Source organism: Croceibacterium mercuriale (genome assembly GCF_000802385.1).
In the GTDB taxonomy this organism is placed as follows: domain Bacteria; phylum Pseudomonadota; class Alphaproteobacteria; order Sphingomonadales; family Sphingomonadaceae; genus Croceibacterium; species Croceibacterium mercuriale.
Window position 1 is genome coordinate 729,693 of sequence record NZ_JTDN01000002.1, and the last position, 56,876, is coordinate 786,568.

Genomic DNA, 56,876 nt, shown 5'->3' on the forward strand with positions numbered 1-56,876 from the left:
TGGGTGATCTCCACCGTGCGGCCATAGCCGCCCTTGGTGCCGACGAAGCTGACCCGGCCGTTGGCGGTCGCCAGCACGGGTGAGCCTTGCGGGGCGGCGAAGTCCAGGCCGGCATGCAGCGCGGCGGTGCCGTGGAACGGGTCGCGACGATAGCCGAAGGAAGAGGAGAAGCGCGCGCCGGCCACCGGCATCACCTGCGGCACGCGGGTCATGGAGCGTTCCAGCTCCGCCATGCGGGTCAGGCTGGTGCCCAGCCGTTCGAACCGAGCGCTCAAGGCACCGTCGGCGCTGCTGCTGAAGCTTTCCAGCGGACCACCCATGGCCAGCTGGTCGTCGCGGCTCAGGCTGGCGCGCACCGTGCGCGGATCCACGCCCAGCGCACGGATCGCGCTTTCGGCCCGATCGGCGCGGGTCTCGGCATAGCGGGTGAGCCGCGCTGCCAGCGCCAGCTGCCGCTGTTCCAGCCGCAGCAGCGCCGCACCCTCCGGCAGTGCGGCACCCACGCGTTGCGCCCGGCCGCTCGCCTCGTCCACGCGGCCGGCGGAGGCGGCCTCCTGGTCGGCGACGGCATCGGCGGGCAGCATGCCGGCGACGGTTTCCAGCAGCTCCTGCCGCTGTTGCAGGTCCTGCGCCACGCGGTCCATCTCGGCACGCCAGCGGGCGACCTGCGTCGCATCGTCGGTCACCGCGGCTTCGCGGTCGGCGAGGCGGGCCTGGTGCTGCTCGGTCTCGATCCGGCTGGTCGCCAGCGCCGCCAGCGAGCCCAGCCAGCCGAGCGCCAATGCGCCGGTCACGCCAGCCAGCACGACCTGCTTGCGGGTGGACAGGCGCAGGGTCCGGACCTTGCCGGCATCGGGCGCGCCAGTGCGGAAAGTGACTTCGCGCGGGGCGAACAGGTGCTGGATACGCGGTGCCTTGCGGCTCGTGTGCTGAAGCAAGAGTTTGATCCCGTTGGAAATTGCGACCCCCGTCTGCCGTGCCGCTACGCACAGGGCGGCCGCGGAGTCGACCGGCAGCACCGTCGAAAACGGGTCAGCTGACACCGCTATGGGATGAAGCGATCCGCCATAAGGATTTTTTCTGCAGCCTCCGGGAACCGGAATGCAGGCCAGGCGTGCGGCAGAATCGCCCTGACAGGGTGGCGGGCGGCTGATACACGGCACCCCATGTCGACCCATGCCCAGCAGACCCGCCCTGACACAGTAACGCAGCTGGTGGAGGACCTCGCCCGCGCCGGCCGCGCCGCGCAGGGCCAGCTTGCCCTGCTGGACAGCGGGGCCAAGGCGCGCGCGCTGCGCACCGCCGCCGCCGCGCTGCGCGATGCCGCGCCGGCGATCCTGGCGGCCAACGCGCAGGATTGCGCCGCGGCAGAGGCGAACGGCACCAGTGGCGCCATGCTGGACCGCCTGCGGCTGGACGCGGGCCGCCTGGCCGGCATTGCCGCAGCGGTGGAGGCGGTCGCCGGCCTGCCGGATCCGGTCGGGCAGGTGATCGACCGCAGCGAGGCGCCCGCCGGCATGGCCCTGTCGCGCGTACGCGTGCCGATCGGGCTGATCGGCATCATCTACGAATCCCGCCCCAACGTCACCGCCGATGCGGCGGCGCTCTGCGTGATGAGCGGCAATGCCGCGCTGCTGCGCGGGGGGAGCGAGGCGGTGAACACCAACCGTGCGATCCATGCGGCTTTCGCCGCAGGGCTGGCGGCCGAGGGCGTGCCCGCCGCCGCCGTGCAGCTGCTGCCGACGCAGGACCGTGCCGCCGTGGGCGCCATGCTGGGGGCGGCCGGCCTGATCGACATGATCATCCCGCGTGGCGGCAAGGGGCTGGTCGCACGGGTGCAGGCCGATGCGCGGGTGCCCGTGCTCGCCCATCTGGACGGCATCTGTCACACCTATGTCCACCATGCCGCCGACCCGGCCATGGCGCGGGCGGTGACGCTGAACGCCAAGATGCGCCGCACCGGCATCTGCGGCGCGATGGAGACGCTGCTGCTGGACGCTGCCTTCCCCGACAGCGCCGGCGTGGTCGCCGCGTTGCTGGATGGCGGCTGCACCCTGCGCGGCGATGCGCGGGCACAGGCGATCGATTCGCGCATCCAGCCGGCATCCGCCAATGACTGGGACACCGAATATCTCGATGCCGTCCTGTCGGTCGCGGTGGTGGACGGGCTGGAGCAGGCGCTGGCGCATATCGCCCGCCATTCCAGCGGACATACCGATGCCATCATCACCGGCGACGATGCCGTGGCCGAGGCGTTTCTGGCCCGCGTGGACAGCGCCATCGTGATGGCCAACGCCTCCAGCCAGTTCGCCGATGGCGGCGAATTCGGCCTGGGTGCGGAAATCGGCATTGCCACCGGCCGCTTGCACGCCCGCGGCCCGGTCGCGCTGGAGGGGCTGACGACCTACAAGTGGCAGGTGCGCGGCAGCGGGCAGGCGCGCGCCTGATGCAGCGCCACGGCCCGGTCACGGGCCTGCTGGGCGGCAGCTTCAACCCCGCGCACGGCGGGCACCGGCGCATCTCGCTGTTTGCGAAGGATGCGCTGGGGCTGGACGAGGTGTGGTGGCTGGTGTCCCCCGGCAATCCGCTGAAGCCCCGTGCCGGCATGGCGCCGCTTGCCACCCGCTACCGCTCCGCCCGGGCGCAGGCGCGGCGGGCGCCCATCACCGTCACCGCGATCGAGCGGGAGCTGGGCACCGTGTTCACCGCCGATACGCTGGCGGCGCTGCTGCGCCGCTACCCCAAGCGGCGCTTCGTGTGGCTGATGGGGGCGGACAATCTGGCGCAGTTCCATCGCTGGCGGCAATGGCGGCGGATCGCCCGGCAAATGCCGATTGCGGTGATTGCCCGCCCCGGCTATGATAGCAAGGCAATCGCGAGCCCCGCGATGGCCTGGTTGCGGCTTCACCGGCTGCCTGCCGCCAGCCTTCGCGACGCGAAGTCGCAACGCCGGCGTGAATGGAGCGCACCTGCGCTGATAGAGCTGCGTTTCGATCCCGATCCGCGATCGGCCACCATGGTCCGCCTGTCGGATCCGGACTGGACCGCGCGCCATGCCCGCCCCATCTCTGGTGCGGACCTGCGGGATCAGCTGACGCACCGCCCCATCCACGACCCCGCCCAGCCAGAGGTGCAGCCCCGGTGACCATCCGGTCTGCCTTCCGTCGCCTGTGCGATCACCACCACTGCAAAGGAGCATGAAACGCTGCGATGACACAGCCTTACGAACAGTCCGGCCCTGCCGGCGCATCGGCCGTGTCCGCACCGCTTTCCACCATGTCTGACACCGCCCCCCTGGCCATCGAGGCCGAACCCGGCTCCATCCACGCGCTTGTCCTGCACCAGCTGGACGAGGATCAGGCGCAGGACGTCGTCTCCATCCCGCTTGCCGGCAAGAGCTCCATCGCCGATCACATGGTGATCGCGTCCGGCCGCTCCACGCGGCAGGTCGCCGCCATGGCGCAGAAGATTGCCGAGCGCATGAAGAAGGAAGGCCACGGCAACAGCCGCATCGAAGGCCTGCCCGCGGCCGACTGGGTGCTGATCGATGCCGGCGACGTGGTGGTCCACCTGTTCCGCCCGGAAGTCCGCTCGTTCTACAACCTGGAACGCATGTGGGGCTTCGGTGACGAAGGCTCCGCCTCCTCGATGGTGGGCCGGGCCTGAGGGCCATCTGCCGGGGGTAGTCCCATGCTCCTGCACGTGATCGCCCGCGGCAAGATCGCCCGCTCGCCCGAAGGCGAGCTGGTCGATCGCTATGCACAGCGGATCGCCTGGCCGCTGAAGCTGACAGAACTGCCGGAGCGTGGCGGCCGGGTGCCCGATCCCGCCACACCCGTTCGCCGCGTGCTGCTGGACGAGCGCGGCCGTCAGCTGACCAGCGAGGCGCTGGCCGCCCAGCTGGGCCAGTGGCGCGATGGCGGCGTGCGCGAATGCCGGTTCGAACTGGGCGCGGCGGACGGCCATGGCGATGACGGGCGCGCCGGGGCGGACCTGCTGCTGGCCTTCGGCGCCGCCACCTGGCCGCACCTGCTGGCCCGCGCCATGCTCATGGAGCAGCTGTACCGCGCGACGACCATCATCGCCGGGCATCCGTATCATCGCAGCGGGTAGCGGCAGCAGACATCTAGTGCCAGCCAACGGGGAGAAGCGTGATGTCGGAGCCTGATTTTGTCGCCCGCTACTCCCGGGGCCGACTGATGCTCGCGCTGCTCGCCTGTGGCACGCTGGTCGTCGGCGGTTTGTGGATGGCGGAGATCATCGGGCAGCCGCCGAGTAGCGAGCGGTACCCCAAGGCTGTTGTTGTGGCGGTTGGCTGGCTCAATGTGCTGATGGGCGCGATCGCCAGTGCCGAAATAATCAGACGATTGGTCAAGGCGGGGGAGCACCTCAGTATCGGGGCGGCTGGGATTCGCTGCAATGCCTGGGCCAGCCAGACCATACCCTGGTCGGAGATCGAAGAGGTGAAAGTCTGGAACCTGCAGCGGCAGAAGGCGATCATTCTGCGCCTGCACGATCCATCGCGCTACCCAGCCAAGCGCCTGCTTGCCTCCCTGCCCGGCAACCGTCGGCTGACTGGTGGCGACATTGCGATCTACATGACCGGCACGGACCGAAGTTTCAGTGAGGCGCTTGCCGCCATCGAGCATTACCGACCCGTCACCACATGATCGGCATCAACACCACCCCTCATCTGGCGTTCAGCACGCTTCGCGCTTAGATTGGCAATCGTGTCGCACCCCAGAAAGCCCGCCCGCATGAGTCTCGCCCGCCCGTTGCGCGCTGCCGCCCTCCTGTGCGCGGTGGCCCTGCTGCCTGCCACGACGGCCGGCTTCGCGCAGGTGGAGGGGCGCGCCTCGCCCGAATTCGCCAAGCTGTTCGCCACCTATCAGCGGATCAAGGCCTCCTATGTGGAGCCGGTGACGGACGAGGTGCTGATCCGCGGCGCGATCGACGGGATGCTGGCCGCGCTCGACCCGCACTCCGCCTATCTCGACGGTACCGCGCTGCAGCGGCTGGAGACGATGATCGACGGCAATTACCAGGGTCTGGGCATTTCGGTGCAGCTGGATGATGGCGCGGTGAAGGTCGTGTCCCCGTTCAAGGGCAGCCCGGCGGAGGCGGCCGGCATCAAGGCGGGCGACTACATCACCCATATCGATGGCCGGCTGATCTACGGGCTGGAACTGGACGAGGCGGTGCAGCAGATGCGTGGCGGGGCAGGTACGTCCATCCGCCTGTCGATCTTCCGCGCCGGACGTGACGCGCCGTTCGACGTGACCGTGACCCGCGGCCTGATCGAGCTGGAGCCCGTCACTCACGAGCTGAAGGACGGCCGGATCGGCTATATCAGCGTGAACGAGTTCAGCCGCGATGTCGGCGCGGATGTCAATTCCGCGCTGAACGCCCTGCGCACGCAGGCGGGCGGCACGCTGGCCGGCCTGGTGCTGGACCTGCGTCGCAATCCCGGCGGATCGCTGGACGAGGCCGTTGCCCTGTCGGACCTGTTCCTGGACAAGGGCCAGATCGTGTCGCAGCGCGGGCGCAACCGGGCGGACACGATCTATTACGAGTCCGAGACCGTCTATCGCGGCGACGCCGCCGCCGGCGTGCCGATGATCGTGCTGATCGATGTCGGCTCCGCCAGCGCCAGCGAGATCGTCGCCGGCGCGTTGCAGGACCAGCATCGCGCGCTGATCATGGGCGAGCGTTCCTTCGGCAAGGGCAGCGTGCAGACGCTGCTGCCGCTGGCACAGGATGCGGCGCTGAAGCTGACCACGGCGCGCTACTACACGCCCTCCGGCCGATCCGTGCAGGAAGGCGGGATCAAGCCCGACATCCGGGTGCCGCAGCTGTCCGATCCCGACGCCGCCACCCGCAGCCAGTATGCCATGCGCGAAAGCGACCTGCGCCGCCATCTGGTGAATGAGGTCGATCTGGAGGACGAGGCGCTCGAGACCGACCGCCAGGTCGATCCCCGCTTCACCGCCACGGCGGAGGAGCTGGCCACGCAGGGGATCGAGGACTTCCAGCTCGATTATGCGCTGAAGACGCTGCGCCGCACCGGCGCGGGCGTGCTGACCGCGCGGCGGTGACAGGCAGGCGGTCGGCGTGACGTCCAACCTGCGCCTTGCACAGCGTCTGGCGATCGCAGTGCCCGCGCTGGCGCTGGCGGGCGCGTGGCTGTCCCAATATGCGGGTGGCCTGCCCCCGTGCGAGATGTGCTGGTGGCAGCGTTATGCCCATCTGGCCGCACTGGCGCTGGCCCTGGCGGCGCTGCCGTTGCATCGCCTGCGCGCGGGCCTGCTGGCGCTGGCTGCGCTGGCGATCTGCCTGTCCGGCGTGATCGGCGGCTTCCATGCGGGCGTGGAATATGGCTGGTGGCCGGGCATCACCACCTGCGCGCAACCGACCGGGCTGGCCGGCGGCACCGATCCGCTGGCCGCCATCATGGCGGCGCCGCTGGTGCGCTGCGACGTGGCCCCGTGGACCCTGCTGGGCGTTTCGCTGGCCGGCTGGAACGCACTGTATTCCATGCTGGCGGGCCTCGGCCTGTTCCGGCTGCTGGGCCTGAGGGAGCGACCATGACCGACCCCATGAGCGACACGGTGAAGGCGGAGCGCGAGCGGATGATCCGCGTCGACCAGGCCGGCGAGTTCGGCGCCACGCGCATCTATGCCGGGCAGCTGGCGGTGATGGGCGAGCATTCGCCCTTGTCGGCGGAGATCCGCGGCATGGCCGAGCAGGAGGCGCAGCATCGTGCGCAGTTCGATGCGCTGCTCGCCCGCCGCGGCGTGCGGCCCACCGCCCTGCAGCCCTTCTGGTCCGCCGCCGGCTATGCGCTGGGGGCGGTCACCGCGCTGATCGGCCCGGAAGCCGCAATGGCCTGCACTGCCGCGGTGGAGCAGGAGATCGACCGGCATTATACCGCGCAACTCGGCCAGCTGGCACAGGATCGCGCCGCCGGCGATGCCGACCCGGAGCTGGAAGGGATGATCGAACGCTTCCGCGATGACGAGCGCGAGCATCACGATGCCGCGATCGCCGCCGGGGCGGAGCGGGCGCCGGCCTATCCGTTGCTGCATGCCGCGATCCGCTTCGGCTGCCGCGCGGCGATCCGGCTGTCGGAACGGATTTGATACGTTTGCCGGGGGAACCGGCCTGCTTCAAATCCGGTTAGGGAGATGAAGCGCCATCATTTTACCGTCGCCGGCAGATGCCTGCCGGTCTCGCAGGAAACCGTACCATGAACCGTTCGCTGATCGCCCTGCTTGCCGCCCCTTTCGGCCTTGCCGCGTTGCCGCTGCCCGCCGCTGCGCAGGACAATGCCGGCGACCGGGTCAATACGGTGATCATCTATGGCGAGGACGAGTGTCCCCGCTCCAGCGCGGACGAGATCACCGTCTGCGCCCGCCTGGACGAGTCGGAGCGGTTCCGTATTCCGGAGCGCCTGCGCCAGAGCCAGGACCCGGCCAACGAGGCCTGGGCCAGCCGCGTGCAGGCTTTCGAGACGGTGGGCGATTTCGGCCCGCTGTCCTGCTCCACCGTCGGGACCGGCGCGGAGCTGGGCTGCACGCCGCAACTGATCGAGGCTGCGTATGCCGAACGGCGCGCCGGGTCCGGCGTGCGCTTCAGCCAGCTGATCGAGCAGGAGCGAGCGGAGCGGCTGGCCACCATCGACTCCGAGGCTGCTGCCACGCAGGCGCGGGTCGAGGAGCAGGAAGCGATTATTCTCGAGCGCCAGCGGGTGGCGCAGGAAGGCGAAACGCCCGCCGCGGCCGATCCCTCCGCCGCCCCGGCCGGTGTGACCGATCCCTCGCAGCGTCCCCCCGCGCCCCCGGCAGAGGACGTCCCGTTCGAGAGCGACGATGCCGCCGGTACGCAGCCGGTAGACGGCAGCGCCGTCATCCGCTGAGCGGGTCGCATTCGGCCGGCTGCTCTGGCAGGGGGCGGGCATGTCCCGTCCCCGCCGCGTCCTCGCTGTCTTCGGCACCCGGCCCGAAGCGATCAAGCTGTTCCCCCTGCTGCATGCGCTGGCAGCCGATGACCGGTTCGCCAGCCGCATCTGTGTCACAGGGCAACACCGGGCGATGCTGGACGGGGTGCTGGCGCTGGCCGGCATCCGGCCCGATCATGATCTGGCCGTGCTGCAGCCGGGCCAGTCGCTGGACCAGCTGGTCGCCCGGCTGCTGACCGGCACGGGCGCGGTGCTGGACCGCGAATCGCCCGACCTGGTGGTGGTGCAGGGCGACACCGCCAGTGCCATGGCCGGCGCGCTGGCCGCCTATCACCGGCGCATCCCGGTGGTGCATGTGGAGGCCGGCCTGCGCAGCGGCGACATCCATCAGCCCTGGCCGGAGGAGGTGAACCGTCGCATCATCACCACGCTCGCCGCGCTGCATTGCGCACCGACCGAACGGGCAGCCGCGGCGCTGCGGGCGGAGAATGCCGCGGCAACAGCGGTCCATGTCACCGGCAATACCGTGGTCGATGCGCTGCACTGGGTCCGCGCCCGGCTGGCGGCGGAGCCGGCACTGGCCGGTCCGATCCGACAGTTGCAGGCCCGGTTCGCTGAACAGCGGATCGTGGCGGTGACCTGCCACCGGCGGGAGAACTGGGGTGCGGGGATGGGTGGCATCGCGACGGCACTGGCTGGGCTGGCCACGCGGCCGGACGTGGCGCTGATCGCCCCGCTGCACCACAATCCGCTAGCCCGCTCCGCGATGCAGCAGCAGCTGGGCGATCTGCCCAACGTGGCATTGGTGGAGCCGTTGGACTATCCCGCTTTCGTCCACCTGCTGGACGTGGCGCATCTGGTGCTGACCGACAGCGGTGGCGTGCAGGAGGAGGCGCCTGCTCTGGGCACGCCGGTGCTGGTCCTGCGCGAGACGACCGAGCGTCCGGAGGGGATCGAGGCCGGCACTGCGCGGCTGGTGGGCACCGATCCCGACATCATCCTGGCCGAGGCGAACCGCCTGCTGGACGACGCCGCGGCCCACACCACCATGGCCCGTGCGCACAATCCCTTCGGCGACGGGCAGAGCGCCAGACGGATCGTGGAGCTGATGGCGCAACTTGCGCCATCAGACCGGGATAGCCGCGCCGCCTAGCCCGGGTAGCGATCGAAGGTCGGCATGGTGTCGATCGCACCGACCCAGTCCAGCCGCTCCGCACACTGGATCTGCACCGCCGGCACCAGCGTGGCGGCATCGTCCAGCGTGGCCGACTGGATGTCGATGATGCCGGGCAGCATTTCCGCATTGCGGTAATACAGCCCGGTGCCACACTGGTTGCAGAAGAAGCGCTCGGCCCCGGGTGTGCCCTCGAACCGGGTTGCCGCTCCGTCGGTCACGCGGAAGCTGTCTTCCGGCACCGCCAGCCAGGCCATCATCGGCGCCCCGCTGCTGGTGCGGCAATCGGTGCAATGGCAGATCGCGTGGTGTTCCGGATCCGTCACATCGGCCGTGTAACGCACCGCGCCACAGCGGCATCCACCAGCAAACGCCATTGCCTGTCTCCCGTCCTACACCAGCGAGATGTCCGGTGCGTCTTCTTGCTTCATGCCGACCAGGTGGTAGCCGGCATCCACGTGATGCACAGCGCCCGTGACCCCGCTGGCGAGATCGGACAGCAGGTACAGGCCTGCGCCGCCCACGTCCTCGATCGTGACATTGCGCCGCAGCGGGCTGTTCAGCTCGTTCCACTTCAGGATGTAGCGGAAATCGCCGATGCCGCTGGCGGCCAGCGTCTTGATCGGGCCGGCGCTGATCGCGTTCACGCGCACGCCGTCCGGCCCCAGATCGTTGGCGAGATAGCGCACGCTGCTTTCCAGCGCCGCCTTGGCCACGCCCATCACGTTGTAATGCGGGATGACCTTTTCCGCGCCGTAATAGCTCAGCGTCAGGATCGACCCGCCGCCGCTGCCATCTTCCGCCTTGGGCGGCATCATCGCCGCCGCACGCTTGGTCACGGCGACCAGCGAGTAGGCGGAAATATTCATGGTCATCAGGAAGTTGTCGAGACTGGTGTCGACATACCGGCCGCGCAGCTCGTTCTTGTCGGAGAAGCCGATCGCGTGGACCACGAAGTCCAGCGTGTCCCACCGTTCCTGCAACGTGGCGAAGCCTGCATCCAGCGCGCCCATATCGGCCACGTCGCATTCGAACAGGAAATCGCTGCCTAGCTGCTGCGCCAGCGGGCGCACCCGCTTCGCCAGGGCATCACCCTGGTAGGAGAAGGCGAGGTCCGCGCCCGCTTCCGACAGTTTGCGGGCAATGCCCCAGGCCAGCGACTTGTCGTTCGCCAGCCCCATGATCAGGCCGCGCTTGCCCTGCATCAGCCCCGTCATCGATTACTATTCCTTGTCATTCCTTGCCTTCGCTCTCCGCCTCCGGGCCATCGACACGGCCCAGCCGGCGCGCCTCCTCCGGCGTTTCGGTCAGCGCGGCATTCAGTTCCGCGCCCATCACCATCCCTAGTCCCACCAGCCAGAAAAAGAAAAGCGCGATCATGATGCCGGCCAGCGAGCCGTAGGTCGCATCGTAGCGGAATACGGTGCGCAGCAGCGATGGCAGGAACAGCGACACCAGCACCCACCAGCCCGTCACCAGCGCCGCGCCCGGCCATTTGGGATAGCGGCGATCGCGGTAGGTGTGCGGCGTCAGCGTGTAGAACAGCAGGTACAGCGAGGCGAACAGGCCGATCGCAGGCACGATCCGCGTCCAGGCGAGCCGGCCCAGCAGGGTGTTGAGCTGCGGCACGTAGGCGACGATCACCTCCTGCACCGCGCCGATCATCACCTGCGCGATCAGGCATAGCAGCAGCAGCACGACCGCACCGATGATGATGCCGGTGGACAGCAGCCGGTACTGCCAGAACGATCGCGTGGCGCGGGTGCCATAGGCGCGGCGCAGCATGTCGCGGATCGTCTCCACCAGGCTGCCCACGGTCCACAGCCCGACCAGCCCGCCCAGCCACAGCACGATGCCGCTGCGCGCACCGACCACGTTGCGCGCGACCGGGCCGATCACCTGCCCGACATCCGGCGGCAGGGCGGACAGCACGGCATAGATCGTCGCCTCCTGGTCGGATGTCTCGCCGATCAGGCTGAAGATCGCGGCCCCGGTGATGAAGAACGGGAAGATCGCCAGCACCGCCATGTAGGCCAGGTTGCCGGCATGGATGAAACCGTCATTGTAGGTGCCGATCACCACCCGCTTCGTCACTTCCCAGGCGCGGCTGCCCGGGCCCATGTGGTGGCGCATCCCGGCGTGCAGCATGGCGGGCTGGCGCAGGGCGGCCTTGCGGCGGGCCTCGGGCGACAGGTCGGGCCGGGGCACCTCTGCGGCGTCGCTTGGCGGAGCAGGAAGTGCCATGGCCCGGCTTGTAACAGGCGCTTGCGGGCTGTCGACCCTTGCGCGCAGGGGCTGGTGTCCGGTCAGCCGACCTGCGCGGTCCCGGCCTGCGCCAGCGACGCCAGCGGGACGGGGCGGCAGAACAGGTGCCCCTGCGCCAGCCGGCAACCCATGGCCAGCAGCTTGCGGCGCTGCGCCTCCGTTTCCACGCCTTCGACCACCACCTGCTTGCCCAGGCCCTGCCCCAGGCCGATGATGGCGCGGATGATGGTCTCGCTCTCGCCATGATCCTCGAACAGGGTCAGGGTGAACGACCGGTCGATCTTCAGCGTATCGAACGGCAGGTGCTTCAGGTGGATCAGGCTGGCATAGCCGGTGCCGAAATCGTCCAGCGAGATGGGCAGGCCGGCATCGTGCAGCACCGTCAGCGCCTCCGCCGTCTGCGTCAGGCGCCCGTCCAGCACCAGATCCTCCGTCACCTCCACGCACAATCGGGACGGCTCGATCCCGCGTGCCGCGATGCGCTGCAGCAGGCGGTGGGCGGCGGCGGGCCCGTCCAGGTCCGGTCCGGTCAGGTTCACGCCTACCCGGGGCAGCTGGTCCGGATGGTCGCGCAGGGCATCCAGCGCCATGTCGATGGCCTGGTGCTGCACGGCGTGGCCGGTGCGTCCGTCCGTCAGCATCTCGCCGAAGGTGGCCGGGGTCAGCAGGCCGTGGCGGGGATGCTGCCAGCGCAGCAGCGCCTCGAAGCCGACCGGCGCGCCGGTCTCGATCCGCACGATCGGCTGGAAATGCAGCATGAATTCGCCCCGCGACAGCCCCTCGGCCGCTTCCTGCGCGAAGCGGGCGCGGCGATCGTTGCGGGCGCGCAGCGACGGGTCGTAGCGGTACAGGCCCCGCCGGCCGCGATGCTTCACCTGGTACAGCGCCAGGTCGGCATGCTTGACCAGCACTTCCGGCTCCGGCCCGTCGGCCGGGTGGCACGCCAGGCCGGCGCTGAAGGTCATCGCCCAGCGGCGGCCTTCATGCATGACGCTGGTCCCTTGCAGTGCTTCCAGCGCAGCCTCGATCCGGCTGGCGGCGGCACTGTGTTCCAGCAGCAGGATCGCATATTCGTCACCACCGATCCGCGCCACGTGCCCGTCCGGCCCGGCGGCCATCGCCAGCCCGGCGCCGATCGTCATCAGCAGCCGGTCGCCCGCATCGTGGCCCAGCCGGTCGTTGATCTGCTTCAGATTGTCGACATCCACCAGCAGCAGCATGAAGGGGGCGGGCGGCGTGCCCGCCGGGTCGCCGTCCACCATGCGGCGCAGCTGCGCCTGGAAGGCGGCACGATTGCCCAGCCCGGTCAGCGGATCGGTCAGCGCGGCGCGGCGATAGGCGCCGCTTTCCGCTTCCAGCCGCAGTCGGGCCTGTTCGGCGGCATCGCGCTCCCCGCTCAGCCGGCGGACCCGGTCCGCCATCAGCACCGACAGGGCCGCGGATTCGATCGCCAGGGCCAGCAGCATGCTCATGCTCACCAGGTCGGGCTGCGTCACCAGCTGCCATCCCTGCGCCAGCCACAGGCAGAAGACCAGGATCAGCGGCGACCAGCTGATCAGGTACAGCCACACGGTGCGGCTGCGCCGGCTGATGGCGATGGCGACGCCGGTCAGCAGGACCAGCCCGTTGGCGGAGCCCAGCACGTTGAGCGATGGCGCCATGGTGCGCAGGCCAGCCGGCCAGCCGGCCAGGGTCGCCACACCCACCAGCCCGCAGGCCAGCGCCAGGCCGGCCCCGATGCGCCGGAACCAGCGCGGCAGGCTGCGCCGCTCCATCAACGCCAGGAACACCATGGTGGCGGCCGCGCTGGTGCCGGCAACCAGCGCATCGGTCAGGCGCACCGCCGTTGGCCCGGCCAGCGCCGGCCACACCAGCGCCAGCATGTTGGTGGAGGTCAGGCCATAAGCCAGCGCCAGCACCGACCACAGCACGTACCAGCGTTGCGCCGGCAGCAGCGGCCCGGTCCGGACCAGCAGGCTGAAGATCAGCACCGTGACGATCGCACCGGCAAAGGTGCCGGCCACCGCCAGCCAGGAACCACCCAGCCACAGCATGTCCTCCGGCGGCACGGCGGACACGCGGCGCAGCGGCTCCAGCGTCGCCAGGTCGCGATATCCGAGATAGATGGCGGCGATCCCGCTACCGGGCTTCGCCACCGTCACCCGCAACAGCCCGCCCGGCATCCAGCGATTGCCCACCTGCCCCGGTGCGAAACGTTCGGTCTGCACCGATCCGTCGGCCCCCACGATCAGGACGGTGTGCGCTGCGAAGGCCAGCTGGTCGGTCAGCAGGGCCCAGCCGGCCGGCATGGTCGAAAGGGCAGCGGGGTCGTCCAGCCGCAGCCACAGCCAGCCATCCACCGGCGGGGATATGCGGTGCGGCCTGTCGCACGTGGTCGGGAGCTGCCCTATCGTGCGGGCATCATCGGGCGTGGTGGCGGGGGCGGTGGCATGGCAGAACTGGTCGCGCAGGGGTACGATCGTGGCCGCAGCCTGCCCCGGCCAGCCGACAAGCAGCGCCAGGACCAGCCCGATCAGGATCAATCGCAGGGGGTGCACGTCCGGTCCAGAATTGCAGGCCCACTTCGTATCAGGTTGATCCTTCTTATTCCACGAAAGGCGGCGTGACGGAAACGAATGTTCGCCGACGCATTCTGACGGGCATGGCCCCACCCGCCCCGCGCATCGACACGCCCGACCGGACGCCGCCCCTGTCCGCCATCCTGGCCTTCGGCCCGGCCGGGCTGATCGTGGTGCTGGGCCTGCTCGGCTGGGCCGGGTGGGCCTGGGCGGTGGCGGCCGGGCGCCTGTGGGCGGCGGCGATCCTGCTGTTCCTGGCCGGCGTCACCCGCGGGCTCAGCTTCTTCACCGAAGGTGGGCCGCGGCCGGCGCAGCTGGCCACCATGCTGGCACGCTTCGTATGCGGGTTGCTGGCGCTGGCGCTGCCCATGCTGCCGATCGGCGTGGCGCCGTTCCTGTCGTGGCTGCTGCTGTTCGCCGGCTTCCTGACGGTGCTGCTGTTCGATCCGCCGGCTGCGCGGCAGGGGATGGCGCCGCGATACTTCGCGCGGCTGCGCGGGCCGCAGATGTTCGTGGCGCTGGCCGGGATCGTGCTGCTGGCCGCGGCGGACCTGAGCGCCGCCAGCGTAAGGATGTGACCGGCCCTGCCTGACACGCTAGGATGCGGGGCATGGACCAGCCTGTCGCACCCGCCGCCATCCGCGCCGCCTTCTCGGCCGCCATGTCCCGCATGTATCGGGCGGAGGTGCCGCTGTATGGCGACCTGCTGGAGATCGTGGCGGCGGTGAACCGGAACGCGTTGGCCGCCGCGCCCGAACTCGCCCGGCAACTGACCGCCAGCGGGGAGGATGCCCGGCTGGGAGAGGAACGGCACGGCGCCATCCGCGTGGGCACGCCGGCGGAGCTGCGGCTGCTGGCCCGCATCTTTGCGGTGATGGGCATGGCGCCGGTCGGCTATTACGACCTCGCCCCCGCAGGCATCCCGGTCCATTCCACCGCCTTCCGCGCAGCTGATGCGGCGGAGCTGGCCACCAGCCCGTTCCGGGTGTTCACCAGCCTGCTGCGGCTGGAACTGATCGCCGACACGACCTTGCGTGCGCAGGCGCAGGCGATCCTGGCCGGCCGGCAGATCGTGTCCGCCGAATGCCTGGCCCTGGTCGGGCAGGCGGAGCGGGACGGCGGCCTGGGCGCGGCCGATGCCGACCGCTTCGTCGCCGCCACGCTGGAGATCTTCCGCTGGCAGGGCCGGGCGATCGTGGATGCGGCGACCTACCATGCGCTGCTGGCGCAGCACCGGCTGGTGGCGGACATCGTCGCCTTCCCCGGTCCGCACATCAATCACCTGACCCCGCGCACGCTCGACATTGATGCCGCGCAGGCGGAGATGCAGCGCCGTGGCATGGCCGCCAAGGCCAGCATCGAAGGGCCGCCACGCCGTGCGGTGCCGATCCTGCTGCGGCAGACCAGCTTCCATGCCCTGTCCGAAGGCTTCGTGCCGACGGACGGCGCCGACAGCCCGGCCCAGCACACCGCCCGCTTCGGCGAGATCGAGCAGCGCGGCGCCGCGCTGACGCCCGCCGGGCGCGCGCTCTACGACCGCTGCCTGGACGCCGCGCAGCAGGGGCAGGATCCGGCTGCGGCCTTTGCCCCGTTCCCCGACGATTTCGCTGCGATGGTGGCTGGCGGGCTGGCCTATGCGCAATATCTGTCGACCGGCCGGGCCGGTCACGCCGCGAGCATCGCACAGGCGCTGGCCGACGGCCTCGTCATCGCGGCGCCGCTGACCTACGAGGATTTCCTGCCGGTCAGCGCCGCGGGTATCTTCCGCTCCAACCTGGGCGCCGGCGACGCGGCGGACAGCTATGCCGCCGGCGGATCGCAGGCCGCGTTCGAGGATGCGCTGGGCCGGGCGGTGCTCGACCCCTTCGCATTGTATCAGGCGGCGCAGGACCGTTCCGCCGCGCACGCGCTGGCGCAGCTGGCATGACGGTGCCGCCCACCGGTCTCGGCCGGCTGAAGGCGTTGGGACCGGGGCTGGTGGTCGCCGCCACCGGAGTTGGCGCGGGCGATCTGGTAGCGACGCTGATCGCCGGATCGCGCTTCGGATACGACCTGCTGTGGGCGGCGGTGATCGGCTGCCTGGTGAAGATCGCCCTGTCGGAAGGATCGGCCCGCTATCACCTGGCAACCGGATCGACGATCCTGGCGGGCTGGCGATCGCTGGGGCGGTGGACCAGCTGGTATTTCGGCATCTACGTGCTGATCTGGGGCTTCATCTATGGCGCCACGGCGATGAGCGCCACCGCGCTGCCGCTGGCGGCGATGTTCCCGGTGCTGCCCCTGCGGGCCTGGGCGGTGCTGGCCGGGCTGCTCGGCCTCGCCTTCGTCTGGCTGAACCGGTACCAGGCGTTCGAGGCGGTGATGAAGGTGCTGGTGGCGACCATGTTCGTCATCATGGTCGGCCTCGCCATCCTGGTGGCACCGAACCTGCCGGATCTGCTGGGCGGCATGACCGGGCGTCTGCCTGACGGATCGCTGTTCTACACGCTGGGGCTGATCGGCGGGGTTGGCGGCACGATCACCACCGCGGCCTACGGCTACTGGGCGCAGGCGAAGGGCTGGCGCGGGCCGGCCTGGTTGCCGATGATGCGGTTCGACAACACGATCGCCTATGCGGTGACCGGCCTGTTCGTGGTGTCCATGCTGATCGTGGGGGCGGAGCTGCTGCATTCCGCCGGCATCGCGCTGGAGGACAGCGATCGCGGGCTGCTGGGCCTGTCGGACGTGCTGGCCGCGCGGTTCGGGCCGATGGTGGCGACCCTGTTCCTGGTCGGCTTCCTCGCCACCGCCTTCTCCTCCGTGCTGGGGGTGTGGCAGGGGATGAGCCTGTTCTTCGCCGATTGGTGGTACCAGCTGCGCGGGGCTGATGCGGGCGGCGATCATGAGGGGAGCGGCGCCTACCGCTTCTACCTGCTGTGGCTGACCTTCCCGCCCATGCTGCTGCTGTTCGCCGACCGGCCGCTGCTGCTGGTGGTGATCTATGGCGCGTTTGGCGCGCTGTTCATGCCGTTCCTGGCCGTGACGCTGCTGCTGCTGAACAACTCGCAGCGCCTGCCCGCCGGTGCGCGCAATGGCTGGCTGGCCAACGGCGCACTGGCGGGATCGGCGCTGCTGTTCGCCGTTCTGGCAACGCAGCAGATTGCCGCGCTGCTCGGCTGAACGGTCAGGTCAGGGGCGCTTCACGCCGGGGTGGATGCCAGCACCGATGGCTTCGGCCAGTTCGTCTTCCCCCAGCATGGCATGGTCGACGGTCGCCGCATCCTGCAGCGTATCGAGGTGCATCAGCCGCTTGATCAGCGGGGAGACCACCAGCACCACTACGCCGATGCCGATCGCGTACCAGCCCACGTTGGAGTAGACGCTCAGCACCAGGTCGCGGCCGGCGCTCTCGCCCTCAAGCCCCTCGCCACCCGCGGCGGCGGAGATCAGGCCGGCCGCGAAATTGCCGGTGGCCGAGGCGAAGAACCAGGTGCCCATGATCAGCGACGCCATGTGCGCCGGGGCCAGCCGGTTCATCGCCGACAGGCCGACCGGCGACAGGCACAGCTCACCCGTGGTATGCAGCAGGTAGATCAGGAAGATGAACAGCACGGGCACCGGCACGCCGGCGCCGGTCGCCTGCGCGCCCCACACCAGCACCAGGAAGCCCAGGCCGACCTGGATGACGCCGAGGCCGAACTTGAACGGGGCGGAAGGTTCGGCATTGCGCCGCCCCAGTGCCGTCCATGCCCAGGCGAACAGCGGCGCCAGCAGGAAGATGTAGGCCGCGTTCAGCGACTGGAACATCGATGCCGGCATTTCCCACCCGAAGATCACGCGGTCCACATGGCGATCGGTGAACAGGCTGAGCGAATTGCCGGCCTGTTCGAACAGGGCCCAGAACACGATGGAGGTGACGATCAGGAACATGGCCGCGAAGATGCGGTCGCGATCCTCCGCCGGCAGCTTGATGACGGCGGTGCCCAGCACATACAGCACCAGGATGCCGCCGAACACGCCCAGCAGCGTGCCCACCACGCTCTGGTTCTGGACCATCCACCAGCACGCCAGGACCGCCAACAGGCCGACGCCGTACAGCGTCCATTCCAGCCCCTTGCGCAGCACAGCCGGCGGTTCGCCCCGGCCCATCAGCAGCGGCTTGCCGATCACGAACACCACCAAGCCCAGCAGCATGCCGAAGCCGGCCAGGCCGAAGCCGTAGGACCAGCCGTAGGTTTCCCCGATATAGCCGCACAACAGCGAGCCCAGGAAGGCGCCCAGATTGATGCCCATGTAGAAGATCGTGTAGGCCGGATCGCGGCGCTTGTCGGTGCGCGGGTACAGCGAGCCGACGATGACGGAGATGTTCGCCTTCAGGAAGCCGGAGCCCACGATGATGAAGGCCAGCGCCAGCCAGAACAGGCTGAGCGCGGCGGGATCCTGCCCGCCATCGCCTTCGAACCCCATCAAGGCATGGCCGAAGGTGAGCAGTACGGCGCCGTACAGCACGGCCTTGCGCTGCCCCAGATAGCGGTCCGCCAGATAGCCGCCCAGCACCGGGGTGATGTAGACCAGCGCGGTGTAGGCGCCGTAGATGACCCCGGCTTCTCCATCGGAAAACAGCCAGTGCTTCGTCAGGTACAGGATCAGCAGCGCTCGCATGCCGTAGTAGGAGAAACGCTCCCACATCTCGGCGAAGAACAGGATGAACAGGCCCTTGGGATGGCCCAGGATCGTGCCGCCTTCGTCCGCCGATCGTAGAGGGGCTGATGCCATGCGCTGCTGTGTCCCTGTTGCGTGCTGCCGTTGCAGCCGGAAACCGCGCACCCTAACGCCGCTGTAGCGAATGCCAAGATGTTCGTTGCGGCTGTAACTGCCTGTCCGCAAAGGCACACCTTGCGTGCCGCGCTGTATTATGGCACTGCATCACCCATGCCGGACAGCCGCCCCGTCTATCTGCGTCTGCGGGAAGAGATCGCCGCCGCGATCATCGACGGGCGCTATGCCGAAGGGGCCATGCTGCCGTCGGTGCGCGCCTTTGCGGCGCAGCAGGGCGCCAATCCGCTGACAGTGGCCAAGGCATACCAGCAGTTCCAGGCGGACGGGCTGATTCGCGTGCAGCGCGGCGTCGGCATGTTCGTGCGCGAAGGCGCGGCACAGGCGCTGCTGGCGGCGGAGCGGGCGGCGTTCCTGCAGGCCGAATGGCCGGCGATCCGCGACCGGATGGACCGGCTGGGCATCCGCCTGGCGGAACTGCTGGACCGGGCATGATGGCCCGGCCCGATCGTGGGGCAGCCTGATGACATGCCACGATGATGTCCTGCTGCGGGACTTCCTGGTGAAGACGGTTGCCTGCGCGGTTGATTTTTGGCAGTTTGTTGCACGGCTACGTGGTGGGCTGACGGCGGGGGGCCGGTAGTCCGTGAATCACGCATCATCGCACGGGGGATCGCCCGCCGATGTGCCAAGGGGAATGCAATGATCCGCTCCGAACTGGTCGAGGCGCTGGCGACTGACAATCCCGAACTGCGGGTGGAGGAGGTCGAGCAGATCGTCGACATCTTCTTCGAGGAGATCGCCGCCCGTCTGGCCGAAGGCGGCCGGGTGGAACTGCGCGGCTTCGGCACCTTCACCACCCGCGCGCGGGACGCCCGCACCGGCCGCAATCCCCGCACCGGCGATGCGGTGGACGTGCCGGCCAAGCGCGTCCCCTATTTCAAGCCGGGCAAGGAAATGCGCGAGCGGCTGAACACCGAATAGGGCGCACCATCTGGCCAACGACCCTCGCGCGGCTTAAGCGACCGGTCGGCGCGGGCGTGGCGGAATGGTAGACGCCGGGGACTTAAAATCCCCTGATCCTTGATCGTGCGGGTTCGAGTCCCGCCGCCCGCACCATGTTCGTTCGCGCGGGTTCAGGCGGCGCGAAACGTCATCGCCACGCCGTTCATGCAGTACCGCTTGCCGGTGGGGCGCGGCCCGTCATCGAACACATGGCCCAGATGGCCGCCGCAATCGGCGCAGTGCACTTCGGTGCGCGGCAGGCCCATGCTGTAATCGGTGCTGGTCCCCACCGCATTGGTCAGCGGCTGCCAGAAGCTGGGCCAGCCGGTGCCCGATTCGAACTTGGTGCGGCTGGCGAACAGCGGCTTGGCACAACCGGCGCAATGATAGGTGCCGGCGCGTTTCTCCCGGTTGAGCGGGGAGGTGCCGGCGCGCTCGGTGCCTTCCCGCCGCAAGACGTTGAACGCCGCCGGCGACAGGCGCCGGCGCCATTCGGCCTCGCTCAGTTGCACGCGGAACGGGCGGGCCTCTGCTGCAGAGCCACAGCCGGGAAGGACCAGTCCCGCCAGCAGCATGGCGACAGCATGGCGGCGATTGATGGTGGGCGTCATGCCACCTCCGCTACCAATTGCCGGGCGAACGGATGCTGAACGGGTTCAGAGCATCGCCTTCAGCGGCACATCCGTGTCCATCAGCAGTTCGGGCGCGATCACCGCCTGCGCCTCCACCAGCTTGCGCCCTTGCGCGTAATCGCGGGTGGCATTGACGCAATCCAGCGCCACCACCTGGCCCGCCTGCAGGTAGATCACGGAAAAGCTGCGCGATGCCGGATCGCCGCGCAGCACGGTGGCGTCGGGATCGAAGGCCAGCCCGACAGTCTGCAGCTTCAGGTCATACTGGTTGGACCAGAACCATGGCACGGCATCGTGCGGCTGCGGATCGCCGCAGATGTCGCGCGCGGCGGTGTTGGCCATCTCGTGCGCGTTGGCCACGCTCTCCAGCCGGATCACCGCATTGCCGGCGTAGCGATTCGCATGCGCCGCGCAGTCGCCGATGGCGTAGATGTCGGGCAGGCTGGTGCGGCACAGCTCGTCCACGTCCACGCCGTTGGCCCCGGCCGCGCCGGCGGCGATCAGCGGGCCGATCGCCGGCACGATGCCGATGCCGACCACCGCCAGGTCGCAAGGCAGCACCTCGCCACCGTCCAGCCGCACGGCGGTCACGCGACCGTCGGTGCCCTCGATACAATCCACCGTCCGGCCCAGCCGGAAGCGGACGCCGTGCGCCTCGTGCTCCGCCTGGTAGAACCGCGCCAGATCCGTGCCCGCTACCCGCGGCAGGACGCGCTCCTGCTGCTCGACCACAGTGACATCGCAGCCGGCGCCGACCAGCACCGCGGCGCTTTCCAGCCCGATATAGCCGGCGCCGACCACAACCACGCGGCGCGCGCCGCCCGCCAGCTCCGCCAGCAGCCGGTCGGCATCGGCCCGGTCGCGCATGGCATGCAGCCCGGCAAGATCCGCACCCTTGCAGGACAGCCGCCGGGGATCGCCGCCGGCCGCCCAGATCAGCGTGCGGTAGGCCAGCGTGCGTCCGCCGCTGATGCCGATCTGCTTTGCCAGCGGATCGACCTTGCCGACATTGGTGCCGGGCAGGAAGGCGATCTGCCGCTCCGCCCAGAAGGCGGGCGGGCGGATCAGCATCCGTTCGAAGCTTTTCGTTCCGGTCAGGTACTCCTTGGACAGGGGCGGGCGTTCATAGGGCAGGTCGCGGTCGCGCCCGACCAGCAGGATCGAACCGGCAAAGCCATGCTGACGCAGCGCGATCGCCGCCTGCGCCCCGGCATGTCCGGTGCCGACGATCACCACATCGGCGCCGGTGATGCCCTCGCTTGCGCTCATCGCTGCAGCAGGCTGCGCGCCTGCCCGGCCAGGTGCGCCAGCATCGCCGGGGTCAGCGGATTGGCGGCCCGGGCCCGCGCCGTCATCCGGCGCAGGGCCTGGATCGCGTCGCCATGACCGTCCAGCCAGGTGCGGACTTCCGCCACCGGATCGCGCCTTGCCGCAGAATCCTGCAGTCGCGCCTGCAGGAAGGAGAAGCGCATCTGCTGGAAATCGCGCGCCAGGCTGGACACCAGCATCCGGTCCCACGGATCGGACGGGTTCATCACCGATGCGCGCGCCTGCGCCCAGTCCAGCCCCATCTCCTCGCCCAGCGTGATGAAGGCATTGGCCAGCGCCACCGGCGGCTGTTCGGTCGTACGGGCCAGGCGAGCCAGCCCGATCGCACCGTCGATGGCGAACAGCCGGGCGACCGCCGCCGCCAGTTCGGCCGGCGCGCCGGTGTCGGTCAGCGCGGTCTCGATCGCGCCGGCATGGCCGCGCGCCTCGGCCGCCAGCAGATCGTCCACATGATCGACCAGCTCGGCCACCTGTTCGGCCATGTCGGTGATCGCGGCCGAGGGCGCCGCGGTGCCGCCGGCCCGCAGCAGATCCGCCATGTGTCCGCGCAGGCCCAGCGCGGCCTGGTCGAACAGCAGCAGTCGCGCCGCTTCCGGCATGGCGGCGGCGTCGATCGCGTCCCACAGCGCGTCCATGCCCAGCAGGTCACATGCGGCAACGAAGGCGGCGGCGACCTGCGCCAGCTGCGCGCCTTCCTCCGCCGCCAGCATGAAGGGATGGATCACGCCCATGCGGTTGATCATCCGGTTGGCGATGGATGTCGCCACGATCTCCTTGCGCAGCTGGTGGTTCAGGATCTCCGGCCGGAAGCGTTCCTGCATGGTGGCCGGGAAATCGGCCAGCAGCAGCGGTTCGACCGCCGGGTCGTTCGCCAGGTCGCTGCCCTCGATCGCGGATTGCAGCGCCAGCTTGGTGCTGGACAGCAGCACGGCGAGTTCCGGCCGGGTCAGACCCTGTCCGTCCGCCGCACGCCGGCCCAGTTCCTCCGCACCCGCAAGCCCTTCGGTCTTGCGATCAAGGTCGCCGCGTTCCTCCAGCCCGTCGATCAGGCCGGCCAGCGACGGCACCGCCGCCGCCCCGCCACGCTCGGCGATGGACAGGGCCAGCGCCTGCAGGCGGTTGTCCTCCAGCACCAGGGCGGCGACCTCGTCCGTCATCTCGCGCAGCACCGCACGGCGGCCATCCTCGTCCAGCCGGCCGGCAGCCTTGGCCGCGGCGAGCGCGATCTTGATGTTCACCTCGTTGTCGGAACAGTCCACGCCGGCCGAATTGTCGATGAAGTCGGTGTTGGACCGGCCGCCATGCAAGCCGAACTCGATCCGCGCCGCCTGGGTGATGCCCAGATTGGCGCCTTCGCCGATCACCGCAACCCGCAGGTCCGCGGCATCGACGCGCAGGGAATCGTTCGTCGGATCGCCGACATCGGCATGGCTCTCACCCTGCGCTTTCACATAGGTGCCGATGCCGCCGAACCACAGCAGGTCCGCCGGCGCCCGCAGGATCGCGGCGATCAGGCTGTCGGGGTCGAGCGCGTCCGCCTCGACGCCCAGCGCCTCGCGCGCCTCGGGCGACAGGAGGATGCGCTTTTCCGTCCGCGGCCATACGCCGCCCCCGGCAGAGATCAGCGCCTTGTCGTAATCGGCCCAGCTGGACCGGGGCAGGTCGAACAGGCGCTGCCGTTCGGTCCAGCTGGCGGTCGCATCGGGCGCCGGGTCGATGAAGATGTGGCGATGGTCGAAGGCGGCGACCAGCCGGATCGCCCTGGACAGCAGCATGCCGTTGCCGAACACGTCGCCCGACATGTCGCCGCAGCCGACCACCCGCACCGGGTCGACCTGCACGTCTACGCCGCGTTCCAGGAAATGCCGCTGGACGGACAGCCACGCGCCGCGCGCGGTGATGCCCATCGCCTTGTGGTCGTATCCGTTGGAGCCGCCGCTGGCGAAGGCGTCGCCCAGCCAGAAATCATGTTCCTCGGCAATGGCATTGGCGGTGTCGCTGAAGGTGGCGGTGCCCTTGTCGGCCGCCACGACGAAGTATGGATCCGCTCCGTCGCGTATGACGATGCCGTCCGGATGCACGGTCCGGCCACCCACCAGATTGTCCGTCACCGACAGCAGCGTGCGGATGAACAGCTTGTAGCTTTCCTTGCCCTCGGTGAACCAGGCATCGCGGTCCACGGCCGGGCTGGGCAGCTGCTTGGGGTAGAAGCCGCCCTTGGCGCCGGTCGGCACGATGACCGCGTTCTTCACCCGCTGCGCCTTCATCAGGCCGAGCACTTCGGTGCGGAAATCGTCCCGCCGGTCGGACCAGCGCAGGCCGCCGCGCGCCACAGGGCCGGCGCGCAGGTGGATGCCTTCGACCCGGCGCGAATAGACAAAGATCTCCCGCCACGGCACCGGCCGGGGCAGGCCGGGCACGCAGGCCGAATCCAGCTTCAGCGCCAGCGCTTCTTCCCCGGCCGGGGCAAAGGCATTGGTGCGCAGCACGGCATTGATGATCGCCCAGTACAGCCGCAGCAGCCGGTCGTCGTTCAGCGCGCTGACCTGCGCGAGGCCCGCAGTAATCGCATCCGCCTGTTCCTGCGCCGCCGCGTCCCGATCACCGGCGAAGGCGGGATCGTGCCGCAGGCGGAACAGCTGCACCAGCGCGCGTGTCACATCGGGCGCGCCGCGCAGCGCATCGACCACGGTGTAGATGGTGAAGGACAAGCCCGTCTGCCGCAGATAGCGGTAGAAGGCGCGCAGCCAGTCGGCTTCCTCCGCCACCAGCCCGGTGCTGGTGACCAGGCGGTTGAACACGTCGTCCTCCGCCCGGCCATTGATCACGGCAACGATTGCCGCCTCGATCGTGGGCGCGCGCTCCAGCAGCGGTGCGGCATCGCCGCCGCCCGTCAGCTGCAGGCGGAAGTCGTGGATCGTGTCGGCATCGTCGCCGGTCAGCTCGGTCGGCAGTTCGGCCAGCACGCGGAAGCCGAAATTTTCCAGCGCCGGCACCGCATCGGACAGCGGCATGGCGCCGCCGGCCTGGTACAGCTTCAGCCGCAGCTGGTCCGCCGCGTCGCCATCCACCCGGTACAGCCGGGCATCGCGGCCCAGTGCCGCCTGCATATCGCCCACCGCCAGCTGGCGCAGGCGGGCGATGTCCTCGGCCGCCTCCACCGCGCCATACTCGGTGCGATAGGCGGCGGGGAAGCTTTCGGCATACCGGCTGGCGAGCGCGGCCGCGCGGCCCGGCTCCTCCTGCACGGCCAGCGCCTCCTCCACCGCATCGGTCCAGCCGCGCAGCATCGCCTGCAACTTGGCATCGACCGCGGCCGGATCCACCACCGTACCCAGGCCGCGCACATCCAGCACGAAGCGCAGGGTGGCCAGCGTGCCGCCCTCCATCTGCATGGACCAGTCCAGCGTCTCCGCCCCGATGGCGCGTTCCAGCAGGTCCTGCACCTGCGCGCGGATGGAATTGCCCAGCAGGTCGCGCGGCAACCAGACAAAGGCGAAGATATGCCGGTCCAGCGGCGCCTGCACCAGCACCAGGCGCGGACGCGGGCGGTCGGTCAGGGCCATCATGGTGGTGGCGACGCGCTCCACATCGTCCACCGGGAAGCTGATCAGCAGGTCATGCGGCAGCGCGGTCAGCGCATGGACCAGCCCCTTGGCGTCGTGGCTGCCATGCGATAGGCCGTGGCGCTGCAGGATGTCGGCCAGCTGCCGGCGCAGCACGGGCATGTGATCGGGCGGGGTGGCCAGCGCGGCGCTGGTCCAGATCCCGGCATGGATCGACAGCGCGACGACACGGCCTGCGTCGAACAGCGGCACCAGGAACAGGTCCAGCGGCACGCGGCGATGCACGCGCGCCACCCGGTTGGCCTTCACGATCAGCGGCGCGGCCCCGGCGCGGCCGTTGGCGGCATCGAACCAGGCAAAGGCGCGGGCCAGCGTCTCTTCCGCCAGCAGGTCTGGTTCGCCCGCGCGGCAGATGCCCAGCAGGTCCGTCGCGGCACCATCACGCGGAATGGTCTGGTGACCCAGCAGCGTCAGCCGGTCCGCCGCCAGCCAGCGCAGCAGCGCGGCATGTTCGCTGTCGGCCAGCCCGTCGGCATCCGCCTCCAGCACCTCCTTCATCCGGCCCCAGTCCGCCACCGCGGCGCGCACATCGGCCAGCGTGACCTGCAGCTGGCCCTCCAGCGCGCGGCGCGCGCGGCCGTCCAGCCGGGCGGTTTCCAGGTAGATCATCGATTCGCGCTGCTCGCCCACGGCGCCGCTGTCGGGCAGGGCCAGCAACTGCCCGGCCGCATCGCGGCGCACCGGCAGGATCGGGTGGACCAGCATGTCGATTGCCAGTCCCTGCGCGGCGATCGCCCCGGCAACCGAGTCGACCAGGAACGGCATGTCTTTGTTCACGATGGCGATGCGGGTGGCGCGATGCCCCTCCGCCCCGCTGCGCACCAGCAGCGCCGCTTCCGATCGGGGACGCAGGCGGGCCGCCTCCAGCAGGAAGGCGGCGGCTTCCGCCAGCTGCGCTTCTGTCAGCGTGCCTTCGTTGGGCAGCAGCGATGCCGCCATCTGCGCCTGCAAGGTCCCGATCAGCGTTGCGTCATCCATCGGGCCAGTCTCCACGGTCGCCATCGCCTGTCCTCTCGCACTGTCAGCTGTTCGCACGATTATGTCGCGCCGCTGTTACTTTATCGTACCTGCTTCCTGTCAGCCGAGCGCGGCCTTCGTCAACCGCAGAGACTCCTCGCGCGCGGCCGGGTCGTATGTCGCACCGGCCACGATGATCTCGTCTGCCCCCGTGCGTTCGACGAAGCGGCCGATCGCCGCGCGCACGGTGGCCGGGCTGCCGACCGCACGGACCTGCATCATGTGTTCCATCATGGCGAGGGCCGCCGGCGGCACCGTGCCACGATAATTGGGCACCGGCGGCGGCATCTTGCCCGGATCGCCGCTGCGCAGGCGCACGAAGCTCTGCTCCTGGCTGGTGGCCAGCAACTGTGCGTCCGCATCGGTGTCGGCGGCGAACACGTTCATGGCCGCGGCGACATAAGGCTGCTCCAGCGCGGCGGACGGGCGGAACTGGCTGCGATAGACGGACAGCGCCTGGTCCAGATGATCGGGCGCGAAATGGCTGGCGAAGGCATAGGGCATCCCCAGGCGCGCGGCCAGTTGCGCGCCGAACAGGCTGGAGCCGAGCAGCCACATCTGCACCTGCGCGCCCAGCCCCGGCGTGGCCACGATGGGCAGGTCGGTATCGCCGGTCAGCAGTGCGCGCAGCTCCAGCACATCCTGCGGGAACGCCTCTGCCGCGCGGTGCAGATCCTTGCGCAACGCCTGCCCCAGCACCGGTCCGGCGCCCGGTGCACGGCCCAGCCCCAGGTCGACCCGGCCGGGGAACAGCGCATCCAGCGTGCCGAACTGTTCCGCGATCAGGAACGGGCTGTGATTGGGCAGCATGATCCCGCCCGATCCGATGCGGATGGTGCGGGTGGCATTGCCGATATGTGCCAGCACCACCGAGGTGGCGCCGCCGGCGATCCCGTGCATGGTGTGATGTTCCGCCACCCAGAAGCGGTGGTAGCCGGCCTCTTCCGCGACCTGCGCCAGGCGGGTGGTGGCGGCGAGCGCCTCCGCCGGGCCCTGGCCTTCGCGGATGGGGACGAGATCGAGAACGGACAGGGTGGTCATGGAGTGCTTTCGACAAGAGCCGCGACCGTGCGCAGCAGGAGGGCGATCTGTTCGGGGGTGGACAGCCGGTGGTCGCCATCCTTCACCAGCGTCACCTGCACGTCCGCACTGGCGAGCCGGTCGGCCAGTCGCAGCGACAGTGCCGGCGGCACCACATCGTCCGCCTGCCCGTGCAGCAGCCGCATGGGGCAGGTCAGCGGTATGGGGGCACCCAGCAGGCGACTGGCCTGCCCGTCGGCCCAGAACAGCGGATGGGTGGGGGTCGGTTCGTGGCCATAGTCATTGGGCCGCAGCAGGGTTCCGCCGCTGGCCAGCAGCGCCTGTTCGCGGGCATCGAAGCCCCAGTCGGTGAAGTCCGGCGCGGGCGCGATGCCGACCAGCGCGGCCACGCGCTGACGCAGCCGCAAGGCCACCAGCAGCATCAGCCAGCCGCCCATGGAGGAGCCGACCAGCACCAGCGGACCGTCGGTCAGCCCTTCGGCCAGAGTGACCGCTTCATCCGCCCACCGGGTCAGGCTGCCATCCGTGAACGCGCCATCGCTCTCGCCGCAGCCGCTGTAATCCAGCAGCAGGCAGCCATGGCCCAGGGTCTGCGCCTGGTCGAACAGGGCGGTCGCCTTGCCGCCGCTCATGTCGGACATGTAGCCGGGCAGGAACAGCACCGTGGCGACCGGGCGGGTGCCGCGGGTCAGCCGGAAGGCGATGCGGCGGCCATCCGGCATGGCGAAGAATTGGGGTTCGGCCATGACGGGCAGATGGAGGCGGGCAGGTCCATCGGCAAGGGTGCGGGCTGCCCGCCTGATCCTGTGTGCCGCCCGACGGCCGATCCGCATCAATCGCGGCGCCAAAATAACGGGCAAGTGGCCGCGTCCCGAATTGAAACAGGGGGCATCAGGTTAATTACTTGCGGGCGCACCGCCATTTGCTAACCGCATCCCTGATGGTTTTGTAACGGGGGTTTGGCGATGTTTTCTTTCTGGAATAGAGATCTGACGGTCCGCAGCTGCTTCGATTGGCAGATCCTGATCGGTCTTGGCGGCGATGATCGCCTGATCAGCACGCACAACAATACCTCGCTGTTCGGCAATGGTGGTGACGATACGCTCAGCACCAACATGATCTTCGGCTACAACTACACCAGGGACTTGCGCACCTGGCAGTTCGGTGGCGACGGTGACGACAAGATGCGCGTCGATACTGGCGCTGCGTCCAGCTATGCCGGCGTGTTCATGGATGGCGGTGACGGCAACGACTTCATCGAGGTTTACGGCTACCTGCGTGATTCCACCGGCTGCCGCACCACGAAGTCCGAACAGATCGCCACCGGCGGCGCCGGCAACGACACGATCTGGCTGTATTCCACGATCGAGAATTCGGACGGCCACATCACCAACAAGGCGTTCGGCGGCTCCGGCAACGACACCATCATCCTGTCGGCCGACACGCTGCGCAGCAATGTCGGTTCTACCGGCCTGAACTATGCCGAAGGCGGCACGGGCGACGACAACCTGACCGCCCGCGGCTACGGCTCCACGCAGGACAGCCTGGTCAACGTGCTGTACGGCGAAAGCGGCAACGACACGCTGACTGCCTACATCCACAACAAGATGGGCGCGAGCCACCTGTTCGGCGGCGACGGCAACGACACGCTCAGCACCTTCGGCGGTGACGGCAACAAGCTGTATGGCGGCGCCGGCAACGACAAGCTGATCGGCGGCGAGGGCGACGACATCCTGTTCGGCGGCACCGGCAACGACACCATGAGCACCGGCGAGGGCATCGACCTGGTCGTGTTCGGCTGCAATTCGGGCCAGGATGTGCTGACCCAGTTCTGCCTGTATCGCGACACCATCACCTTCGAGGATGGCCAGGGCTTCAAATCGCTCTCCGTTGGCGCGACGGGCACGACCCTGACCTTCAACGATGGCAGCAGCGTGCTGGTCATGGATGCGTTCACCACCGACCTGACCGCATACTTCGCCTGATCGGTTCGCCGTTCGGAATGGGCCGGGGCCGCCGCAAGGCGCGCCCCGGCCTTTTCATGTCCGCCGCCCGCTCAACCTTCGGCAAGCGGTACCTGTAACCGGGCGACCAGCCCGCCGCCGGGCGGTGATTCGAAGGTCAGCGCACCGTTGAAGCGCATCATCAGGTGATGGGCCGTGGGGATGCCTAGGCCAAACCCCTTGGTATTGCGCTGCCGGGCGACATCCAGGCGATAGAACGGCTGCAGGATCGCCTCGAACTCGGCCTGCGGGATACCCGGGCCGAGGTCGGTGATGGTGATGACCCAGCCATCCCCCGTCCGCCCGATCGTGATCGCCGCCGCACCGCCATGGCGCGCCGCGTTCTCCACCAGCGCATGCACCGCCAGGCCCAGGGGTTCGGGGTAGGTGACCACCCACGCCGCCGGGCACGGGGCGATCGTGACCTGCTCGCCGAACCCGGCCAGCGACTCGCGCAGGAACTCCGCCAGCTCGATCCGTTCGGGCGATGCGGTCAGGTGCTGCGCGCGCAGATAGGTCTGCAGCGATGTCAGCAGATCATCCATCTCGGTCGCGCTGCCGGTGATGATGCCGGCGATCTCCGCATCCTCCACGAAGGTGGCTGCGATCTTCTGCCGCGCGAGCGGCGTGCGCAGGTCATGGCTGATCGCCTCGAACGAACGGGCCTGGTCCTGCAGCAGCTGGGCGATCCGTTCCTGCATCACGTTCATGGCATGGGCCAGGTCGCGCAGGTCGCGAGGGCCGTGGCCCTCGTCGATGGTGACCTCCCGCCCATGGCCGATAGCCCCCGCGGCATCCGCCAGCCGCCGCAGGGGCGCCCCCAACCGGTTCAGCAGGGCCAGCCCTGCGCCCAGGATCGCGACCGCCAGCACGAAGGTCAGCACATTGGCCCGCCAGGCGACCGGCCACATGGTGGAGATGTCGTGCGACCGGAAGTTCAGCCAGGTCCCGTCCGCCAGCTGCAGCGATCCGATCAGGTCGGTGCTGTTGCGGCTGGTGCGGACCAGCCTGAGGTGGAGCGAACGATCGGCGAGCGACGGCTCCCACGCGATGATCCGGGCGGCGATGTCGCGCAGCATCTCGTCATGCGGGGCGCGCGTGACCCGCGGTGCCGACGCAATCCGCGCCACCAGGTGGCTGGTGGTCATGCTGCGCGCGGTCTGTTCCGGGGCGATGGCATGCAGGCGATCGCTCACCACCAGCAGTTCGGCCACACGGCGCGCATGGTCGTCGCGCAGGGTCTGCCGGTCGATGATGCCGTAGAACATCAGGCTGCCGGCGAGCTGCACCAGCCCCAGCGTCAGGAACAGGCTCCCGATCAGGACAGCGTAACGCGGGTACTGGAACCGTGGCACCGCCGGCGCATCCTGTGTTTCAGCTAGCGTGCTGATTGTCTCCTGCGCGCACGTTCCCAGCTAACCGGGGCAAGGTCAACCGGTCGTGGCGGGGGGATGCCGGCCGTTCCCCCGCGACGATCGTCTCAGCCGAAATAGCTGCGGTAGAGCGATCCGGTGAAGTAGCCGCCGGCCATCACCGGCGCGTCGGGATCGACCATGGTGTAGGCGCCGCCAAGGATGGTGACGCCGTCATTGCGCAGCTGGTCCACCGCCTGCATTGTGGCATGCGGCTTGGTATGGCCCCAGCGGACCACCACGCAGACGCCATCGGCATGGCGGGCGATGGTGCGGGCGTCGGCCACTGCCAGGACGGGCGGCAGGTCCAGTACGACATACTCGTACTCCTGCCGCGCCCGGCTCAGCATTTCCGCCATGGCCGGTCCTTCGAACAGGTCCTGGCTGGTGAAGTGTGCGGTGGCGACGGACAGGATGGCGAGGCCGGAGGTTTCGTCGACCGATACCGCCTGGTCCAGCGTCACCTCGCCTTCCAGCAGTTCCACCAGCCCCTGTTCGGGCCGGTGCGGCAGGCGCCGCGACACGCGGCCATTGCGCAGGTCGCAATCGACCAGCAGCACGCGGCTGGAATTGATCGCCAGCAGGCGGGCGTAGGACAGTGCCGTCTCCGTCTTCCCCTCGCCCGGGATGGCGGAGGTGAAGGCGACCACCTTGCCGCGCCCGCCACCGGCGCGCGAGATGGACGCACGCAGGTTACGGATCGCCTCGATATACAGCGTCGCGCGATCAGCCCGGATAGTGTCCGCCGGATCCGGCCCGCGGCGGGGCTTCAGGCGGGACCCTGGCCGACCCGCCAGCGGGATGGAGGCGAGCAGGCGCAGGCCCAGCTCGTCCTCGAAATCCTCGATCGTGCGCAGGCCGCCGCGCGACATCTCGACCGCCAGCGCACAGCCGATGCCGGATGCACCGGCCACCAGCACGGCCAGGACCGCCAGCAGCGCACGGGGCGGGCCGTCGGGGGATACCGGCGGCTCGGCGGCGTCGACCACTTCCACCTGGGTGATCACGGCACCGGTGGACTGGGTGCTTTCCAGCGACAGTTCGTTCATGCGGTCATATTGCGCGCGAGCACTGGCGGCATCACGCTCCAGCCGCTCGGCCTCGGCCGAGGCGCGGGTGTTGGTGGCGCGCTGGCCTTCCAGCGATGACATGCGGCCACGCAGGGCGCCCACTTCGGCGGCGGAGGCCCGCGCCTGCGCCTGCAGCGACAGGACCACGCGCTGCCCTTCGCCCAGGATCTGCCGGTCGACCTCTGCCAGCTGGTCGCGCACCCGGATCGCTTCCGGGTGGCGGCTATCGTAGCGGGTCTCGATCTCGCCCTTCTCGCGCAGGATCTCGGCCCGCTGGTTGCGCAGGTCGCGGATCACGTTGGAGCCCTGCACCGCGGCGACTGCATCGACATTGCCGCTGGCCAGCTGCGCGCTGGCGACCTGGGCATTGGAGCGGGCCGAAGCCGCCTCGCCCTCGGCGGAGGCCAGCTGGCTGGACAGGGTGGTGATCTGCTGGTCGGCGACCGTGCCGGAGCTGCCGGTCTGCGGCAGGCCGGTGCTGGCGCGGTAATTGGCCAGACGGCTTTCGGCCGCGGTCACTTCGCCCGCCAGTTCGCCCAGCCGCTCCCGGAAGAAGCCGGCCTGCCGTTCGGAGGTGCCGGAGGTGGAGCGGACCCGCAGGTCGATATAGGTCTCGACCAGCGAGTTGGCGATGGTCGCGGCCTTTTCCGCCTCTTCGGACTTGAAGGACAGCGAGATGATGTAGCTGAGCTGGTCACGCCCGATCGCGGTACGGCGACGCACCGCATTGACCGTGCTGGAGATCAGCCCGGGCGTGGGCGCGCCTTCAGCCAGCGCGGCATCGCCGGCGAATTCCGGGTCACGATACAGTTCCAGGTCGCGCACCACGGCCTCGGCCAGCGCGCGGGAGGACATCAGGCCGGTCTCGGTCTCGATCGCTTCCGCATTCAGCACGCTCTGCGCGCCTTCCTGCTCCATCGGATTGAGCGAGGGATCGACCCGAACGCGCGACACCGCCTGGTAACTGGGCGTGATCGTCATGATCGCCGCCAGCGCCAGCGCCAGCACGATGGCGGCGACCAGCGCGGCCAGCTTCCAGCGTCGGCGCAGCGCGCCACCGATGCCGCCGATCAGGGCGCCGACGGTGCGCGGCCGCCGGCCATTGCCGGTCCGCGGCGTTTCGGCCCTGTCGTTGCCGTCGAATGTGTCGGTGGTCGTGGCCATGGCCGTCCTTATGGATGGATCGTCAGCGTCAGCAACGCGGCGAGTTCGTCGAAATCGGCCACGCCGATCGTGGCGGGGCTGGCATTGCGCCTGGTATAGGTCAGCCCCAGCCGGAGGTCGTACCAGCGGGGTGCGAAGTATTCGGCGGAGGCACCGGCCTGGCGCACGCGGAAGTCGAGGGGGGAGCGGACATAGTTGATCTGCCCCGCATATCCGCTGACGCCCAGCAACAGGTTGCGGCGCACCGCCCGCTCCACCGTCAGCCGCGCGCTGTTCTCGAAAAAGGCATCGCCGCCGATCGGCGCCTCCTGCAGCAGCCGGCGGCCGCGCACGGTGACATTGGTCAGCGGGTCGGCGAACCAGGTCAGTTCCCCCTGCGCGGACAGGCCGGAGATCGGCTCGTAGGCCGGATCGTCGAAGCCACGGCGGGTATAGCCGGCGGCGATCGTGCCCCGGAAACGGCCGGGCAGGTCGGCATTGACCCCCGCCAGCAGGCGCCAGCTCTGGCTGTCCCGGGCCGGTTCCAGCGTGGTGCCGGGAAACTGGTAGTCGGTCACCACATAGTTGCCCTGCAGATAGACCACCCCGCCGGGCGTGAAGGCGTACTCTGCCTGCGCCGCGCCCGTGAAATCGCGGCGGTCCCGCGCGGCCTGGCTGATCCGCACGCCATCATCCTGCTCCAGGTCCGCGAAGCTGTAATCCTCCACCGCGGCAGTGGCGCTGAGGCGGGTGCGGCCGGCCTGGCGCGCGGCGCGCAAGGCGCCGAACGCGCGACGGTAGCGCGACAGGATCGCGGTGGCGGCATCGAGCCCGCTGGTGAAGGGCTCCTCCTGCACGCGCGACACGCGTGCCTCGGCCCCCAGATTGGCATAGTCGCTCAGGTCCAGCCGCCCGCTGGCCCCCAGGTCCCACTCGTTGCGGTTCAGCCGCTGCTCGCTGGCGAAGCGGGTGAGCACGGCAGAGGCGTTCAGGTCGATGCGGTGGCGGGCCCAGTCGCTGCGGACATCCACGCCCGGGCTGATCCGTGCATAGATGTCGCCATCGGGGTCGCCGCCGGCCAGGAAGGGGTTGTCCGATGCGCCGATCCCGGTGCCGACCCGCGGCAGGATCAGCAGCGTGCCGCGCCGGATGCCCAGGGGGCCATATTCCAGCAGGATCTGTTCCCGCAGGGACAGGTTGCGGTCCTGATCGTAATCCAGCGGCAGCACCGGATCGATGATGATACCGTCCTGCACCAGTGCCTGGCCCTGTGCCTGCATGGCGGGGGTGCAGCACGCGGCCAGCAGGACGGCGCAGAGCCGCCACGCCCATGCGCGGGACCGGCCAGTCGTTCGGGTGGCCATGTCGACGGGGCCGGTGCCTAGAACAGCCGTTCGCCCACGCGCAGCGTGTCACCCGGCCAGATCCGCAGATCGGCCGTGAGGCGGTAGGCGCGCTCGCCGTCGGAGCCGGCCTCGCGGATATACAGCACCCGCTTCTCCGACCGGGGCGTGAAGCCGCCCGCCGTGGCGATCGCGTTCAGCGCGGTCAGTCCGCTGGCGAATTCGTACCGGCCCGGCTGGTCCACCTCGCCCAGAATGAAATACGGACGCAGGGTGATCAGTTCGACGTTGACGCGCGGATCCTTCAGGTACCCGTCCGCCAGCCGGGTGCGGATCGCCTCGGCCACGCTGTCGGCGGTCTGCTCCGTCACCGGAACCGCGCCGATCAGCGGCACGGAAATCGTGCCGGCGGGCCCGACCGGGAACTCGCCCGACAGGTTCTCTTCCCGATAGACGGTCACGCGCACGCGGTCGCCCACGCCCAGCAGGTAACCGTCATCGACAACCTGGTCGGAATAACGCGCGCCGCTGGCGATGGTCTCGCCGCCAACTGTGGCGCAGGCGCTGAGCATCAGCGCCAGGAGGCAGATCAAGAAACGCACCGGAAACCCCCAGGCATGCCGGCAGCAGACGCCGGATCGCTGCAGTTTTTTTACGCCCGGGCAGCAGGCGTGGCAAGCGGCGCGGCATCGTTCCCGCGGGCTGGCGCGCGCCTGCCCCATTTTGGCTCGCCTGCAATGCCGGCTTGAGGAAGCATGCTGCCTGCCGCACAGCGGATCGGCGCCGGTCGGTGCGGCGCTAAGGGGAACAGATGAGCAGCAGCATCCGGCGGATCGTGATGGTCGCCCCGCATTTCGAGGAATATGCCTTCCTGCTGGCGCGGGCGCTGGCGCGCGAGGCGGCCGTGCTGCTGGTGGTGGACACTGCCCGGCTGGACGCCGACTACCAGGATCGGCCGCGCCCTGCGGCGGCGGCCGTCACGCTGCGGCACTGCACCTTCGGCGCGACCGAGCTGCCGGGGCTGGCGCTGGCGATCGCCCGCTTCCGCCCTGACGTGCTGCACTGGCAGGAACCTTCAGGCCTGGTGAAGGCGGTCATGGCGGCGGTGACCGTCACGCTGGCCGGCCCGTTCTGCCGCACCGCGCTGACGATCCACGATGCGGTGCCGCATTCCGGGCGGGACGCCACGGTGGCCGCCCGCCTGGCACCGGTCCGCCGGTTTACCCGGGCACGGGTGCAGCGCCTGTTCGTGCATGGTCCGTCATGCGCCGAACAGTACCTGCAGGAGTACCTGCCCGCCCCGCATCGCGACCCGCGCCTGCGCCTGACGGAGCACGGCACCATCCTGGCCGGACCCGCTGTGCCCCCGCCGGCCGGGTTCCGCGTGCTGATGTTCGGCCGCATGGAAGCCTACAAGGGGCTGGACGTGCTGCTGGAGGCCTGGCGGCTGCTGGTCGCGCGCGGCGTGACCGCCGCGCTGGAGCTGGCGGGATCGGGACCGGAACTGGACCAGCTGGGACCAGAATTCGCCGCGCTGCCTGGAGTGACGGTCACGCCGGGCTACATCTCCTCCGCCCAGGTAATCGCCAAGATCGGCGCGGCGGATGCGCTGGTGCTGCCCTATCATAGCGCCACGCAGAGCGGCGTGCTGGCGGCGGCGATGGGCAATGGCCGCTTCGCCGTTGCCTCCCGCGTGGGCGGCATTCCCGACACGATCGAACACGGCAATAACGGCCTGCTGGTCGAACCCGGCGATGCGGCCGGGCTGGCCGATGCGCTGGCGCGGCTGGCCAACGATCCCGCGCTGCGCCGGCACCTGCAATCGGGCGCCGCCCGCACCGCGGCAACCCGGCTGGATTGGGAACTGATCGCCCAAGGTATTCTGGCAGACTATTGAATTCATTGAGGCTTTGCGTCCCCTGGCGAACATGGATCATTAGCGGAAACCCCCTAGTTAAATCAGGGCCACGCTAGATGGATCGTCAAGAGGAATGAAACTGGGTTAACCGACAATAGAGACCTGACTCAAACCCCTTGACCCTAAACCCCGAAAAGTGGCGACTTTCTGGGAGTTTGATAATGACCGAAGTCATTAATGGTTCGGCTGGGAATGATCTGTTTCATGGTGGCGATGACACGCTGCTGATTGGCGGGCTGGGAAACGATGTCTATTACTTGTGGTCGGCAACGTCACGGGCAGTAGAACAGGACGGCGAAGGCTTCGATACTATCTATGCCGGGTTCTGGGGCGCGGCCATCATGCCCGAAGGGTTCGAGGCGCTGTGGCTGACCACGATGGGCAGCATCGCCGGGATCGGCAACAGCACCGCCAACCAGATCCATGGCGGGCCGGTGATGGCGACGCTGAACGGCAAGGGCGGCGACGACATCCTGCATGGCGGCACCGGGCCTGACCTGTTCGTGGTGGAGGTCGGCAACGGCAGCGACACGCTGGTCGGGTTTACCTCCGGCTTCGACACGATCCGGCTGCAGGGCTACGGCTTCACCAGCTTCGCGGCCGTCCGGGGCGCGGCCACGCAGGCCGGCACCGACGTGGCGATCGCGCTGGGCAATGGGGAGCGGCTCACGCTGGCGGGCATCGACCTGGCCGGGCTGCAGGCCGCCGATTTCGGCTATTCCAACGTGGGCGCGCCTGTGCCGGACGGGCTGGCGCGGATCAGTGGCGAAGGCACGGTGGCGGCCAACGGCCTGTATGTGCACAACAATGTCTGGGGCGCCCACGGCCTGACGCCAGGCGTCGATTTCTTCATCGACAGCACCTACAAGCCCGGCGACTTCTCCGCCGCGACCACCTTCAACTGGGACTTTCCCGCCACCACCGATCCCTATGGACCGGTGCGCGGCTATCCGGAGCTCTTCTTCGGCGCGGCGCCGTTCGGCGATACGGTCAATGCGGCCGACACGACCCGCACCTTCCCGGTGCAGCTGTCGTCCATCAGTGCGCTGACCACCACTTTCGACACGAGCATGACGGGCAGCACCGGCAGCTTCAACATCGCCTACGACATCTGGCTGACCAGCGCGCCCAATGGCGGCCCGGGCGAGATCACGAACGAGATCATGATCTGGACCCATGCGCACGAACACCAGCCATGGGGCGACAAGGTCGGCAGCTTCGAGGTCAGCGGCATCGCCGCCGAAGTCTGGCATTTCGACACCTACACCGCGGTGATCCTGGCAGACGACATGATGGCCGGCACGATCGACCTGGTGGACCTGTTCGCCAAGCTGGAGCAGCTGGGCATCGTCAGCCAGAACGAATGGCTTGCCTCCGTGCATTTCGGGGCCGAGATCATCGGCGGCGTCGGCTCGCTGACGATCAGCCAGTTCGACATCCGGATGACCGCCGAAGGGGCGGACGGCACGCTGACCACCACGCTGGTCGATGGCACCGGCGCGCAGGTGCTGGACGTGCAGGCGCCCACACCCGACGGCGGCATCCCCGGCCTGACCGCCGTGCATGACGAATATGGCCTGCTGACCGGCTACATCAGCGAGCATCAGGATGCGGTGGGCGATCCGCTGATCCGCCAGTACGATACCACCGGCACGCTGACCGGCTGGGACATCATCGTCACCGTGGCCGACGGCCATGTCTTCACCAAGCATTTCGATGCCCGGGGCGTGCAGGTGGGCTACGATGCGGTGTACCGGCAGGGAGATGCGCTGGGTCTGGCCGCCTATGACAGCAGCGGCGCATTGCTGAGCTTCGCCCGCGAGTACCAGCGTGGTACCGCCAGCACGGAGACATTGCTGTACGATGCCGCATGGCAGCTGACCGGGCGTGAGCTGAAGGCGGTGTCAGGCAACACCACCACCATCAGCCACTATGCGGCGGATGGCAGCCTGACCGGCAGCACGGTGACGATCGCCGGCGCGGATGGTGCGGTCACCCGGGTCGAGCAGCGCGGTGCGGACGGCATGATCGACCGCTACACGGTGACGCAGGTCGATGCGGACGGCGTGCTCGCGGCGTTCCAGCATGATGGCGACGACCGCTTCCTGGGGGCCCATCATCGCTGGGTCCGGGATGACGGCGTGACCGTGCAGGCGGATTACGATGCCGGCTGGTCGCTGACCGGCCACACTTATGTCGGCACGGCAGCGGCCGACACGCTGTACCTGGCGGAAGGCCGCACGCTGGTTCTGGCTGGCGGCGGGGCCGACCACATTGTCGCCAGTCGCGGGGCCGACACCATCCATATCGGCCTGGGTGGCGCGCCGGTGACCATCGACGGGTTCACCGCGGGCGAGGACCGGCTGGTGCTGGAACTGCAGGGCAGCCATTCCACGATCGCGGCGAACATGGCCACGCTGACCTACCACGCGGCGAGCGGCCAGGTGCTGTTCGATGCTGACGGGGCCGGTGCCGGCGCTGCCGTGGCGGTGGCCCAGTTGGCGGCGAACCTGGGGCTGGGTGGCGGCGATCTGCTGATCGCCTGACCGTCGCCTGCCGCATGACAGGGTGGGCGGTCCTGCCACAGATCGGGACTGTCCGCCCTGCCGCGCATGATTGCTGCCGCTTCGGCCGGCTGCTACTTCGCGCAATGTTGTCCGCGCGGAGCCACCATGCAATCCACTGACCTGCGCGGCTGGCGCGGCCTGTCGCTCGACGATCTGCGCCAAGCGCTGGCCGTGGTCGTGCTGGGCGGTGTCGTCTTCATCAGCTCGACCAGGCTGACGCTGCTGCCGGGCGATTACCTGTTCGCCGGCGATTTCAGCGGCGAGGGCAATGTGGTGCGCCAGCTGCTCTATGTACTGGGCGCCGGGCTCATGCTGCTCACGGCCGATCCGCTGCGTCAGCCGGGCCGGCTGCTCGCCATGTCGCTGCCGATGCTGGCGCTGCTGGTCTGGTGCGTGGCCAGCATCGGCTGGTCCGTCGAGCCGGGCGTGGGCCTGCGCCGGCTGGTGCTGGCCATCCTGGTGATCTGGATGTGTTTCCGCACGATCGACGTGCTGGGTCCGCGCGCTGCGCTGGCGGTGGTGCTGTATGTCTCGTTCGGCCTGCTGATCGCCAACCTGCTGGCGGTGGCGGTGCACCCGGCGGCGATCCACCGGCTGCGCGGCGCGATCCTGGACGATTCGATCGTCGGCGCGTGGCGCGGCGTGATGCCGGAGAAGAACGGCGCCGGGTTGCTGACGGCGGTCACCATCATCCTGCTGTGCTTCGGTATCGGCCGCCTGGCCCTGCTGCTGCGCATCGGCCTGATCGCACTGGCGGCCATTTTCCTGCTCGGCACCCAGTCCAAGACCGCGATCGGCCTGGTCGGCATCGGCGTGATCACGGGCGGGCTGTACCAGCTCTATTCGCCGCGGCTCCGCCTGTTCCTGCTGCCGCTGCTGGCGATCGTGGGCGCAGGTGCGGTGCTGGCGGCGTGGGTCTACCTGCCGCCGCTCCTGCTGGAACTGGACAGCAGCCTCGACGCCTTTACCGGCCGGATCCAGATCTGGCGGGTGATGGTCGTCTATATCGCGGACCATCCATGGTTGGGCGCCGGGTTCGGCTCGGTATGGAACGTGGGACCGGCCTCGCCGATCTACGATTACAGCAGCTCCCCGTGGATCACGAAGCTGATCGCGGAAGGGCACAATGGCTATCTCGATGTGATCATGCAGCTCGGCATACCGGGTGCCGTGCTGGCGGTGATCGTGCTGTTCGTGCTGCCGATCGCCAAGCTGCTGACGCTGGCGCCGGCCGCGCGCGATCTGGCGGGCGTGTGCCTGGGTGTGCTGGTCTTCTCCGTATTCCACAATCTGACCGAATCCAGCATCCTGTCGCCGGACCATTTCGGTCAGGTCATGATCGTGATCGCGGTCGCGGCTACGGATCAGCTGTGCGGCGGCTGGTGGCGGACGGGCCGTGGCGCCGGATGGCGCGCCGACAGGCCACCCTTGGGCCGCGAGCGGATCGAAGCGGCATGAACCACTGGCTGGTGGACAAGGCCGGACGCTACCTCGCGGCGGCGGTCGGGCCGATCGGGGTGGCGATCACCCATTTCGGGCTGGCGCTGGTGCTCCTGCGGCTGCTGCCGCCCGCCGCCTTCGGCACCTTTTCCGTCCTGCTGGTCGCCATCCAGCTGAGCTGGGGCATCTGGAGCGCGCTGCTGTGCGCTCCGCTGCCGGTGTTCCTGTCGCGCGGCGATGCGGCCGCGCGCGAAGCGGGGGAGGGGACGCTGTTGCGGCTGAACCTGCACGGGGCGATCATCGCGGTGCCGGTGTTCGCCGCACTGGGTCTCGCGCTGGACCTGCCGCGTTTCAGCGCCGCCTGCTTCGCGCTGTTCGGTGCGGTCGCGCTGCTGCGCTGGTTCGGGCGCGCCTTTGCCTACGTGCATGGCCGGCAGGCTCGCACGATGATGTCGGACCTGCTGTACAGCGTGGTCGTCATCGCCGTGCTGGCGCTGCTGGTGGCCGGGCTGGGGCGCGATGTCGAGCAATCCTGCTATCTGGCGCTGCTGGCCGGGGCCACGGCCGGGCTGCTGCCGTTCGGCCGGCACTATCTTGCCCGCATGGGCGGCTGGCGGCCGGCGGTGCTGCGCGAGTCCCTGCGGGAGTACCGCACGATCTGGCAGGGCCAGTCCCGCTGGGCGCTGCTGGGCGTGATGACGACGGAGGCGACCGCTAACGCCCATGTCTACATCGTCACCGCCATCAGCGGTGCCGCCGCCTTTGCACCGATCGCCGCCAGTGCGCTGCTGCTGCGCCCGGTCAACGTGGCGCAGAATGCGCTAGCCGATTTCGAACGACCGATGCTGGCGCGCGCGATCGGCGCGGGCGAACTGGCGAGCATACCGCGTTCGCTGCTGGTGTTCCGGCTGGCGCTGATCGGCATCTGGCTGGGTACGATCGCGGTCGGGGCCGGGCTGTTCGTGTGGGCGCCGGATCTGCTGTTCCCGCCGGCCTACGACCTGGATTTCCTGATCGTCGCCGCATTGTTGTGGGCGGTGTTCGCGCTGCTGCGGCTGCTGCAGACGCCCGAAAGCGCCCTGCTGCAGGCCGCGGGCGAATTCCGTGACCTGGCCATGGCCAGCGTCTGGTCGGCGCTGGGCAGCGTGATCGCGGTCACCGGGCTGGTGCTGCTGGCCGGCACGCTGTGGTCGATCGGCGGCATCGTCGCCGGTGCGGTCGTCTATCTGTGGTGGACCTGGCGCTTCGCCCGCCGCTGGCTGCGAGCCGCGCCAACCGCCTGATCAGGCGACCACTGGCAGCGGCGGTCGCTTGCGCCCGGTCAGCGCCGCCAGCCGGCGGGTCAGCGGACGTTCCAGCCAGCGGAAGATCAGCCAGCCACCGACATTGCAGGCCACCAGCGCCAGCGCGACGAACAGCGCCGGCCCCGCGCGCATGGCCGCCAGCGGCGTCCGCTCCCACACGGCATACAGCACCATCAGCATCAGCGGGTGGAACAGATATGTGCTGTAGGATGCATCGCCCGCCGCCTCCGCCACCAGACCGGCGCGGGGGTAGCGATGGCCTGCATGGCTGGTGCACAGCCACGCCGACAGGCCGCCCGCCACCGCGAACAGCGCCTGCCACCACACCGGCATGGGAAAGCCGCCGCCAGCCGCCAGGAAGATGGCGATCGCCGCCCCCAGCACCGCGACGGTCCCCGCAACCGGATGGCGCACCTGATGCCACTGCGTCCGGCGCAGCTGCACCAGCCCGATCACCAGCCCGATGACGAACAGCAGCGTGATCGGATCGGACCAGAACGGCAGCGGGCTGGTGGGATCGCGATACGGTACCAGTGGCCACACCAGCGATCGCAGCGCGATCACCAGCGGAAAGAAGCCGAGCAGCACCGGCAGGCCGATCCGCCGCGGCAGCAGCAGTGTGGCGGTGAACAGCACGTAGAACAGCATCTCGTAATTCAGCGTCCAGCCCTGGCCGACGATCGGCCGGGCAGCCTCCATCCCCGTGCCGGCATAGGGGATGAACAACAGCGAGCGCACGACCATGTCCGCTGTCAGCGCCTCCCCCCGGGCGACCTGCGCCACCGCGAAGGGGATCGTCGCCAGCCAGTAGAGCGGCACCACGCGCACCACCCGGCGCAGCGCGAACCGGCGCGCCGCCTCCGCCGACCCGAACTCGCGATCGGCACTGTGGATCATGATCAGCCCGCTGATGACGAAGAACACCGCCACCCCCAGCCAGCCCAGCGCCCAGGCCAGCCGGTAGAACTCCTCGGGCAACAGACCGCGCCGGATCGGATATTCCACCGCATGCGTCGCCACCACCGCCGATGCGGCGAGCCCGCGCAGGGTCTGCAGGTGAACCAATTTGGGCTTTGCCGGCACCATATTTCTACCCTGTCGCATGGCGTGTTGTTGTAGAAGCATCCGCATGGCCACCGCACCCCGAACGAAGACCACGATCCTGTCCCTGCAGGTGATGCGCGCGCTCGCGGCGCTGGCCGTCGTCGCCTACCACGTCGGCATCATCATGGCAGAGCCGAAATATGGCGCCATGGGGCAATTCGAACGGCCGACCGGGCTGGGCTGGCTGGGCGTGAACTTCTTCTTCGTGCTCAGCGGCTTCATCATCTGCTTCGCCCATGCCCGCGACATCGGCCAGCCGCGCAAGCTCGGACCGTACCTGTGGCGGCGGTTCGCCCGCGTTTACCCGGCATACTGGGTGTTCCTGACCCTGTTCGTCGTCGCGGCACTGGCGGGCTTCGGCTATGTCAGCTTCTCCACCGACTGGCGCAACATGCTCACCGCCTACACGCTGGTGCGCTTCACCGACACGCCCACCCTGCCGCTGAAGGTTGCCTGGACGCTGGTGTTCGAGGTGTTCTTCTACGGGATGTTCGCGCTGCTGATCGTGAACCGCTGGCTGGGCATCGCGGCCTTTGCCATCTGGGCGGCGGCGATCGTGTGGACATCCTTCATCGTCGGCACGACCACGATCAACCTGGCCAGCGCCTGGGCGGTGAACTTCCTGTTCGGTGCGCTCGCCTACTGGCTGTTCGTCCGCACGACCCCGCGATACGGCCTGCCCCTGCTGCTCGGGTCCGGGGCGGCGCTGGCGCTGCTGCTGGCCAGCCCGCTGTTCAATGCCGACATCGAGGCGCAGCAGGGCGCACCCGGCCCGCTGGTGCTGGTAGGATTGCTGATGATGGGCGTGATGCTGGGGGGCGCAATGACCGAACGGCACCGGGGCTATGCCCCGTCGCGCCTGATGCTGCTGCTGGGGGAGGCGTCGTATTCGATCTACCTCGTCCATTCGGCCGTGATCTCTGCCATCTGCCTGATCCATGCCCGCCTGATGCCAGGCCTGCTGCCGCAACCGGTAATGTTCGGGGTCATCTTCGTGGGCAGCACCTGCGCGGGCGTGGCGGCGCATCTGCTGGTGGAGCGGCCGCTGGTGCAGCTCGCCCGGCGCCTGCCGGCGGGCCGCTGGGCTCAGCTGCCGCACGAATGGTTGCGGCGGCCGATCGTCTGATCGCCTGGGCTGCAGGTTCACCAGCGCGCAGCCACAAGCGCGACCACGCGCCCCACCCAGATGCCGGAAACGAGGCGGCCTCAGGCTACCGAACAGTCCGAGCCAAATGACCGGACCGGCTTCTACACCCGCCAAGGCATGATGCCCGACTGATTTACGCGTTCACGGCCTGGTCTGTGGCGGTCTGCTGCAGCGCCTGCGCCAGTTGCGCCGCCGCCGCCTGCCAGCCCAGCGACTCGCGCACCCTTGCCGACTGTGCCTGGCCGCGCCGGCGCAGATCGTCCGCTTCAGCGGTCGCCAGGAAGGCCGCAGTCTGCGCGATATCGGCCGCCGGATCGACGATCAGTCCGTCGAACCGGCCCACGATGTTGCGTGCACCGGCGAGGTCCAGCGCGATCGGGAACATGCCGCAGGCCAGTGCCTCCAGCACGATCAGCGGATACGAATCGATCGTGGACAGATGCACCAGCACGTCGCTCACCCGCAGCCGCTCCATCAGTGCGGCGGGTTCGATCCAGCCGGTCAGGTGGACATGGGCCGCAAGGTCATGCGCGGCGATCAGCGCGCGCAACGCCACAAAGGTCGCCTCGTCCGCGCCGCCGGCGATCTCCAGCGTGAACGGCACGCCGCGATCCCGCAGGGCGGCAGCGACCTCGACCACCTTGAAGGTGCCCTTCTCGCGCGAAAGGCGGCTGGCATGGAGCAGTCGCAGCGGGCCGGTCTGCGCGGCGCGGGGTACCGGGAGCAGCACTTCGGCCGGCAGGAAGGTGCTGACGGCGCTCTGCGGCACGCGCCCGGGCAGGGCGACTTCCTCTGCCTGGGTCGGTGCCAACAGCGCAATGCGTTGCGCCCGGCCCAGCAGGCTGCGGCTGAGCGCACGCAGGCGCGGATCGCGCTGGGAACGCCAGTTGCTACCCAGATGCGGCGTCACCATCACGCGCAGGCCGAGAGCGCGCGCGACAAGGATGTAGGCCAGATCCGGCAGGTTCACATATTGCAGCCACACCACGCCGTGGCCGCCCAGCCTGAAACGGGCCACACCGGCAATCCCGCCCAGCAGTTGGGACAGCGTGCGCGCCGAGAGATAGGCGGTGTAGGTGCCGGCATGGCGGACGCTCAGCGCGGGGAAATGGTCGGCCAGCGCCTGCACCGCACGGGTGCAGAACGTCTCCACCCCGCCGAAATGCCGGGGTGAGCCGCCAAGAACCAGGACTCTCATTCGCCGGTCGGTTCGGTCCAGCCGCGCGGGCCCGGCACCGGACCGGCGATCACCTGCCGCGCGCTGCGCTGCCGCAGCACCGCCGCCAGGAAGGTGGCATTGCCCAGAAGGTAGCGGCTGGCCAGCCGGCGCGGCTCCTGCAGCAGGCGATAGGCCCATTCCAGCCGGAGATTGCGCACCGTCACTGGCGCGCGGCTGACGCGGCCGGCAGCGAAATCGAGGAATGCGCCCACGCACAGGATCGGCGCGGCCAGCGCCTCATGGTTGCGCGCCGCCCACAACTCCTGCCACGGATTGCCCATCGCCACGATCACCAGAGCCGCACCGGATGCAGCGATCTGCTGCAGCAGGAGGGGTTCGTCATGTGGCGTGAAATAGCCATGCTGCGTGCCGACCACCGTGATGCCATGGCGCTGTTCCAGCACCGTTGCCGCATCCTGCGCCACGCCGGGCCGACTGCCCAGCAGAAACACGGGCGTGCCGGCAGGCAGGGCATCCAGCAGTGCCGGGGTCAGGTCCGTGCCGTTCAGGTTTTCCGGGAAGCTGGCACCGTATAGCAGGCGGCTGGCGAGATCGACGCCGATGCCGTCATTGAACACGGTGGCGTGGCGCAGCGCCTCGCGCAGGTCGGCACGACTGTTGGCGAGGTTCGCGGTGTGAGCATTGCAGAAGGCGAACATGCCCCCTTGCCGCCGGGTGACCTGGTCGACGATCAGCGCAACGGCCTGCGGGCCGGACAGTGCGGCCACGTTCACGCCCAGGATCTGGCGGACATCGGGCCCGGCACCGACCGGCGCGCGGTTGTCCGACACGGCAAGGGGGTAGGCCTGGGTTCGCCGGGCGCCTGTGTTCGCGCTGCCGCGCGGCGATGGCGGAGCGAAGTCGATACTTGCACGATGGCTGTGCGCCACGTCGGCAAATGGGATGTCACGGCGCATAGTGCCTCCGGCGACAAGTAAGGGTTAAGATAAAGTATTGCAGAAAGACTATCAGGTCTTTGAACGGCGATCACGGGGAACGTGATTAGATCGGGTTATGATCGCGTTGCTAGCAGATCATTGCAGCCGAGCAACGGCTCGGGCGAGCCGTTTCCACGATGTGCCATCACGGCACAAATCCAGACAGCCAGTGTCGAACACAAGACAAAGCGAAAGTGCATCATCGGCGTGGCGCAACTAGCCCTGCCCGGGCGCATGACCCCGCGGGCTCAAAGCCCGGTGCGTGGTCCCGATGATGAGGAAATTGGTTTCAGGCCAGACCGGATGGAAGGTCGTTGCCGGCCTGCCGTCCGTTCCGGAACCGGGTCAGAATGCCCGGTCGTGCACCACCACCTTGGCGGTGGCGAAGATGATGCGGATGTCGCGCCAGATGCTCCAGCCCGCCAGATATTCCAAGTCCGCCTGCAGCCGACCCGTCAGATCGCTTTCCTTGTCGGTCGCGCCGCGAAAGCCGCGGATCTGCGCCAGGCCGGTAATGCCTGGACGCAGGCAGTGGCGCTGCCAGTAGCGGCGGTCCACCTGCCAGAACAGCTTGTTGCCCGCCTGGCTGCCCAGCGCATGGGGACGTGGGCCGACGATGCTCATGTCGCCCTGCAGCACGTTGATCAGCTGCGGCAGCTCGTCCAGACTGGTCTTGCGCAGGAAGGATCCGATGCGCGTGATGCGGTCGTCATCCTTGCTGGCCGACCGGTTGCCGTCGGCATCGGACTGCTCGACCTTCATGGATCGCAGCTTGTAGATGCGGAAGAACCGGTTGCCCTGACCCAGCCGCCGCTGGCGGAAGAACACCGGCCCGCCATCCTCCAGCTTGACCAGCAGCGCCGCCGCCAGCAGCACCGGGGACAACGCCAGCAGCGCCAGGCCCGATACCAGGATGTCGAACATCCGCTTGGCCGCCCGGTCGCGCATGCCCAGCGGTCCGGTGGATACCAGGAGGGAGGAAACGTCCGCATTCTCGCGATGGACCACGCCAAGGGCGCCGATCTCGCGCACGATGCCACTGGTCACCTCGCCATGCACGCCCGAACCCTTCAGCACCATGGCCCAGGCCGCGCGCAGTTCGGGCGGGCAGTTCACCACCACCTCGTCCATGTTGCGCAGGTACCGTGCCAGCCGGTCCAGCATGTGCGGGTCGTCCAGCACCGGCGAGAGCCCGTGCTCGTACGCGTCGATGCGATACGAATGCGGGATGGCGATGGGCGGGCCGCCGGCGTCGATCAGCAGCAGGTTCATGGGGCTGGGACCCCAGTGCTTGCGGATCCAGCGGGTCGTGAAGAAGCGCGTGGAGGACAGCACCAGCAGTGTGGAGCTCACCCCGCCGAACAGCACCAGACGGGAGAACGAGTCGGAGACCTTCACGAAATAGGCGATGAAGGTCAGCAGGACGGCGGCGATCAGCACGGCGGATGCCATGCGGCCGGCCGCCTGCTTCCAGTCGGTCAGCGTGATCAGCGAATAGGTGCCGTTGTGCAGCGCGATCGTCAGGTAGATGGGCAGCAGCAGATTGCCGACCAGCAGTTCCGCCGCATCGGGGACATGCCCGAACCACAGCAACGCCGTGCCGAAAAAGCACAGGACGAGCAGCGCGGAATCAAGCGCGATCTGCGTGCCGTAGACCTGCAGCCGCTTGCGTTCCAGCGAAGGGGCAAGACCACTTGGCGAAACACGGGGCAGCAGCCGCTCGCCTTCAATTCTGAATGCCGGTGCGTTCATGGTGCCGTCCCATGCAGTTTGCTGACTATCGCGTCCCCGTCAGGGTTGCGGGCATAACGCAGGCGCTGCAACTTGGCCATCCGTTTGTGCGGTTGCGAACGAGCCTGTCCCTTAACGGGGCAGCGCCGCCCGATCACCGCCGCGTGGAGGCAAAGCGGGTGATCTCCGCCAGATCCTGCGCCAGCAGCAGGGGTGCGGCCGCACTGTTGGCCAGCAGGGTGCGGTGCAGCCCGGCCAGCCGGCTGACCAGCCGGTCCAGCCGGCCCGCATCCCAGCGCTGCATCTGCCGTTCCAGGTCGGCCCGGTCGCGCCAGAACACGCGCCGCGCGCGCTGCTCGTTCTCCAGCAGGTCGGCAATCCGCTGTCCGCCGCCGGCGGCGCGGGCGGTCAGCTGCGCCAGCTGCGCCGCGCGCCGCTCGATCGCCAGCAGCACGCCGACCGGGTTCAGCTCCAGTTCGGCCATGCGCGCCAGCTCCGCCGGGAGGCGCTGCGTGTCGCCACCCAGCACCGCGTTGACCAGCGGCATGAAGCCGTCCTCCTCCGTCCGCGCGCCGATCGCGTCCAGCGCCTCGCCATCTGCCAGCCGGGGCGCGAGCGGGGAGGCGTCGAGATAGAGCGCCAGCTTGTCCACTTCGGACTGGCACAGGCGCAGGTCCAGCGCAGCGCCGCGCGCGATCCGTTCCGCCAGTTCGGGCGACAGCTTCAGCCCGGCACCCGCGGCCATGCGCGCGACCTCCGCCGTCACGCTGCGCAGGTCGGGCGGGTAGAACATCACCGCCAGTGCATCCTTGCGGGGGATCAGCAGCTTGGCGGTGCGGCTCTTGTCGCTGGCATTGGTGGCGACGATGATCACCGGGCAGGCGCCGTCGGCCTCCCCTCCATCGACCAGCGCCAGCAGGTTGGCGACCGCATCATGCGCCTCGTCCCCGCTACAGCGCACGCGGATGTAGCGGTCGGTCCCGAACAGGGAGGAGGAGCGCGCCTCGTCACCCAGCCGGACGGGATCGCTGCGCAGTTCGCCCCCGCTCAGCTCGACCCGCTCCCCCGCATGGGGCAGCAGCGCCACCAGCTTGTCGGCCGCGGCGGCGGCGCCGGCCTCGTCCTGGCCGCACAGGAAGCTGACGCGCATCGGGGCGCCGCCACGCTGCGCCAGTTGGAGGTAATCCTTGCCGGTGGCCTTCACTGGCGCCCTATTGGGTTCGGCGCAGGGTCAGCGCCAGCCGGGTGGCGATCTGGTCCGCCAGTTGCAGCGCCAGGCTCTCCTGCGCGGTCTGTTCGGCGGCGATGGTGGCGTACTCGCTGGACACCACGTCGATTCCGACGTCGGACCCGGCGGTCGCGTCGAGCACGATGGTCCCGCTCGCCAGATCGATCAGCTGGTAACGGGCACGCAGGATGTAGCGTTCACGGCCCACCGTCTCGTTGGTGAGGACGCCAAGCCCCTGCAACTGCTCGTCCAGCAGCACGTCCAGCCGGTAGGCGGCGCCGCTGCCGGCACCCTCGGCGCCCTGGCCCAGCTCCTGCCGCAGCGCGTCGCGCACCAGCCAGCCGGCGCGCCCCTCGATCGGCGGGACGTCCACGGCGGCCAGACCGCGCGCGATCGCGCCGGAACCGCCGTTGCTGTACAGCGGCTGCAACCCGCAGGACGCGGTGCCGAGCGCGAGCAGCAGGACCGCGAGCGCCTTCATGCCGGCCCGGTCAGGCAACGATGTTCACCAGCCGGTCGGGCACTACGATGACCTTGCGCACCGTTGCCCCGTCCAGCGCACGGGCGACCTTCTCGCTCGCCAGCGCCAGTGCCTCCAGTTCGGGATTGGGCAGGCCCTTGGGCACGATCAGCGTGTCCCGCAGCTTGCCCTTGACCTGCACCGCCACCGTCACCTCGTCCTCCACCAGCAGGGCCGGATCGACGGACGGCCAGGCGGCCTGCGCCACCAGGCCCGGCTGGCCGGTCGCGGCCCAGGCCTCTTCCGCCAGGTGCGGCATCATCGGCGAAACCAGCAGCAGCAGCGTGCGGATCGCTTCCGACCGGCTGGCGGACGGCGCCGCCTTGTCGACCGCGCCCGCCAGTTCGTAGATGCGGGCGACCGCCTTGTTGAAGGCCAGCGCGTCGATGTCGGCGGTCACCGCCGCCACCGTCTGGTGCGTCTTGCGGGCCAGCGCCTTGTCCTCGCCCGTGGCGCCGCCGTCGAACTGGCCGAACAGCCGCCACAGCCGCTGCACGAAGCGCGCGCAGCCCTCGATCCCGCTTTCCGACCAGGGCAGGTCGCGTTCCGGCGGCGAGTCGGAGAGCATGAACCAGCGCACGGCGTCGGCGCCATGCCGATCGACGATCACGTCGGGATCGACCACGTTCTTCTTGCTCTTGGACATCTTGACCACGCGGCCGATCTCCACCGCGCCGCCATCGGCGGTCAGCAGCGCGCCTTCGGCGGAGCGGCTGATCTCGTTGGGTGCGTAATAGGTCGTGCGGCCGCCATCGTCGCGGCTGTAGGTTTCGTGCGTGACCATACCTTGCGTGAACAGCGCCGCGAACGGCTCCGCCACGTCCAGCTTGCCGACATGCGCCAGCGCGCGGGTCCAGAACCGGGCATACAGCAGGTGCAGGATCGCGTGCTCGATCCCGCCGATATATTGCGCCACCGGCATCCACGCGGCGACCTCCGCCGGGTCGAACGCCCTGTCCGCCGGCTGGCTGGCGAAGCGCAGGAAATACCAGGAGGAATTGACAAAGGTGTCGAGCGTGTCGGTTTCCCGCCGCGCCTGTCCGCCGCAGGTGGGGCAGGGCACGTGCTTCCACGTGGCATGGCGTTCCAGCGGATTGCCGGGCGTGGCGAAATCCACATCCTCCGGCAGCACCACCGGCAACTGCTCGCGCGGGACCGGCACCACGCCGCAGGCATCGCAATGGATGAAGGGGATCGGCGTGCCCCAGTAACGCTGGCGGCTGACGCCCCAGTCGCGCAGGCGCCACACGGTCTTGCCTTCGCCCCAGCCTTCCGACTCGGCGCGGGCGATGACCGCTGCCTTGGCATCCGCCACACTCATGCCGTCCAGGAAGCCTGAATTGACCAGCACGCCGTCGCCGGTCTCGGCCTGCGTCGGCACAGTGTCAGATGTGTCAGCTACGCCTGCCGGCGCGACCACGCGCAGGATCGGCAGGTCGTACTTGGTGGCGAATTCGAAATCGCGCTGGTCGTGTCCCGGCACGGCCATGACCGCCCCGGTGCCATATTCCATCAGCACGAAGTTCGCGATGAACACGGGCAGCTCGGCGCCGGTGAAGGGGTGGCGCGCGGTGATCCCGGTGTCGAAGCCCAGCTTGTCCGCCGTTTCCAGCTCCGCCGCAGTGGTGCCGCCCTGCTTGCACAATTCGACGAAGGCCTGCGCCTCGGGCGATCCGGCCGCCACGCCCTGCGCAATCGGGTGATCGGCAGCGACCGCGATGAAGCTGGCGCCGAAGATCGTGTCAGGACGGGTGGAGTAGACCTCCACGCTGCCGCCGTCGGACGTCGCGAAACTGAACTGCAGCCCCTGCGACTTGCCGATCCAGTTCTCCTGCATCAGCCGCACCTTCTCGGGCCAGCCTTCCAGCTGACCCAGGCCGGCGAGCAGATCGTCGGCAAAGGCGGTGATCTTCAGGAACCACTGGTTCAGCTTGCGCTTCTCGACCACCGCGCCGGAGCGCCAGCCGCGCCCGTCCACCACCTGTTCGTTGGCCAGCACGGTCATGTCGACCGGGTCCCAGTTCACCGCCGATTCGCGGCGATAGACCAGCCCGGAATCATACAGGTCCAGGAACAGCGCCTGTTCGTGGCCATAATAATCGGGCTCGCACGTCGCGATCTCGCGGCTCCAGTCCAGCGCGAAGCCCAGCCGTTGCAACTGCGCCTTCATCGTGGCGATGTTGTCGCGCGTCCAGCCGCCGGGATGGACGCCCTTCTCCATGGCGGCGTTCTCGGCCGGCATGCCGAACGCATCCCACCCCATCGGATGCAGCACCTCGTGGCCCTGCATCCGGCGCGCACGGGCCAGCACGTCGCCCATCGTGTAGTTGCGCACGTGACCGATATGGATGCGCCCCGAGGGATAGGGGAACATCTCCAGCACGTAGCTCTTGGGCCGGTCGCTGGTGCTGTCGGCGCGGAAGCACTGGGCCTGGTCCCACGCGCGCTGCCAGCGGCTGTCGGCCCGCGCCGGATCAAACCTGGTATCGGTCATGCGTGGCCGCCGGTCAGAGCGCCGAGCGGCGGCGCAGGTCGCGCGCCTTGGTCAGGATGATGTCTTCCAGCTTCTGCACGGTGGCGGCCTGCACCGGTGCCTCCACCCAGGTGCCGTTCTGCAGAACCTGGCGGCTGGCGGCGACGCGCAGGGCATCGGCACGCAGATCCTGGTCCAGGATGGTGACGGACACCTTCATCCGCTCGTTCGTGGCATCGGGATTGGCGTACCAGTCGGTCACGATCACGCCACCGGCGCTGTCGGTCTGGGTCAGCGGCATGAAGGACAAGGTTTCCAGCGCGCCGCGCCACAGATAGGAGTTCACCCCGATGGAGGTCACCCGCGCCGCGGCGACATCCGCCTCCGGCCGTTCGCGCCCGCCACATGCGGCCGTGCCCAGCAGCAATGCGGCACCGACGGCAAAGGGGACAAGGCGGCGGGGGGAGGAATTTGGGATCAGCAAGGGCATGGTCGTTCCTGTACGGTGGGGACGCTATACTGGTCGCGCATGACGCGGGCGAAAGCACAGATCCGCCCGTGCCTCTATTCGACCCGTGCACGCGCGGCAAGCGGCGGCGCACTCCCGCCCTCCGACCGGTGAACCGCCACTGAACTGGTGGCGGCCGCCCGCCTGCCGCCCGCCTGCCGCAATGTCATATTGTTGAAGGTTTGCCACAGGCAGATAAAAGTTTCGGGGCGTCATGTGCCATGCTGGCGCACGCAACGTTAATGTCATACAAGGTCATCAATTGACACGGAATCACCGTGACGGCGTGCCGGGTTCCCCTGGGAACCGTCAGGCGTGATCGGCGTCTGCAGTGGCGACGTGTTTTGGGGGAATGGGTTAAAAAGTGGGCAAGCAGGCAGGATCAGGCAGGATGCGCAAGGTGGTGACGGGCCTCGTCGCCACGGCATTGCTGGTTGGCGCGCCGACGGCGGGCTGGGCGTTGGGCGGGTTCAGTCCGGCTGCCGCCTCGCTGCCGCGAATCGGTTCGCTGGAACTTGGCGGGGCGGTGTTCACTCCGTCGGATGTCGATCCCGCGGTCGCCAGTCTGGTGGCACTGCGTGGCCAGGGTATCGGGCTGGACCGCTTCACCCCTGCCGGGGCCAATCCGCGCACCGGCCGCACGGTCACCGTTGCTGTTCGTGTCGATGATGGTGCCGCCCGCTTCGCCACCGTCCGTTCCGCTCGCGGCGGCGCGCTTGCGGTTGCCGGGTCCGAGGATGGCGGGGGGCTGCGCATCACGCCGACCCGTTACAATCTGGGCGTGGCCCGCGGGCTGCAATCCTTCGCCAAGGCGGCGCCGGTCCTGTCGCGCACGCTGTCGGATGCGGCGATCCCCAACTTGGCCGATTTCCGCCCGACCCCTGCCGCGCAGGAGCCGGAAAGCCGCTTCGCCGCACGCATCGCCGTGGAAGAGGAAGCCCGTCCCGCGCTTGCCGCGCGCCCGGCCGATCCGCGTGGCGACCAGACGGTCAATGTGGCGGGCAGCTATCGCCTGACCCGCAACCTCGATGTGACCGCAGGCGTACGCTATTCGCAGCAGCAGCACCGCATCACGCCCGCACAGGACGTGTCGCACAAGGAAGGGCAGGCCGTGTATATCGGCACGCAGTTCCGCTTCTGACGACAGCGCATCTGCAGCATTGAATGACGCAGTTGCAGCAACGAATTGTTGCAGAAAACCCCGCCATTGTGCGGGGTTTTTCTTTGCGCTGTCTGCACGGTTGCGCCTAGGAATGTTGCTCAATTCAAATGTCTGGAGAGATACATGGCGCGCGTAGCAATCGTCACCGGCGGAACCCGGGGCATCGGTCGAGCCATCTGCGAGGCGCTGGCGGCTGACGGGTTCACCGTGGTGGCCAATTATGCCGGCAACGAGGAAAAGGCCCGCGCCTTCACCGAAGAGACCGGCATTCCCGCATACCGCTGGGATGTTGGCGACCACCAGGCCGTAATGGACGGCATCGCCAGGGTGGAGGCGGAGGTCGGCCCGATCGAGGTGCTGGTCAACAATGCCGGTATCACCCGTGACGGCACGCTGCTGAAGATGTCGTTCGAGGACTGGAACGAGGTCATGCGGATCAATCTGGGCGGATGCTTCAACATGGCCAAGGCCGTGTTCCCCGGCATGAAGAGCCGTGGCTGGGGCCGGATCGTCAGCATCGGATCCATCAACGGGCAGGCGGGCCAGTACGGCCAGGTGAACTATGCCGCCGCCAAGAGCGGCATCCATGGCTTCACCAAGGCGCTGGCACAGGAAGGCGCGCGCTTCGGCATCACCGTCAACGCCATCGCACCCGGCTACATCGATACGGAGATGGTTGCCGCGGTGCCGGAAGCGGTGCTGGAGAAGATCGTCGCCAAGATCCCCGTCGGCCGGCTGGGCCAGGCAAGCGAGATCGCCCGCGGTGTCGCCTTCCTCTCGTCGGAGCAAGGCGGCTTCGTCACCGGCTCGACGCTGTCGATCAATGGCGGCCAGCATATGTATTGAGTTACGCCCGTGCGGCAGGCAAAGGGGCGCGCATACGGCCCTTTGCCCGCCCCGGGGCAGGTGGCCATCCTGTCAGCGCCGGGGCATGAAGGACTTGCACCAATGGCCGAGACGCGCACCGAAAGCGACACGATGGGCACCATCGAGGTTCCCGCCGACCGCCTGTGGGGTGCGCAGACGCAGCGCAGCCGCCAGAACTTCCGCATCGGTGGCGAGCGCATCCCCCTCCCGATCGTCCATGCGCTGGGCACCATCAAGCGCGCTGCCGCGCTGACCAACGCGAAGCTGGGTCTGCTGGACCAGGGCCTGGCAGACGCCATTGCCGCCGCTGCGGCCGAAGTCGCTGCGGGCACGCTGGACGACCACTTCCCGCTGGTGGTGTGGCAGACCGGCTCCGGCACGCAGAGCAACATGAATGCCAACGAGGTGATCGCCAACCGCGCCTCCGTTGCGCTGGGCGGCGAGGTCGGGACCAAGAAGCCGGTCCATCCCAACGATCACGTCAACATGTCGCAGTCGTCCAACGACACCTTCCCCAGCGCGATCCACATCGCCGCCGCGCGTGAAGTGGCCGAGACGCTGCTGCCGTCGCTGAAGGCGCTGCATGCGGAACTGGCGGCCAAGGCGGCAGGCTGGAACGGCATCATCAAGATCGGTCGCACCCACACGCAGGACGCGACCCCGCTGACCCTGGGACAGGAATTCTCCGGCTATGCCCGCCAGGTCGAGGCCGGGATCGCCCGGATCGAGGCGACCATGGGCGGTCTGTACGAGCTGGCGCAGGGCGGCACCGCCGTTGGCACCGGCCTGAATGCGCCCAAGGGGTTTGCCGAAGGCGTGGCGGAGCAGATCGCCGCCGATACCGGCCTGCCCTTCGTCACCGCCCCCAACAAGTTCGAGGCGCTAGGAGCCGAGGACGGACTGGTCTTCGCCCATGGCGCGATCGTCACCCTGGCATCGGCGTTGTACAAGATCGCCAACGACATCCGCTTCCTCGGCTCCGGCCCGCGGTCGGGTCTGGGCGAGCTGGCCCTGCCGGAGAACGAGCCCGGATCCTCCATCATGCCGGGCAAGGTCAACCCGACGCAATGCGAGGCAATGACGCAGGTCTGCGCGCAGATCATGGGCAATCACACCACCATGACCTTTGCCGGCAGCCAGGGGCATTTCGAGCTGAACGTCTATCGTCCGGTGCTGGGCTTCAACTTCCTGCAGTCGGTCAAGCTGATGGCCGATGCGTCCGACAGCTTCGTCGAGAACCTGCTGAAGGGGCTGAAGCCGCGCGAGGACAACATCGCCCGGGGTCTCGGCAACTCGCTGATGCTGGTGACCGCGCTGGCGCCGTCGATCGGCTACGACAAGGCGGCGGCCATTGCCAAGAACGCGCACAAGAGCGGCGCCACTCTGCGCGAGGCGGCGATCGAGAGCGGCGATGTGACGGGTGAGGAGTTCGATCGCGTGGTGCGGCCGGAAACCATGCTGGGTCCGGACGCCTGACCGGGGAAGTCTATCATCCGCCGATCAAGCGGTCGGTGGAGATAGAGGGCCACCGCACCTCCATCAGTCTGGAGCCTCTTTTCTGGGACTGGCTGAAGGAGGCGGCGGCGGCCGAGGGCGTGCCGTTGTCACGGCTGGTGGCGCGGATCGATGCGGAACGCATCGCCGCGCCCACGCCGCCGGGCCTGGCCGGCGCGATCCGCCTGTGGCTGGCGGCGCGCCGGGCGCAAGGGACCGGTCAGTAGGTGGAGGGGGGATCGCTGGCCGGGAAGCTCTGGTCCGAGCTTTCGTCGGTCGCGTCCCACTCGGCATTCTTGCCGCCGGCCATGGCGGCCGGCCCGCTGCTGCGGAACTGGGCGAAGTTGTCGTCGGTGTTTTCACCCTTGGCGAACGCGGCATGGTTGCGCTTCTCGCCGGTCATGTACTTGTAGAGACCATATCCCGCCGCGCCCAGGGCGGCCATTCGCAGCAATGCCATCGTTCACTACCTTTTTCTTGTCTGTGGCCGCATCAACGCGCCGCAGAAAGAAAGGTTCAGCGTATCTGTCCTCGCTTAGCGATTGCAGGCAGGCAGGGTGATCTATATTGCACTGCGGCATGAGCGACCGCAAACCGATCCGCAAAGCCGTGTTCCCCGTCGCCGGGCTGGGCACGCGCTTCCTTCCCGCCACGAAGGCCATTCCGAAGGAATTGCTGCCGATCGTCGATCGCCCGCTGATCCAGTACGCGGTGGACGAGGCGCGCGAGGCGGGGATCGAGCAGATGATCTTCGTCACCGGACGCGGCAAGACCGCCCTGGTCGAGAATTTCGACATCGCCTACGAGCTGGAAGCCACGATGGCGGCGCGAGGCAAGGACCTGTCCGTGCTGGAAGCGACCCGCTTTACCCCCGGCAACCTCATCACCGTGCGCCAGCAGGAGCC

General features: G+C 68.9%; 50 protein-coding genes and 1 tRNA gene (2 of these 51 cut by a window edge). 27 read left to right on the forward strand and 24 right to left on the reverse strand.

Features of this window, described 5'->3' with window-relative positions; translation table 11 throughout:
* Positions 1-938 carry the 5' portion of a M23 family metallopeptidase gene (locus PK98_RS12990; RefSeq protein ID WP_039097265.1) on the reverse strand. 220 nt of this gene lie to the left of the window's left edge, so the window shows 938 of its 1,158 coding nt (coding positions 1-938); the start codon lies at positions 936-938; its stop codon lies beyond the left edge, outside the window.
* Positions 939-1,130: 192 nt separating this feature from the next.
* Here PK98_RS12990 and PK98_RS12995 point away from each other — a divergent pair, with 192 nt between their 5' ends.
* The 10 genes from PK98_RS12995 to wecB all read left to right on the forward strand — a co-directional run bounded on the left by PK98_RS12995 (position 1,131) and on the right by wecB (position 9,110).
* Positions 1,131-2,447 carry a glutamate-5-semialdehyde dehydrogenase gene (locus PK98_RS12995; protein WP_407637631.1) on the forward strand — a complete coding sequence of 439 codons (1,317 nt, stop codon included), beginning with the start codon at positions 1,131-1,133 and terminating at the stop codon, positions 2,445-2,447.
* Positions 2,447-3,145 (forward strand): nicotinate-nucleotide adenylyltransferase, encoded by a 699-nt coding sequence (locus tag PK98_RS13000; protein WP_039097701.1) that lies wholly within the window; start codon positions 2,447-2,449, stop codon positions 3,143-3,145. The genes PK98_RS12995 and PK98_RS13000 overlap by 1 nt, the downstream gene beginning before the upstream one ends.
* 131 nt (positions 3,146-3,276) lie before the next feature.
* Positions 3,277-3,666, forward strand: a complete 390-nt coding sequence (gene rsfS / locus PK98_RS13005; protein WP_039097702.1) for a ribosome silencing factor — start codon at positions 3,277-3,279, stop codon at positions 3,664-3,666.
* A 24-nt stretch (positions 3,667-3,690) separates the two neighbouring features.
* Positions 3,691-4,113, forward strand: a complete 423-nt coding sequence (locus tag PK98_RS13010) for a 23S rRNA (pseudouridine(1915)-N(3))-methyltransferase RlmH (RefSeq protein WP_039097267.1) — start codon at positions 3,691-3,693, stop codon at positions 4,111-4,113.
* A 41-nt stretch (positions 4,114-4,154) separates the two neighbouring features.
* Positions 4,155-4,670, forward strand: coding sequence for an STM3941 family protein (locus PK98_RS13015; RefSeq protein ID WP_152608660.1), 516 nt, complete (start codon positions 4,155-4,157; stop codon positions 4,668-4,670).
* An 87-nt stretch (positions 4,671-4,757) separates the two neighbouring features.
* Positions 4,758-6,095 carry a S41 family peptidase gene (locus PK98_RS13020; RefSeq protein WP_039097269.1) on the forward strand — a complete coding sequence of 446 codons (1,338 nt, stop codon included), beginning with the start codon at positions 4,758-4,760 and terminating at the stop codon, positions 6,093-6,095.
* 16 nt (positions 6,096-6,111) lie between these two features.
* Positions 6,112-6,588: a disulfide bond formation protein B gene (locus PK98_RS13025; protein ID WP_039097270.1), complete on the forward strand. Its 477-nt coding sequence runs from the start codon at positions 6,112-6,114 to the stop codon at positions 6,586-6,588.
* Positions 6,585-7,139 (forward strand): demethoxyubiquinone hydroxylase family protein, encoded by a 555-nt coding sequence (locus PK98_RS13030; RefSeq protein ID WP_235425511.1) that lies wholly within the window; start codon positions 6,585-6,587, stop codon positions 7,137-7,139. The genes PK98_RS13025 and PK98_RS13030 overlap by 4 nt, the downstream gene beginning before the upstream one ends.
* A gap of 107 nt (positions 7,140-7,246) precedes the next feature.
* Positions 7,247-7,915, forward strand: a complete 669-nt coding sequence (locus tag PK98_RS13035; RefSeq protein WP_152608661.1) for a hypothetical protein — start codon at positions 7,247-7,249, stop codon at positions 7,913-7,915.
* A 40-nt stretch (positions 7,916-7,955) separates the two neighbouring features.
* The gene (gene wecB, locus PK98_RS13040) at positions 7,956-9,110 is read left to right on the forward strand and encodes a non-hydrolyzing UDP-N-acetylglucosamine 2-epimerase (RefSeq protein WP_039097272.1); all 1,155 of its coding nucleotides are present in this window, start codon (positions 7,956-7,958) and stop codon (positions 9,108-9,110) included.
* Here the strand turns inward: wecB and PK98_RS13045 are convergent.
* From PK98_RS13045 to PK98_RS13060, 4 genes are all read right to left on the reverse strand, one after another.
* Positions 9,107-9,508 carry a GFA family protein gene (locus PK98_RS13045; protein WP_039097273.1) on the reverse strand — a complete coding sequence of 134 codons (402 nt, stop codon included), beginning with the start codon at positions 9,506-9,508 and terminating at the stop codon, positions 9,107-9,109. The two genes, wecB and PK98_RS13045, sit on opposite strands and share 4 nt — an antisense overlap.
* Positions 9,509-9,523: 15 nt before the next feature.
* A complete protein-coding gene (gene fabI, locus PK98_RS13050) occupies positions 9,524-10,348 on the reverse strand; it encodes an enoyl-ACP reductase FabI (RefSeq protein WP_039097274.1) in 825 nt (274 codons plus the stop codon).
* 16 nt (positions 10,349-10,364) lie between these two features.
* Positions 10,365-11,375, reverse strand: coding sequence for a YihY/virulence factor BrkB family protein (locus PK98_RS13055; protein WP_052208662.1), 1,011 nt, complete (start codon positions 11,373-11,375; stop codon positions 10,365-10,367).
* A 62-nt stretch (positions 11,376-11,437) separates the two neighbouring features.
* A complete protein-coding gene (locus tag PK98_RS13060) occupies positions 11,438-13,954 on the reverse strand; it encodes a putative bifunctional diguanylate cyclase/phosphodiesterase (RefSeq protein ID WP_052208664.1) in 2,517 nt (838 codons plus the stop codon).
* Between the two features lie 104 nt (positions 13,955-14,058).
* Between PK98_RS13060 and PK98_RS13065 the strand changes: the two genes are divergently transcribed.
* The 3 genes from PK98_RS13065 to PK98_RS13075 are packed head-to-tail and all read left to right on the forward strand — an operon-like array spanning position 14,059 to position 17,134.
* Complete coding sequence (locus tag PK98_RS13065; RefSeq protein WP_052208666.1) at positions 14,059-14,553, forward strand: hypothetical protein; 495 nt, start codon at positions 14,059-14,061, stop codon at positions 14,551-14,553.
* 32 nt (positions 14,554-14,585) lie between these two features.
* Positions 14,586-15,902 carry a 2-oxoadipate dioxygenase/decarboxylase HglS gene (gene hglS, locus PK98_RS13070; RefSeq protein WP_039097276.1) on the forward strand — a complete coding sequence of 439 codons (1,317 nt, stop codon included), beginning with the start codon at positions 14,586-14,588 and terminating at the stop codon, positions 15,900-15,902.
* On the forward strand, positions 15,899-17,134 hold the full coding sequence (locus PK98_RS13075; protein WP_081996234.1) for an Nramp family divalent metal transporter: 1,236 nt from the start codon (positions 15,899-15,901) through the stop codon (positions 17,132-17,134). Before hglS ends, PK98_RS13075 begins: the two co-directional genes overlap by 4 nt.
* Positions 17,135-17,143: 9 nt before the next feature.
* On the opposite strand, the gene PK98_RS13080 is transcribed toward PK98_RS13075, so the two are convergent.
* Positions 17,144-18,730 carry a peptide MFS transporter gene (locus PK98_RS13080; protein WP_039097277.1) on the reverse strand — a complete coding sequence of 529 codons (1,587 nt, stop codon included), beginning with the start codon at positions 18,728-18,730 and terminating at the stop codon, positions 17,144-17,146.
* 156 nt (positions 18,731-18,886) lie between these two features.
* Here PK98_RS13080 and PK98_RS13085 point away from each other — a divergent pair, with 156 nt between their 5' ends.
* The 3 genes from PK98_RS13085 to PK98_RS13095 all read left to right on the forward strand — a co-directional run bounded on the left by PK98_RS13085 (position 18,887) and on the right by PK98_RS13095 (position 19,849).
* The gene (locus PK98_RS13085) at positions 18,887-19,225 is read left to right on the forward strand and encodes a GntR family transcriptional regulator (RefSeq protein ID WP_039097278.1); all 339 of its coding nucleotides are present in this window, start codon (positions 18,887-18,889) and stop codon (positions 19,223-19,225) included.
* A gap of 207 nt (positions 19,226-19,432) precedes the next feature.
* The gene (locus PK98_RS13090; RefSeq protein ID WP_039097279.1) at positions 19,433-19,714 is read left to right on the forward strand and encodes an integration host factor subunit beta; all 282 of its coding nucleotides are present in this window, start codon (positions 19,433-19,435) and stop codon (positions 19,712-19,714) included.
* Positions 19,715-19,764: 50 nt separating this feature from the next.
* Positions 19,765-19,849, forward strand: a tRNA-Leu gene (locus tag PK98_RS13095).
* Positions 19,850-19,866: 17 nt separating this feature from the next.
* Here PK98_RS13095 and msrB read toward each other — a convergent pair.
* From msrB to PK98_RS13120, 5 genes are all read right to left on the reverse strand, one after another.
* Entirely contained in the window at positions 19,867-20,346 is a 480-nt protein-coding gene (gene msrB / locus PK98_RS13100) for a peptide-methionine (R)-S-oxide reductase MsrB (protein ID WP_039097280.1), read from the reverse strand.
* A gap of 45 nt (positions 20,347-20,391) precedes the next feature.
* Positions 20,392-21,636, reverse strand: a complete 1,245-nt coding sequence (locus PK98_RS13105; protein WP_039097281.1) for an NAD(P)/FAD-dependent oxidoreductase — start codon at positions 21,634-21,636, stop codon at positions 20,392-20,394.
* Positions 21,633-26,324: an NAD-glutamate dehydrogenase domain-containing protein gene (locus PK98_RS13110; RefSeq protein WP_039097282.1), complete on the reverse strand. Its 4,692-nt coding sequence runs from the start codon at positions 26,322-26,324 to the stop codon at positions 21,633-21,635. Before PK98_RS13110 ends, PK98_RS13105 begins: the two co-directional genes overlap by 4 nt.
* 75 nt (positions 26,325-26,399) lie before the next feature.
* Positions 26,400-27,380, reverse strand: coding sequence for an LLM class flavin-dependent oxidoreductase (locus PK98_RS13115; protein ID WP_039097283.1), 981 nt, complete (start codon positions 27,378-27,380; stop codon positions 26,400-26,402).
* Positions 27,377-28,126 (reverse strand): alpha/beta hydrolase, encoded by a 750-nt coding sequence (locus PK98_RS13120; protein WP_039097285.1) that lies wholly within the window; start codon positions 28,124-28,126, stop codon positions 27,377-27,379. The genes PK98_RS13115 and PK98_RS13120 overlap by 4 nt, the downstream gene beginning before the upstream one ends.
* Before the next feature lie 219 nt (positions 28,127-28,345).
* Here PK98_RS13120 and PK98_RS13125 point away from each other — a divergent pair, with 219 nt between their 5' ends.
* On the forward strand, positions 28,346-29,365 hold the full coding sequence (locus PK98_RS13125; protein WP_152608662.1) for a calcium-binding protein: 1,020 nt from the start codon (positions 28,346-28,348) through the stop codon (positions 29,363-29,365).
* 71 nt (positions 29,366-29,436) lie between these two features.
* Here the strand turns inward: PK98_RS13125 and PK98_RS13130 are convergent, their stop codons facing one another.
* From PK98_RS13130 to PK98_RS13145, 4 genes are all read right to left on the reverse strand, one after another.
* Entirely contained in the window at positions 29,437-30,738 is a 1,302-nt protein-coding gene (locus PK98_RS13130) for a sensor histidine kinase (RefSeq protein WP_052208668.1), read from the reverse strand.
* A gap of 125 nt (positions 30,739-30,863) precedes the next feature.
* Positions 30,864-33,029: a GumC family protein gene (locus PK98_RS13135; protein ID WP_039097287.1), complete on the reverse strand. Its 2,166-nt coding sequence runs from the start codon at positions 33,027-33,029 to the stop codon at positions 30,864-30,866.
* A gap of 8 nt (positions 33,030-33,037) precedes the next feature.
* Positions 33,038-34,372 carry an outer membrane beta-barrel protein gene (locus tag PK98_RS13140; RefSeq protein ID WP_081996235.1) on the reverse strand — a complete coding sequence of 445 codons (1,335 nt, stop codon included), beginning with the start codon at positions 34,370-34,372 and terminating at the stop codon, positions 33,038-33,040.
* Between the two features lie 17 nt (positions 34,373-34,389).
* Positions 34,390-34,953, reverse strand: coding sequence for a polysaccharide biosynthesis/export family protein (locus PK98_RS13145; RefSeq protein WP_039097289.1), 564 nt, complete (start codon positions 34,951-34,953; stop codon positions 34,390-34,392).
* 209 nt (positions 34,954-35,162) lie between these two features.
* Between PK98_RS13145 and PK98_RS16070 the strand changes: the two genes are divergently transcribed.
* The 4 genes from PK98_RS16070 to PK98_RS13165 all read left to right on the forward strand — a co-directional run bounded on the left by PK98_RS16070 (position 35,163) and on the right by PK98_RS13165 (position 41,559).
* Entirely contained in the window at positions 35,163-36,248 is a 1,086-nt protein-coding gene (locus PK98_RS16070) for a glycosyltransferase family 4 protein (RefSeq protein WP_052208670.1), read from the forward strand.
* Between the two features lie 182 nt (positions 36,249-36,430).
* Positions 36,431-38,815: a GH12 family glycosyl hydrolase domain-containing protein gene (locus tag PK98_RS16075; protein WP_052208673.1), complete on the forward strand. Its 2,385-nt coding sequence runs from the start codon at positions 36,431-36,433 to the stop codon at positions 38,813-38,815.
* 126 nt (positions 38,816-38,941) lie between these two features.
* Positions 38,942-40,294 (forward strand): O-antigen ligase family protein, encoded by a 1,353-nt coding sequence (locus tag PK98_RS13160; protein WP_039097290.1) that lies wholly within the window; start codon positions 38,942-38,944, stop codon positions 40,292-40,294.
* Complete coding sequence (locus PK98_RS13165) at positions 40,291-41,559, forward strand: hypothetical protein (protein ID WP_152608665.1); 1,269 nt, start codon at positions 40,291-40,293, stop codon at positions 41,557-41,559. Before PK98_RS13160 ends, PK98_RS13165 begins: the two co-directional genes overlap by 4 nt.
* On the opposite strand, the gene PK98_RS13170 is transcribed toward PK98_RS13165, so the two are convergent.
* Positions 41,560-42,645 (reverse strand): acyltransferase family protein, encoded by a 1,086-nt coding sequence (locus PK98_RS13170; protein ID WP_161792443.1) that lies wholly within the window; start codon positions 42,643-42,645, stop codon positions 41,560-41,562. It lies immediately after the preceding gene.
* A gap of 64 nt (positions 42,646-42,709) precedes the next feature.
* Between PK98_RS13170 and PK98_RS13175 the strand changes: the two genes are divergently transcribed.
* A complete protein-coding gene (locus tag PK98_RS13175) occupies positions 42,710-43,810 on the forward strand; it encodes an acyltransferase family protein (protein WP_039097294.1) in 1,101 nt (366 codons plus the stop codon).
* A gap of 154 nt (positions 43,811-43,964) precedes the next feature.
* Here the strand turns inward: PK98_RS13175 and PK98_RS13180 are convergent, their stop codons facing one another.
* The 7 genes from PK98_RS13180 to PK98_RS13210 all read right to left on the reverse strand — a co-directional run bounded on the left by PK98_RS13180 (position 43,965) and on the right by PK98_RS13210 (position 52,430).
* Complete coding sequence (locus tag PK98_RS13180; RefSeq protein WP_161792444.1) at positions 43,965-45,029, reverse strand: glycosyltransferase; 1,065 nt, start codon at positions 45,027-45,029, stop codon at positions 43,965-43,967.
* Entirely contained in the window at positions 45,026-45,967 is a 942-nt protein-coding gene (locus tag PK98_RS13185; protein ID WP_052208675.1) for a WecB/TagA/CpsF family glycosyltransferase, read from the reverse strand. The genes PK98_RS13180 and PK98_RS13185 overlap by 4 nt, the downstream gene beginning before the upstream one ends.
* 366 nt (positions 45,968-46,333) lie before the next feature.
* Positions 46,334-47,740, reverse strand: coding sequence for an exopolysaccharide biosynthesis polyprenyl glycosylphosphotransferase (locus PK98_RS13190; RefSeq protein ID WP_039097296.1), 1,407 nt, complete (start codon positions 47,738-47,740; stop codon positions 46,334-46,336).
* Between the two features lie 133 nt (positions 47,741-47,873).
* Positions 47,874-48,923: a DNA polymerase III subunit delta gene (gene holA, locus PK98_RS13195; RefSeq protein ID WP_039097297.1), complete on the reverse strand. Its 1,050-nt coding sequence runs from the start codon at positions 48,921-48,923 to the stop codon at positions 47,874-47,876.
* Between the two features lie 7 nt (positions 48,924-48,930).
* Positions 48,931-49,428, reverse strand: coding sequence for an LPS assembly lipoprotein LptE (gene lptE / locus PK98_RS13200; RefSeq protein WP_039097298.1), 498 nt, complete (start codon positions 49,426-49,428; stop codon positions 48,931-48,933).
* Positions 49,429-49,438: 10 nt separating this feature from the next.
* Positions 49,439-51,961, reverse strand: a complete 2,523-nt coding sequence (gene leuS, locus PK98_RS13205) for a leucine--tRNA ligase (protein ID WP_039097299.1) — start codon at positions 51,959-51,961, stop codon at positions 49,439-49,441.
* Between the two features lie 13 nt (positions 51,962-51,974).
* The gene (locus PK98_RS13210) at positions 51,975-52,430 is read right to left on the reverse strand and encodes a DUF3576 domain-containing protein (RefSeq protein ID WP_039097300.1); all 456 of its coding nucleotides are present in this window, start codon (positions 52,428-52,430) and stop codon (positions 51,975-51,977) included.
* Between the two features lie 409 nt (positions 52,431-52,839).
* Here PK98_RS13210 and PK98_RS13215 point away from each other — a divergent pair, with 409 nt between their 5' ends.
* From PK98_RS13215 to PK98_RS13230, 4 genes are all read left to right on the forward strand, one after another.
* Positions 52,840-53,589, forward strand: coding sequence for a hypothetical protein (locus PK98_RS13215; protein WP_039097301.1), 750 nt, complete (start codon positions 52,840-52,842; stop codon positions 53,587-53,589).
* Positions 53,590-53,733: 144 nt separating this feature from the next.
* Positions 53,734-54,456: an acetoacetyl-CoA reductase gene (gene phbB / locus PK98_RS13220; protein ID WP_039097302.1), complete on the forward strand. Its 723-nt coding sequence runs from the start codon at positions 53,734-53,736 to the stop codon at positions 54,454-54,456.
* A gap of 102 nt (positions 54,457-54,558) precedes the next feature.
* On the forward strand, positions 54,559-55,953 hold the full coding sequence (fumC, locus tag PK98_RS13225) for a class II fumarate hydratase (RefSeq protein WP_039097303.1): 1,395 nt from the start codon (positions 54,559-54,561) through the stop codon (positions 55,951-55,953).
* Complete coding sequence (locus PK98_RS13230) at positions 55,950-56,198, forward strand: ribbon-helix-helix domain-containing protein (RefSeq protein WP_039097304.1); 249 nt, start codon at positions 55,950-55,952, stop codon at positions 56,196-56,198. The genes fumC and PK98_RS13230 overlap by 4 nt, the downstream gene beginning before the upstream one ends.
* Here PK98_RS13230 and PK98_RS13235 read toward each other — a convergent pair.
* Positions 56,192-56,431: a hypothetical protein gene (locus PK98_RS13235; RefSeq protein WP_039097305.1), complete on the reverse strand. Its 240-nt coding sequence runs from the start codon at positions 56,429-56,431 to the stop codon at positions 56,192-56,194. The two genes, PK98_RS13230 and PK98_RS13235, sit on opposite strands and share 7 nt — an antisense overlap.
* Positions 56,432-56,550: 119 nt before the next feature.
* Between PK98_RS13235 and galU the strand changes: the two genes are divergently transcribed.
* Positions 56,551-56,876: the 5' portion of a UTP--glucose-1-phosphate uridylyltransferase GalU gene (galU, locus tag PK98_RS13240; protein WP_039097306.1), read on the forward strand. Its footprint extends 550 nt past the window's final position; only the first 326 of its 876 coding nucleotides appear in the window; it begins with the start codon at positions 56,551-56,553; the stop codon falls past the right edge of the window.

What these genes read in the sequence shown, in the direction of transcription:
- msrB (WP_039097280.1), bottom strand. Translation starts at nt 20,346, where the DNA reads ATGACGCCCACCATCAATCGCCGCCATGCTGTCGCCATGCTGCTGGCG.
- PK98_RS13235 (WP_039097305.1), bottom strand. Translation starts at nt 56,431, where the DNA reads ATGGCATTGCTGCGAATGGCCGCCCTGGGCGCGGCGGGATATGGTCTC.
- fumC (WP_039097303.1), top strand. Translation starts at nt 54,559, where the DNA reads ATGGCCGAGACGCGCACCGAAAGCGACACGATGGGCACCATCGAGGTT.
- PK98_RS13035 (WP_152608661.1), top strand. Translation starts at nt 7,247, where the DNA reads ATGAACCGTTCGCTGATCGCCCTGCTTGCCGCCCCTTTCGGCCTTGCC.
- PK98_RS13180 (WP_161792444.1), bottom strand. Translation starts at nt 45,029, where the DNA reads ATGAGAGTCCTGGTTCTTGGCGGCTCACCCCGGCATTTCGGCGGGGTG.
- PK98_RS13120 (WP_039097285.1), bottom strand. Translation starts at nt 28,126, where the DNA reads ATGGCCGAACCCCAATTCTTCGCCATGCCGGATGGCCGCCGCATCGCC.
- lptE (WP_039097298.1), bottom strand. Translation starts at nt 49,428, where the DNA reads ATGAAGGCGCTCGCGGTCCTGCTGCTCGCGCTCGGCACCGCGTCCTGC.
- PK98_RS13175 (WP_039097294.1), top strand. Translation starts at nt 42,710, where the DNA reads ATGGCCACCGCACCCCGAACGAAGACCACGATCCTGTCCCTGCAGGTG.
- PK98_RS13105 (WP_039097281.1), bottom strand. Translation starts at nt 21,636, where the DNA reads ATGAGCGCAAGCGAGGGCATCACCGGCGCCGATGTGGTGATCGTCGGC.
- PK98_RS13020 (WP_039097269.1), top strand. Translation starts at nt 4,758, where the DNA reads ATGAGTCTCGCCCGCCCGTTGCGCGCTGCCGCCCTCCTGTGCGCGGTG.
- PK98_RS13080 (WP_039097277.1), bottom strand. Translation starts at nt 18,730, where the DNA reads ATGGCATCAGCCCCTCTACGATCGGCGGACGAAGGCGGCACGATCCTG.
- PK98_RS13165 (WP_152608665.1), top strand. Translation starts at nt 40,291, where the DNA reads ATGAACCACTGGCTGGTGGACAAGGCCGGACGCTACCTCGCGGCGGCG.
- PK98_RS13075 (WP_081996234.1), top strand. Translation starts at nt 15,899, where the DNA reads ATGACGGTGCCGCCCACCGGTCTCGGCCGGCTGAAGGCGTTGGGACCG.
- hglS (WP_039097276.1), top strand. Translation starts at nt 14,586, where the DNA reads ATGGACCAGCCTGTCGCACCCGCCGCCATCCGCGCCGCCTTCTCGGCC.
- PK98_RS13215 (WP_039097301.1), top strand. Translation starts at nt 52,840, where the DNA reads ATGCGCAAGGTGGTGACGGGCCTCGTCGCCACGGCATTGCTGGTTGGC.
- PK98_RS13085 (WP_039097278.1), top strand. Translation starts at nt 18,887, where the DNA reads ATGCCGGACAGCCGCCCCGTCTATCTGCGTCTGCGGGAAGAGATCGCC.
- PK98_RS13135 (WP_039097287.1), bottom strand. Translation starts at nt 33,029, where the DNA reads ATGGCCACGACCACCGACACATTCGACGGCAACGACAGGGCCGAAACG.
- PK98_RS13110 (WP_039097282.1), bottom strand. Translation starts at nt 26,324, where the DNA reads ATGGCGACCGTGGAGACTGGCCCGATGGATGACGCAACGCTGATCGGG.
- PK98_RS13000 (WP_039097701.1), top strand. Translation starts at nt 2,447, where the DNA reads ATGCAGCGCCACGGCCCGGTCACGGGCCTGCTGGGCGGCAGCTTCAAC.
- fabI (WP_039097274.1), bottom strand. Translation starts at nt 10,348, where the DNA reads ATGACGGGGCTGATGCAGGGCAAGCGCGGCCTGATCATGGGGCTGGCG.
- PK98_RS16075 (WP_052208673.1), top strand. Translation starts at nt 36,431, where the DNA reads ATGACCGAAGTCATTAATGGTTCGGCTGGGAATGATCTGTTTCATGGT.
- PK98_RS13055 (WP_052208662.1), bottom strand. Translation starts at nt 11,375, where the DNA reads ATGGCACTTCCTGCTCCGCCAAGCGACGCCGCAGAGGTGCCCCGGCCC.
- PK98_RS13015 (WP_152608660.1), top strand. Translation starts at nt 4,155, where the DNA reads ATGTCGGAGCCTGATTTTGTCGCCCGCTACTCCCGGGGCCGACTGATG.
- PK98_RS13160 (WP_039097290.1), top strand. Translation starts at nt 38,942, where the DNA reads ATGCAATCCACTGACCTGCGCGGCTGGCGCGGCCTGTCGCTCGACGAT.
- PK98_RS13210 (WP_039097300.1), bottom strand. Translation starts at nt 52,430, where the DNA reads ATGCCCTTGCTGATCCCAAATTCCTCCCCCCGCCGCCTTGTCCCCTTT.
- PK98_RS13125 (WP_152608662.1), top strand. Translation starts at nt 28,346, where the DNA reads ATGTTTTCTTTCTGGAATAGAGATCTGACGGTCCGCAGCTGCTTCGAT.
- leuS (WP_039097299.1), bottom strand. Translation starts at nt 51,961, where the DNA reads ATGACCGATACCAGGTTTGATCCGGCGCGGGCCGACAGCCGCTGGCAG.
- PK98_RS13045 (WP_039097273.1), bottom strand. Translation starts at nt 9,508, where the DNA reads ATGGCGTTTGCTGGTGGATGCCGCTGTGGCGCGGTGCGTTACACGGCC.
- PK98_RS13010 (WP_039097267.1), top strand. Translation starts at nt 3,691, where the DNA reads ATGCTCCTGCACGTGATCGCCCGCGGCAAGATCGCCCGCTCGCCCGAA.
- rsfS (WP_039097702.1), top strand. Translation starts at nt 3,277, where the DNA reads ATGTCTGACACCGCCCCCCTGGCCATCGAGGCCGAACCCGGCTCCATC.
- PK98_RS13065 (WP_052208666.1), top strand. Translation starts at nt 14,059, where the DNA reads ATGGCCCCACCCGCCCCGCGCATCGACACGCCCGACCGGACGCCGCCC.
- PK98_RS13030 (WP_235425511.1), top strand. Translation starts at nt 6,585, where the DNA reads ATGACCGACCCCATGAGCGACACGGTGAAGGCGGAGCGCGAGCGGATG.
- PK98_RS13190 (WP_039097296.1), bottom strand. Translation starts at nt 47,740, where the DNA reads ATGAACGCACCGGCATTCAGAATTGAAGGCGAGCGGCTGCTGCCCCGT.
- PK98_RS16070 (WP_052208670.1), top strand. Translation starts at nt 35,163, where the DNA reads ATGAGCAGCAGCATCCGGCGGATCGTGATGGTCGCCCCGCATTTCGAG.
- phbB (WP_039097302.1), top strand. Translation starts at nt 53,734, where the DNA reads ATGGCGCGCGTAGCAATCGTCACCGGCGGAACCCGGGGCATCGGTCGA.
- PK98_RS13185 (WP_052208675.1), bottom strand. Translation starts at nt 45,967, where the DNA reads ATGCGCCGTGACATCCCATTTGCCGACGTGGCGCACAGCCATCGTGCA.
- PK98_RS13090 (WP_039097279.1), top strand. Translation starts at nt 19,433, where the DNA reads ATGATCCGCTCCGAACTGGTCGAGGCGCTGGCGACTGACAATCCCGAA.
- PK98_RS13115 (WP_039097283.1), bottom strand. Translation starts at nt 27,380, where the DNA reads ATGACCACCCTGTCCGTTCTCGATCTCGTCCCCATCCGCGAAGGCCAG.
- wecB (WP_039097272.1), top strand. Translation starts at nt 7,956, where the DNA reads ATGTCCCGTCCCCGCCGCGTCCTCGCTGTCTTCGGCACCCGGCCCGAA.
- PK98_RS13140 (WP_081996235.1), bottom strand. Translation starts at nt 34,372, where the DNA reads ATGGCCACCCGAACGACTGGCCGGTCCCGCGCATGGGCGTGGCGGCTC.